The organism is Microbispora sp. CA-102843 (assembly GCF_050936215.1).
In the GTDB taxonomy this organism is placed as follows: domain Bacteria; phylum Actinomycetota; class Actinomycetes; order Streptosporangiales; family Streptosporangiaceae; genus Microbispora.
Map to the genome: position 1 here is coordinate 7240920 of NZ_JBNJNF010000001.1, position 55830 is coordinate 7296749.

General features: G+C 71.9%; 54 protein-coding genes (2 of these 54 running past the window's edge). 20 read left to right on the forward strand and 34 right to left on the reverse strand.

What is annotated here, in order from left to right; genetic code table 11:
• Positions 1-121 carry the 5' portion of a hypothetical protein gene (locus ACQEVJ_RS33535; protein WP_433108091.1) on the reverse strand. Its footprint begins 2 nt before the window's first position, so only the first 121 of its 123 coding nucleotides appear in the window; it begins with the start codon at positions 119-121; the stop codon is cut by the window's left edge — 1 of its three bases falls inside, at position 1.
• 101 nt (positions 122-222) lie between these two features.
• Between ACQEVJ_RS33535 and ACQEVJ_RS33540 the strand changes: the two genes are divergently transcribed.
• From ACQEVJ_RS33540 to ACQEVJ_RS33550, 3 genes are all read left to right on the forward strand, one after another.
• On the forward strand, positions 223-768 hold the full coding sequence (locus tag ACQEVJ_RS33540; protein WP_433108093.1) for a CGNR zinc finger domain-containing protein: 546 nt from the start codon (positions 223-225) through the stop codon (positions 766-768).
• A 38-nt stretch (positions 769-806) separates the two neighbouring features.
• Positions 807-1409: a GNAT family N-acetyltransferase gene (locus tag ACQEVJ_RS33545; RefSeq protein WP_193203682.1), complete on the forward strand. Its 603-nt coding sequence runs from the start codon at positions 807-809 to the stop codon at positions 1407-1409.
• 142 nt (positions 1410-1551) lie between these two features.
• The gene (locus ACQEVJ_RS33550) at positions 1552-2424 is read left to right on the forward strand and encodes a 1,4-dihydroxy-2-naphthoate polyprenyltransferase (protein WP_433108095.1); all 873 of its coding nucleotides are present in this window, start codon (positions 1552-1554) and stop codon (positions 2422-2424) included.
• 33 nt (positions 2425-2457) lie between these two features.
• Here ACQEVJ_RS33550 and ACQEVJ_RS33555 read toward each other — a convergent pair whose 3' ends face one another.
• From ACQEVJ_RS33555 to ACQEVJ_RS33565, 3 genes are all read right to left on the reverse strand, one after another.
• Positions 2458-3660, reverse strand: a complete 1203-nt coding sequence (locus tag ACQEVJ_RS33555; protein WP_433108097.1) for an FAD-dependent monooxygenase — start codon at positions 3658-3660, stop codon at positions 2458-2460.
• A 35-nt stretch (positions 3661-3695) separates the two neighbouring features.
• On the reverse strand, positions 3696-6569 hold the full coding sequence (locus ACQEVJ_RS33560) for a BTAD domain-containing putative transcriptional regulator (protein ID WP_433108099.1): 2874 nt from the start codon (positions 6567-6569) through the stop codon (positions 3696-3698).
• A gap of 69 nt (positions 6570-6638) precedes the next feature.
• On the reverse strand, positions 6639-7418 hold the full coding sequence (locus ACQEVJ_RS33565) for an SDR family NAD(P)-dependent oxidoreductase (protein WP_433108101.1): 780 nt from the start codon (positions 7416-7418) through the stop codon (positions 6639-6641).
• Between the two features lie 149 nt (positions 7419-7567).
• On the opposite strand from ACQEVJ_RS33565, the gene ACQEVJ_RS33570 reads away from it, so the two are divergent.
• Positions 7568-7759, forward strand: coding sequence for a hypothetical protein (locus ACQEVJ_RS33570; RefSeq protein ID WP_433108103.1), 192 nt, complete (start codon positions 7568-7570; stop codon positions 7757-7759).
• 155 nt (positions 7760-7914) lie between these two features.
• Here the strand turns inward: ACQEVJ_RS33570 and dapB are convergent, their stop codons facing one another.
• The 13 genes from dapB to rimP all read right to left on the reverse strand — a co-directional run bounded on the left by dapB (position 7915) and on the right by rimP (position 22225).
• Positions 7915-8655 carry a 4-hydroxy-tetrahydrodipicolinate reductase gene (dapB, locus tag ACQEVJ_RS33575; RefSeq protein ID WP_433108105.1) on the reverse strand — a complete coding sequence of 247 codons (741 nt, stop codon included), beginning with the start codon at positions 8653-8655 and terminating at the stop codon, positions 7915-7917.
• 164 nt (positions 8656-8819) lie between these two features.
• The gene (locus tag ACQEVJ_RS33580; protein ID WP_433108107.1) at positions 8820-10130 is read right to left on the reverse strand and encodes a M16 family metallopeptidase; all 1311 of its coding nucleotides are present in this window, start codon (positions 10128-10130) and stop codon (positions 8820-8822) included.
• A complete protein-coding gene (locus ACQEVJ_RS33585; protein WP_433108109.1) occupies positions 10127-12457 on the reverse strand; it encodes a polyribonucleotide nucleotidyltransferase in 2331 nt (776 codons plus the stop codon). The genes ACQEVJ_RS33580 and ACQEVJ_RS33585 overlap by 4 nt, the downstream gene beginning before the upstream one ends.
• 282 nt (positions 12458-12739) lie before the next feature.
• Positions 12740-13009: a 30S ribosomal protein S15 gene (gene rpsO / locus ACQEVJ_RS33590; protein ID WP_204052667.1), complete on the reverse strand. Its 270-nt coding sequence runs from the start codon at positions 13007-13009 to the stop codon at positions 12740-12742.
• Between the two features lie 176 nt (positions 13010-13185).
• The gene (locus ACQEVJ_RS33595) at positions 13186-14130 is read right to left on the reverse strand and encodes a bifunctional riboflavin kinase/FAD synthetase (RefSeq protein WP_433108111.1); all 945 of its coding nucleotides are present in this window, start codon (positions 14128-14130) and stop codon (positions 13186-13188) included.
• A 125-nt stretch (positions 14131-14255) separates the two neighbouring features.
• Positions 14256-15185, reverse strand: a complete 930-nt coding sequence (truB, locus tag ACQEVJ_RS33600; RefSeq protein WP_433108113.1) for a tRNA pseudouridine(55) synthase TruB — start codon at positions 15183-15185, stop codon at positions 14256-14258.
• Positions 15182-16198 carry a DHH family phosphoesterase gene (locus ACQEVJ_RS33605; RefSeq protein WP_433108115.1) on the reverse strand — a complete coding sequence of 339 codons (1017 nt, stop codon included), beginning with the start codon at positions 16196-16198 and terminating at the stop codon, positions 15182-15184. Before ACQEVJ_RS33605 ends, truB begins: the two co-directional genes overlap by 4 nt.
• The gene (gene rbfA / locus ACQEVJ_RS33610) at positions 16195-16683 is read right to left on the reverse strand and encodes a 30S ribosome-binding factor RbfA (RefSeq protein WP_433108117.1); all 489 of its coding nucleotides are present in this window, start codon (positions 16681-16683) and stop codon (positions 16195-16197) included. Before rbfA ends, ACQEVJ_RS33605 begins: the two co-directional genes overlap by 4 nt.
• A gap of 47 nt (positions 16684-16730) precedes the next feature.
• Positions 16731-17030 carry a DUF503 domain-containing protein gene (locus tag ACQEVJ_RS33615; RefSeq protein ID WP_433108119.1) on the reverse strand — a complete coding sequence of 100 codons (300 nt, stop codon included), beginning with the start codon at positions 17028-17030 and terminating at the stop codon, positions 16731-16733.
• Between the two features lie 68 nt (positions 17031-17098).
• Positions 17099-20212 (reverse strand): translation initiation factor IF-2, encoded by a 3114-nt coding sequence (infB, locus tag ACQEVJ_RS33620; protein ID WP_433108121.1) that lies wholly within the window; start codon positions 20210-20212, stop codon positions 17099-17101.
• Positions 20213-20399: 187 nt separating this feature from the next.
• Entirely contained in the window at positions 20400-20702 is a 303-nt protein-coding gene (locus ACQEVJ_RS33625) for a YlxR family protein (RefSeq protein ID WP_433108123.1), read from the reverse strand.
• The gene (nusA, locus tag ACQEVJ_RS33630) at positions 20686-21675 is read right to left on the reverse strand and encodes a transcription termination factor NusA (protein ID WP_433108125.1); all 990 of its coding nucleotides are present in this window, start codon (positions 21673-21675) and stop codon (positions 20686-20688) included. Before nusA ends, ACQEVJ_RS33625 begins: the two co-directional genes overlap by 17 nt.
• Before the next feature lie 22 nt (positions 21676-21697).
• The gene (rimP, locus tag ACQEVJ_RS33635; RefSeq protein ID WP_433108127.1) at positions 21698-22225 is read right to left on the reverse strand and encodes a ribosome maturation factor RimP; all 528 of its coding nucleotides are present in this window, start codon (positions 22223-22225) and stop codon (positions 21698-21700) included.
• Positions 22226-22423: 198 nt separating this feature from the next.
• Here rimP and ACQEVJ_RS33640 point away from each other — a divergent pair, with 198 nt between their 5' ends.
• A complete protein-coding gene (locus ACQEVJ_RS33640) occupies positions 22424-22924 on the forward strand; it encodes a hypothetical protein (protein ID WP_433108129.1) in 501 nt (166 codons plus the stop codon).
• Positions 22917-23495 (forward strand): ferritin-like domain-containing protein, encoded by a 579-nt coding sequence (locus tag ACQEVJ_RS33645; RefSeq protein WP_433108131.1) that lies wholly within the window; start codon positions 22917-22919, stop codon positions 23493-23495. Before ACQEVJ_RS33640 ends, ACQEVJ_RS33645 begins: the two co-directional genes overlap by 8 nt.
• A gap of 143 nt (positions 23496-23638) precedes the next feature.
• Here the strand turns inward: ACQEVJ_RS33645 and ACQEVJ_RS33650 are convergent, their stop codons facing one another.
• A complete protein-coding gene (locus ACQEVJ_RS33650; protein WP_433108133.1) occupies positions 23639-25381 on the reverse strand; it encodes a proline--tRNA ligase in 1743 nt (580 codons plus the stop codon).
• A gap of 190 nt (positions 25382-25571) precedes the next feature.
• The gene (locus ACQEVJ_RS33655; protein ID WP_433108135.1) at positions 25572-26102 is read right to left on the reverse strand and encodes a hypothetical protein; all 531 of its coding nucleotides are present in this window, start codon (positions 26100-26102) and stop codon (positions 25572-25574) included.
• A gap of 256 nt (positions 26103-26358) precedes the next feature.
• Here ACQEVJ_RS33655 and ACQEVJ_RS33660 point away from each other — a divergent pair, with 256 nt between their 5' ends.
• Positions 26359-27681, forward strand: a complete 1323-nt coding sequence (locus tag ACQEVJ_RS33660; protein WP_433108137.1) for an FAD-dependent oxidoreductase — start codon at positions 26359-26361, stop codon at positions 27679-27681.
• A 12-nt stretch (positions 27682-27693) separates the two neighbouring features.
• Here the strand turns inward: ACQEVJ_RS33660 and ACQEVJ_RS33665 are convergent, their stop codons facing one another.
• A complete protein-coding gene (locus tag ACQEVJ_RS33665) occupies positions 27694-28338 on the reverse strand; it encodes an NYN domain-containing protein (protein ID WP_433108139.1) in 645 nt (214 codons plus the stop codon).
• A 198-nt stretch (positions 28339-28536) separates the two neighbouring features.
• Between ACQEVJ_RS33665 and ACQEVJ_RS33670 the strand changes: the two genes are divergently transcribed.
• Together ACQEVJ_RS33670 and ACQEVJ_RS33675 are read left to right on the forward strand one after the other, a co-directional pair.
• Positions 28537-29727, forward strand: a complete 1191-nt coding sequence (locus ACQEVJ_RS33670; protein WP_433108141.1) for a DUF6986 family protein — start codon at positions 28537-28539, stop codon at positions 29725-29727.
• A gap of 85 nt (positions 29728-29812) precedes the next feature.
• Entirely contained in the window at positions 29813-31396 is a 1584-nt protein-coding gene (locus ACQEVJ_RS33675) for an FAD-dependent oxidoreductase (RefSeq protein ID WP_433108143.1), read from the forward strand.
• Between the two features lie 3 nt (positions 31397-31399).
• Here the strand turns inward: ACQEVJ_RS33675 and ACQEVJ_RS33680 are convergent, their stop codons facing one another.
• From ACQEVJ_RS33680 to ACQEVJ_RS33690, 3 genes are all read right to left on the reverse strand, one after another.
• Positions 31400-32080, reverse strand: coding sequence for a copper homeostasis protein CutC (locus ACQEVJ_RS33680; RefSeq protein WP_433108145.1), 681 nt, complete (start codon positions 32078-32080; stop codon positions 31400-31402).
• A 51-nt stretch (positions 32081-32131) separates the two neighbouring features.
• On the reverse strand, positions 32132-32833 hold the full coding sequence (locus tag ACQEVJ_RS33685; RefSeq protein WP_433108147.1) for a GNAT family N-acetyltransferase: 702 nt from the start codon (positions 32831-32833) through the stop codon (positions 32132-32134).
• A gap of 216 nt (positions 32834-33049) precedes the next feature.
• Positions 33050-33802 (reverse strand): GntR family transcriptional regulator, encoded by a 753-nt coding sequence (locus tag ACQEVJ_RS33690; RefSeq protein ID WP_433108149.1) that lies wholly within the window; start codon positions 33800-33802, stop codon positions 33050-33052.
• Between the two features lie 599 nt (positions 33803-34401).
• Here ACQEVJ_RS33690 and ACQEVJ_RS33695 point away from each other — a divergent pair.
• The 3 genes from ACQEVJ_RS33695 to ACQEVJ_RS33705 are packed head-to-tail and all read left to right on the forward strand — an operon-like array spanning position 34402 to position 36239.
• On the forward strand, positions 34402-34935 hold the full coding sequence (locus tag ACQEVJ_RS33695; RefSeq protein ID WP_433108151.1) for a flavin reductase family protein: 534 nt from the start codon (positions 34402-34404) through the stop codon (positions 34933-34935).
• A 31-nt stretch (positions 34936-34966) separates the two neighbouring features.
• A complete protein-coding gene (locus tag ACQEVJ_RS33700; protein ID WP_433108153.1) occupies positions 34967-35722 on the forward strand; it encodes an SDR family oxidoreductase in 756 nt (251 codons plus the stop codon).
• A gap of 10 nt (positions 35723-35732) precedes the next feature.
• Positions 35733-36239 (forward strand): TIGR00725 family protein, encoded by a 507-nt coding sequence (locus ACQEVJ_RS33705; RefSeq protein ID WP_433108155.1) that lies wholly within the window; start codon positions 35733-35735, stop codon positions 36237-36239.
• Here ACQEVJ_RS33705 and ACQEVJ_RS33710 read toward each other — a convergent pair.
• The 3 genes from ACQEVJ_RS33710 to ACQEVJ_RS33720 form a co-directional block, all read right to left on the reverse strand.
• On the reverse strand, positions 36229-37053 hold the full coding sequence (locus ACQEVJ_RS33710) for an ATP-grasp domain-containing protein (protein ID WP_433108157.1): 825 nt from the start codon (positions 37051-37053) through the stop codon (positions 36229-36231). The genes ACQEVJ_RS33705 and ACQEVJ_RS33710 overlap by 11 nt on opposite strands.
• A gap of 73 nt (positions 37054-37126) precedes the next feature.
• The gene (locus ACQEVJ_RS33715; RefSeq protein ID WP_433108158.1) at positions 37127-38614 is read right to left on the reverse strand and encodes a glycoside hydrolase family 3 protein; all 1488 of its coding nucleotides are present in this window, start codon (positions 38612-38614) and stop codon (positions 37127-37129) included.
• Between the two features lie 74 nt (positions 38615-38688).
• The gene (locus tag ACQEVJ_RS33720; protein ID WP_433108160.1) at positions 38689-40065 is read right to left on the reverse strand and encodes an alkaline phosphatase D family protein; all 1377 of its coding nucleotides are present in this window, start codon (positions 40063-40065) and stop codon (positions 38689-38691) included.
• Between the two features lie 86 nt (positions 40066-40151).
• On the opposite strand from ACQEVJ_RS33720, the gene ACQEVJ_RS33725 reads away from it, so the two are divergent.
• Positions 40152-40832, forward strand: a complete 681-nt coding sequence (locus tag ACQEVJ_RS33725; RefSeq protein WP_433108162.1) for a TetR/AcrR family transcriptional regulator — start codon at positions 40152-40154, stop codon at positions 40830-40832.
• Positions 40829-41509, forward strand: coding sequence for a DNA alkylation repair protein (locus ACQEVJ_RS33730; RefSeq protein WP_433108164.1), 681 nt, complete (start codon positions 40829-40831; stop codon positions 41507-41509). The genes ACQEVJ_RS33725 and ACQEVJ_RS33730 overlap by 4 nt, the downstream gene beginning before the upstream one ends.
• A 30-nt stretch (positions 41510-41539) precedes the next feature.
• Here the strand turns inward: ACQEVJ_RS33730 and ACQEVJ_RS33735 are convergent, their stop codons facing one another.
• Genes ACQEVJ_RS33735 through ACQEVJ_RS33745 form a run of 3 tightly spaced genes read right to left on the reverse strand, consistent with a single transcriptional unit; the run spans position 41540 to position 45634 of the window.
• Complete coding sequence (locus ACQEVJ_RS33735; RefSeq protein WP_433108166.1) at positions 41540-42937, reverse strand: aldehyde dehydrogenase family protein; 1398 nt, start codon at positions 42935-42937, stop codon at positions 41540-41542.
• 10 nt (positions 42938-42947) lie between these two features.
• Positions 42948-44363 carry an NAD(P)/FAD-dependent oxidoreductase gene (locus tag ACQEVJ_RS33740; RefSeq protein ID WP_433108168.1) on the reverse strand — a complete coding sequence of 472 codons (1416 nt, stop codon included), beginning with the start codon at positions 44361-44363 and terminating at the stop codon, positions 42948-42950.
• Positions 44360-45634 carry a glycosyltransferase gene (locus tag ACQEVJ_RS33745; protein ID WP_433108170.1) on the reverse strand — a complete coding sequence of 425 codons (1275 nt, stop codon included), beginning with the start codon at positions 45632-45634 and terminating at the stop codon, positions 44360-44362. Before ACQEVJ_RS33745 ends, ACQEVJ_RS33740 begins: the two co-directional genes overlap by 4 nt.
• A gap of 118 nt (positions 45635-45752) precedes the next feature.
• Between ACQEVJ_RS33745 and ACQEVJ_RS33750 the strand changes: the two genes are divergently transcribed.
• A complete protein-coding gene (locus ACQEVJ_RS33750) occupies positions 45753-46370 on the forward strand; it encodes a TetR/AcrR family transcriptional regulator (protein WP_433108172.1) in 618 nt (205 codons plus the stop codon).
• 27 nt (positions 46371-46397) lie between these two features.
• Here ACQEVJ_RS33750 and ACQEVJ_RS33755 read toward each other — a convergent pair whose 3' ends face one another.
• Genes ACQEVJ_RS33755 through ACQEVJ_RS33770 form a run of 4 tightly spaced genes read right to left on the reverse strand, consistent with a single transcriptional unit; the run spans position 46398 to position 50164 of the window.
• Positions 46398-47447 carry an ABC transporter ATP-binding protein gene (locus tag ACQEVJ_RS33755; protein ID WP_433108174.1) on the reverse strand — a complete coding sequence of 350 codons (1050 nt, stop codon included), beginning with the start codon at positions 47445-47447 and terminating at the stop codon, positions 46398-46400.
• Positions 47444-48217: an ABC transporter permease gene (locus tag ACQEVJ_RS33760; protein ID WP_433108176.1), complete on the reverse strand. Its 774-nt coding sequence runs from the start codon at positions 48215-48217 to the stop codon at positions 47444-47446. Before ACQEVJ_RS33760 ends, ACQEVJ_RS33755 begins: the two co-directional genes overlap by 4 nt.
• Positions 48210-49076 carry an ABC transporter permease gene (locus ACQEVJ_RS33765; RefSeq protein WP_433108178.1) on the reverse strand — a complete coding sequence of 289 codons (867 nt, stop codon included), beginning with the start codon at positions 49074-49076 and terminating at the stop codon, positions 48210-48212. The genes ACQEVJ_RS33760 and ACQEVJ_RS33765 overlap by 8 nt, the downstream gene beginning before the upstream one ends.
• Positions 49073-50164 (reverse strand): polyamine ABC transporter substrate-binding protein, encoded by a 1092-nt coding sequence (locus ACQEVJ_RS33770; protein WP_433108180.1) that lies wholly within the window; start codon positions 50162-50164, stop codon positions 49073-49075. The genes ACQEVJ_RS33765 and ACQEVJ_RS33770 overlap by 4 nt, the downstream gene beginning before the upstream one ends.
• 125 nt (positions 50165-50289) lie before the next feature.
• On the opposite strand from ACQEVJ_RS33770, the gene ACQEVJ_RS33775 reads away from it, so the two are divergent.
• Entirely contained in the window at positions 50290-51378 is a 1089-nt protein-coding gene (locus tag ACQEVJ_RS33775; protein WP_433108182.1) for a hypothetical protein, read from the forward strand.
• Positions 51379-51401: 23 nt separating this feature from the next.
• Positions 51402-52343: an SIS domain-containing protein gene (locus ACQEVJ_RS33780; RefSeq protein WP_433108184.1), complete on the forward strand. Its 942-nt coding sequence runs from the start codon at positions 51402-51404 to the stop codon at positions 52341-52343.
• Positions 52344-52354: 11 nt separating this feature from the next.
• On the opposite strand, the gene ACQEVJ_RS33785 is transcribed toward ACQEVJ_RS33780, so the two are convergent.
• The gene (locus tag ACQEVJ_RS33785; protein WP_433108186.1) at positions 52355-53011 is read right to left on the reverse strand and encodes a ThuA domain-containing protein; all 657 of its coding nucleotides are present in this window, start codon (positions 53009-53011) and stop codon (positions 52355-52357) included.
• Between the two features lie 160 nt (positions 53012-53171).
• On the opposite strand from ACQEVJ_RS33785, the gene ACQEVJ_RS33790 reads away from it, so the two are divergent.
• The 3 genes from ACQEVJ_RS33790 to ACQEVJ_RS33800 form a co-directional block, all read left to right on the forward strand.
• Complete coding sequence (locus tag ACQEVJ_RS33790) at positions 53172-53795, forward strand: NAD(P)-dependent oxidoreductase (protein ID WP_433108188.1); 624 nt, start codon at positions 53172-53174, stop codon at positions 53793-53795.
• A gap of 338 nt (positions 53796-54133) precedes the next feature.
• Complete coding sequence (locus ACQEVJ_RS33795) at positions 54134-54274, forward strand: hypothetical protein (RefSeq protein ID WP_433108190.1); 141 nt, start codon at positions 54134-54136, stop codon at positions 54272-54274.
• A gap of 182 nt (positions 54275-54456) precedes the next feature.
• Positions 54457-55830: the 5' portion of a protein kinase domain-containing protein gene (locus tag ACQEVJ_RS33800; RefSeq protein WP_433108192.1), read on the forward strand. The gene runs 864 nt beyond the window's last position; only the first 1374 of its 2238 coding nucleotides appear in the window; it begins with the start codon at positions 54457-54459; its stop codon lies off the right edge, out of view.

Genomic DNA, 55830 nt, shown 5'->3' on the forward strand with positions numbered 1-55830 from the left:
AGTGGCGCTCGCGGCCGGATCGGCGTTCCTCACGGCGCTCTTCTCGCCGTGCGTCGCGCGACAGGCGCTCGCGGCGCTCCTTGTTCCGCAGTGCCAGATGGGCCAGGTAGCCGATGGTCATGAGATCCTCCCGGAATAGCCGACACCAGTGAAACGCTTGCGGTGGTGTTGGTATTTCGCGACCTCCGACTGTCGTACAGTGGTCACGAGGGGTGATCGATCATGACGGGCCCGGCGGAGCTGCTCCGCGACTTCGTGAACACCTACGACGTCGAGGGAGACGCCGACGAGCTGGCCTCGCCGGCCGAGCTGTCCGTCTGGCTGCGCGAACGGGGACTGATCGGCGACGACGACCGCGCCGCCGATGAAGACCTCGCGGTGGCGACCCAGCTTCGCGAAGGACTGCGGGCCGCGCTGCGCGGCAACCACGACGGGGATCCGTACGAGGTTCCCGAGGGACTGGACGCGGCGCTGGCGGGACTGCCGGTTCGCGTGGTGCTCTCGGCGGGGACGCCGACGCTCGAGCCCGTGGCGCCCGGAGTGGCGGGCGGGCTCGCGCGGCTCGCGGCGCTGATCCCGGCGGCCCACGCCGACGGCACCTGGCCACGGCTGAAGGTCTGCGCCGAGAGCACCTGTCAATGGGCGTTCATCGACTCCTCGAAAAACCGGTCTCGCTCCTGGTGCTCCATGCGCGTCTGCGGAAACCGCACAAAAACCCGGGCATATCGGGCACGACGCCAGGCGGAAGGTACGCCGAGGCCCTCCTGACCAGTACGGTGTTACAGGCTAAGAAAGGAGCCCGCCGAATGGGTGTCAGAGCTGCCCGCCTCGAGGACGTCGACGCGGTGACCAGCACCCAGATCCGGGCGTGGAAGGCGGTTTATCGCGACTTCCTGCCACCGATCCCGCTGGAGCAAATGACCGGGCCGGCGGCGGAGAAGATGTGGCGCCGCCAGTGGGAGGAGGCGATCCTCTCGCCGCCCACGCCGCGTCACCGCCTGCTCGTCGCCGTCGAGCGGGTGGTGCCCGACACCGACGCGTTCACGGCGCTCGGGCCCGGCGGCATCCTGGCGACCGCGGCGCAGCGTGCCTCCGACCGGGTCGTGGGGCTGGCGTCGCACGGACCCGCCGAGGACCCGGACCTTCACCCGGCCACGACGGCCGAGTTGATGACGTTGCTCGTCGATCCCAACCACATCAGGCGTGGACACGGCAGCAGGCTGCTCAACGCCACGGTGGACCACCTGCGCGAGGACGGCTACAACACGGTGGTCACCTGGGTCTTCGCCGACAACCACCCGATGCTCGGCTTCCTGGAGTCGGCCGGCTGGGGCGAGGACGAGGCCGAGCGCGTCCTCGACATGGGCCGCCCGATCAGGATGATCCGCCTCACCACCGACATCAGCTGAGTCACCTCCCTTCCTGCCCGTCCGTACGGCTTCCGCCTCCGGGGGCGTCGCCTCCGCCAACCCCGCTGTCACGAGAAGATGGGGGATTGGCCAAACTAGGTACGCCTTCACCGGCTACGCACAGGTAGGAAAAGGGAGTCACGTGGCCACCCCAGCTCAATGGTTAGCGGGCGCACGCCCCCGTACGCTGCCCGCCGCCGTCGTCCCGGTCGCCGTCGGCACCGGAGCCGCCGTCGCGGAGGACGGCGCGGTCTGGTGGCGAGCCCTGCTCGCGCTGTTCGTCGCGCTGGCGCTGCAGGTCGGAGTCAACTACGCCAACGACTACAGCGACGGCGTGAAGGGCACCGACAAGGACCGGGTGGGGCCCCTGCGGCTGGTCGGCTCGGGCGTCGCGGCCCCCAAGCAGGTGCTCGCCGCCGCTCTCGGCTGCTTCCTCGCCGCCGCGGTCGCCGGGCTCGTCCTGGTGGTGGCCACCCGCGCTTGGTGGCTGCTGCTCGTCGGCCTCGCCTCCATCCTGGCCGCCTGGTTCTACACGGGAGGCTCCCGCCCGTACGGCTACCGCGCGCTCGGGGAGATCTCGGTCTTCGTGTTCTTCGGCCTCGTGGCCGTCGCCGGGACGACGTACGTCCAGGTGGAGCGGCTGACCTGGCTCTCGCTGGCCGCCGCCGTGCCCGTGGGGCTGCTCGCCTGCGCGCTCCTCGTGGTCAACAACCTGCGCGACATCGTGACCGACGGCCCCTCAGGAAAGCGCACGCTGGCCGTGGTGCTGGGTGACAGCCGCACGCGCCTGGCCTACTCGGCGACCCTGGTGCTGCCCTTCGTGTTCGCGCTCGCCCTGGTGCCGGTCAGGCCGTTCGCCGCGCTGACCGTGCTGGCGCTCCCCCTCGTGGTGACCCCGATCAGGACGGTCCGCTCGGGGGCGACCGGCCCCGCGCTCATCGCGACGCTCCAGCAGACCGGCCGCCTGCAACTCGTCTTCGGCGCCCTGTTCACCCTCGGCCTGGCCCTGTTCTGACCGGCGCCCGGCCTCGTGGACGTCGAAGACGTCCTAGCGTGGGCGGGCATCGTTCACGGGGTAGTCGCGGAGGGTGATGTTCCCGGCGGCCTTGCGGGCGATCTTGGCGGGCATGTTCCTTCCCGGCAGGTAGGGCATGACCCTGTAGTAGCGGTTGAGGACCGAGGCCACGAAGTGGCTGCCGGGGACCATGAGCTTGGCCACGCCGTCGCCCATCTTCTGGCAGCCTTCGGCGTACTCGCGCATCTCCCGCTCGTAGCGGGCGAACGCGACGCGGTGGTCGCCGTGCGCGGCGGCCAGCTCCCCCGCCAGGACGTACGCGCCGACCAGGGCGAGGCCGGACCCCATGCCGGACAGGGAGGACGGGCAGTAGGCGGCGTCGCCGACCAGGGCCACCCGTCCTCGGTTCCAGGAGTCCATGCGGACCTGGCCAACCGAGTCGAAGTAGAAGTCCGGCGCGCACCGCATGTCCTGCAGCAGCCGGTCGCTCTGCCAGCCGTTGCCGGTGAAGTGCTCGGCGAGGACGGCCTGCTGCCGGGCCACGTCACGGCGGTCCAGGTCCAGGTCCGGTGAGCCGAAGTAGAAGACGGCCTTGGCCTCGGCGTTGTGGCGGGCGCTGTACATCGCCACCAGCCTGTTCGCGGTGCGGTAGGCGTGGCCGGTGTGGTCGAGGCCGAGGTGGTTGGCGGTGGTGAAGATCGCGCAGTAGACGCCCAGGTGCCTGACGTAGTTCTCCTCGGGTCCGAAGGTCAGGCGGCGGGTGTTGGAGTGCAGGCCGTCGGCACCGATGACCAGGGCGAACCGGCGCGGCGCGCCGCGTTCGAAGGTGACGGTCACCCCGTGGGCATCCTCGGTGAGCGAGGTGATGGAGTCGCCGAAGACATACTCGGTGTGCTCCTTGGTGGCGTCGTAGAGGATGCGGGCCAGGTCGCCGCGGAGGATCTCGACGTCTCCGGCGAACAGGTCGGCGGGCAGCTTGGCCAGCGGCTTGCCGGCGCTGTTGACGTACGACATGTGGCCCATGCCGGTGCGGGCGCGTTCGATGTCGTCCAGGATGCCCATCCGGCGCAGGATCGACAGGTGCGCCTCACCCCGGAAGTCGACGGCGTAGCCGCCGTCGCGCAGCGCCGGGGCGCGCTCCACGATCGTGGGGGTGAAGCCGTGGCGGTGGAGCCAGTAGGCGAGCGCGGGGCCGGCGACGGAAGCGCCGGAGATCAGTACGTTGCGGTTGTCCATGGCAGAGAGCCTGCCGGTGAGGGCTCACCGGAGGCTCACCGTCGGCTCACCGCCTCTGCGAGGGCCTCGGGAAGTCCCAGCAGGCGCAGCGCGTCCGGGGTCGAGCCGCCTACCGCCATGGCCTCGGCGGCCTCCTGATAACGGGCCCGGGCCGTGGCGTGGTCGCCGCGCGCTTCGGCGACGCGGCCCAGCCCGGCGAGCGTGCGCACCCGGTTGCCGAGGCTCCTGATCCAGTGCGGATCCGTCCGTTCGGCGGCCTCGGCGTACAGCCGTTCCGCCTCGTCCAGGTCGCCCTCCCGCAGGGCGATGTCGCCGAGCCCGCGCAGAGCCGCCCCCAGGCAGGTGGTGCTGCCGGCGCGGCGGGCCAGATCGGCGGCTTTCGCATAGTCGGCGCGGGCCGCCTCCGCGTCGTCGGCGGCGAGGTAGTCGCCCCGGTTGACCAGCAGGTCGGCGGCGTCCTCCTGGGCGCCGAGCTGGTCGGTCAGGGTGAGGGCCTGATCGGTCAGCGCGATCGCCCGCGCGTGGTCGCCGCGTCCGCCCGCCAGCCCGGCGAGCATGTCCAGGACCAGTGCCGTCCCCCATCGGTCACCGAGGACCCGGAACTCCTCGACGGCTGTGCCGAAGTGCCGCGCCGCCGCTGTGACGTCCCTCTCACCCAGGGCTCCGAAGCCCGACACGTATCGGGCGACGGCCCGCGCCCACGGCTCAGGGGAGTCGTGCTGGGCCGACAGGAGCGTGAACGCGGCCCGGGGGTCGCTTTCGCCGACGTTCCGCATCATCCACAGCAGCAGGGCCGCCGGGTAGCGGCCCGCCCGGTCGCCGGTCCAGGCGGCGTCCAATGCCTCTCCCGCCGTCGCCTGGTGGCGTCGCCATGTCTCACGTTCGGGCGCGGCCAGCAGCACGCACGTCGCGTACTCCTCGCCGAGGCCGTCCGGGGGCGTGTCACCGAGCGCGCCGAGCAGTCTGGCCGCGTACGGTGCGACCGCGGCGGAGGCGCCGCGGATCCACAGGTACGTCGAGGCCGAGGCGAGCAGTTCCAGAGCCGTCGCGACGTCCGAGGCCTCGACCGCCCAGCGCACCGCCGCCAGCAGGTTCTCGTGCTCGGCGACGAGGATCGGCAGCCATTCCAGTTGCTCGGCTCTGCGCAGATGGGGATCGGCGGTCCGCACGAGGCCGAGAACGTGCCGGGCGTGGGCGCGCAGCGTGGGCTCGCGGTCGCCCGCCTCGTCGAGCCGCTCGGCACCGTAGGCGCGGATCGTCTCCAGCATCCGGTAGCGGCCGCGGGAGACCTCCAGGAGCGACTTGTCGACCAGCGACTCCAGTGTCTCGCCGTCCGTGCCGCACACCCGCCGCACCGACTCCGCCGTCGCGCCTCCGGCGAAGACGGTGAACCGCCGTGCGGCTCGTTGCTCGGGTTCGGAGAGCAGGTCCCAGCTCCACGCGACGACCGAGCGCAGTGTCCGGTGCCGGCCGTCGGCCGGGCGGCTGCCGCGGGCCGCGACCCCGAGCCGGTCGTTCAGCCGTCCCTCGAGTTCGCCGAGGTCCAGCGCGCGCAGCCGCGCCGCGGCGAGTTCGATGGCCAGCGGCAGGTCGTCAAGGGCCGCGCAGACCCGCTGTAGGCGCGCAGGATCGGCGGCGAAACCGCGCCGCACGGCGCGGGCCCGGTCGGTGAACAGCCGCACCGCCTCGTCGCCGTCGAGCGGACGCACCTGGTGAAGGTGTTCGCCGATGACGCCCAGCGGCTCGCGGCTGGTGGCCAGGATCCGCAGCTGTGGGCAGGCGGCCAGCAGCCGCGCCGCGAGCGCGGCCGCCTCCTCGACCACGTGCTCGCAGTTGTCCAGCACGAGCAGGAGCACCCGGTGGGACAGCGCCGCGATCAGGCGGTCGACCGGCGTGTGCGAGCCGTCCCCCACCTGCAGCCCGTGCTCGCGCACGCCGAGCGCGCCGAGCACCGCCCGCGGCAGCCCGGCGCCGTCGCCCAGCGCCGCCAGCTCCACAAAGCACACCTCGTCGGCCGCCGCTCCGGCCACCTCGACCGACAGCCGGGTCTTGCCGACGCCGCCGGGCCCGAGCAACGTGACCAGCCGTGCCACCCGAAGCAGGCCGGCGACCTCGGTCACCTCCTCATCGCGGCCGACGAAGGAGGTCAGCTGGGCGGGCGGCGCGGCCGGCGACGGCGAGGGATCGACGCTCAGCAGCTCCCGATGCAGCGCGACCAGCTCGGCCGAAGGATCGGCGCCCAGCTCCTCCGCCAGGCGCCGCCTGGTCTCCTCGAACACCACCAGCGCCTCGGCCTGCCCGCCCTCGGCGGACAGCGCGCGCATCAGCAACCCGGCCAGGCGTTCCCGGAGCGGGTGGCGGCCGACCAGCTCGCGCAGCTCCGCGATGGCGGCGCGATGCTCGCCGAGCCGCAGTTCGCCCTCGATCCGATCTTCCAGCGCCGCCAGCCGCAGCTCCTCCAGCCGCATGGCGGCGGCCTGGGCCGTCTCGCTCTCGGTGAGCTCGGCCAGCGCGGGTCCTCGCCACAGGTGCAGCGCCTCACGCAGCAGTGCCACCGCTCGTTCCGCCTCACCGTCGCGCAACGCCACCCGGCCCTGCCCGGCCAGCCGCTCGAACCGGCAGGCGTCCACGTCGTCGTCCGCGACCACGATCCGGTATCCCGCGCCGGCCCGCTCGATCGCGGCCGCCGGCCCCAGCGCGGTGCGCAGCCGGGACACCTGCGACTGCAGCGCGTGCGCCGACAGCGCGCCGTCAGGATCGATCTCCTCGGTCAGCCGGTCGGGCGGCACGACCTGACCGGGGCGGATCAGCAGCAGCGCCAGCAGCGCGCGCCGCGCCGGTCCGCCCAGGGGGACCTCGGTCCCGTCGTCGTGCCACACCCGGGTCTCGCCGAGGATTCCGAACCGCATGCCCGCGATTATCCTCCGGCGGCCCGGCGGCGATCACAGAGGTAATCACAGGGGCGATCACAGGGGCGATCACGCGGGCACGATGGGTCCCAGGTAGGTCCCGCCCGACACGTCGACGGTCTGCCCGGTCACCCACCGGCCGCGTGGACCCGCCAGGAACCCGACCACGTCCGCGACGTCCTCCGGCTCGCCGAGCCGCCCCAGCGCGACCATCGCCTCCAGCCCCGCCACCACCTCGGGAATCGAGGTGTAGCCGGCGGTCATGTCGGTCCGGACCGCGCCGGGTGCGACCGTGTTCACGGTGATACCGCGCCTGCCCAGCTCATTGGCCAGCGACGGGGCCATCGACTCCAGCGCCGCCTTACTGACGGTGTAACCGATCTGTGTGGTGACCGCGAACCGGCTGGCCGTCGAGCCCATGTTGATGATGCGGCCGCCGTCGTTCAGCAGCGGCAGCGCCCGCTGGATCACGAAGAACGGCGTGCTCAGATTGATCGTCAGCAGCCTGCCGAACTCCTCCTCGGTGACCTGCGCGATAGGGCTGACGGAACCGATGCCCGCGTTGTTGACCAGGATGTCCAGGCCGTTCGCGCCGTGTTCCGCCAGCCCGGCGCTAAGCCCCTCGAACAGCCTGTCCACCGCGCCGTCCTCGCCGAACCGGGCCCGTACGGCGAACGCCCGGCCGCCCGCGTCCCGGATCCGCGCCACGGTCTCCTTGGCCGCGACCTCGTTACCGCCGTGGTGGACGCACACCAGGCCCCCCTCGGCGGCCAGCCGCAACGCGACCGCACGCCCGATCCCCCGCGATCCACCCGTCACCAGCGCCGTCTTGCCGCTCAGCTCGCCCATCGTCGTGTTCCCTCTCTGAGGCCGGTCCCCGGTGGATCCGGCGATGGCTCAACACTGGCGACGGCCGCTCACCGCTCCCTCACCGCCGGCTCACCGGGCCCGCCGTTCACCGGTGGCGTGCTCGTCGAACGATCCGGTAAGGAGGTCGCATGACCGTCATAGGGTTGCGGCCGGCGACGCCGGCCGACAGCGAGTTCTGCTTCCGGCTGCACAAGGCCGCTCTGGGCGAGTACGTCGCGGCGATCTGGGGATGGGACGAGCGCGACCAGCGGGGCCATCACGCGTTGACGTTCTGGCGGTCAACCACCGGGCTCACGCCCTCTACCGGCGGCTCGGTCTGAAGGAAGTGGCACGTCACGGCGACGGCGACATCAAGATCAGGATGCGCTACAGCCCGCCACCGCGATGATCGGACACCCGGCTGAGCCGGTCGTCCGCGGCGCTACGAGGCGCCGCCCGGGCCTGTCCGGGATGACGTCCAGGCCGGGCGGCGTGACTACTGCAGGTCGAGGAGACGCTCCAGGCCCACGGTGAGGCCGTCGAGCTCCCGCACGCGGCGTACGCCCAGCAGGACGCCCGGCGTGAACGACGCCCGGTTCATCGTGTCGTGCCGGATCGTGAGGGTCTCCCCCTCGCCGCCCAGGATGACCTCCTGGTGGGCGATCAGCCCGGCGAGCCGTACGGCGTGCACGTGGACCCCATCGACGTCCGCGCCCCTGGCGCCGTCGAGCGCGGTGGTGGTCGCGTCGGGAGAGGGGCCGAGACCCGCCTCGCGCCGTGCCCGCGCCACCAGTTCCGCCGTACGGCGGGCTGTTCCGGAGGGGGCGTCGGCCTTGTGCGGGTGGTGCAGCTCGACGATCTCGACCGACTCGAAGTGCTTGGCCGCCTGCGCGGCGAAGTGCATCATGAGCACGGCCGCGATGCCGAAGTTGGGAGCGATCAGCGAGTTCGTGCCGGGGTTGGCGGCCAGCCAGCCACGCACGGTCTCCAGCCGTCCGGCGTCGAAACCGGTCGTGCCCACGACCGTGTGGATGCCGTGGGAGACGCACCACTCGAGGTTGCCCATGACGACGTCGGGGTGGGTGAAGTCGACCACCACCTCGGCGCCGGTCAGCGCGTCGAGCGGGTCGCCCTTGTCGACCTCCGCCACGAGCTCCAGGTCATCGGCCGCCGCGACGGCCTTGCACACTTCCACACCCACGCGCCCACGGGCGCCCAGAACACCGACCTTAATCACGCGCCCAAGGCTATACGTGACGGAGGGAGGCGGGACGGTGAGGAGCGGGCCGACGCGCCCGCGTTCGTGCGGCGGGAGGCGCCGCCCCCGGCGAGAGCCGTGACGGGAGAACGAGGAGGCCGCGCCGGTGCGGTAGGGCACCGGCGCGGCCTCCAACGGCGCGCTCAGGCGATGGCGGAGCCGAAGTCCTTGTCGGCGTAGGGCCCGATCACGGCGAGGGTCAGCGGCCGGTTGAGGATGTCCTCGGCGATCGCGGCGATCTCCTCGGGGGTGACCGCCTCGATGCGCGCGAGCACCTCGTCGACCGTCATGAGCCGCTCGTACACGAGCTCGCTCTTGCCGATCCTGGACATGCGCGAGCCGGTGTCCTCCAGCCCGAGCACCAGCCCGCCGCGCATCTGGCCCTTGCCGCGGGCGATCTCCTCGGAGGTGATCCCCTCGGCCACGACCCTGGCCACCTCGTCGCGGCAGATCTTCAGCACGTCGTCCACCTTCGAGGGCAGGCAGCCCACGTAGATGCCGAACTGGCCGGTGTCGGCGTACTGGGAGGTGTAGCTGTAGGCGCTGTAGGCCAGGCCGCGCTTCTCCCGGATCTCCTGGAACAGGCGCGACGACATCCCGCCGCCGAGCGCGGCGTTCAGGACGCCGAGGGCGAAACGCCGGTCGTCGTTGCGGTCGACGGCGGTCATGCCGAGGACCAGGTTGGCCTGCTCGGTGGGCCGGTCGAGCACCCGGATGCCGCTCCGGACGTCGACGCCGGGGCCGCCGATGCGCGGAGGCGCGGGCGCGGCGGAGCCGCCCAGCGTGCCCGCCCGCTCGTACGCCGCCGCGACCAGCGCCACCACCCGCTCGTGGTCGACGTTGCCCGCCACCGACACGACCGTGCGGGGCGGGACGTAGAACCGCTGGTAGTACTCGCGGATGCGGTCATGGGTGAGCGCGTTGATCGACTCCTCGTTGCCGAGGATCGGGCGGCCGATCGGCGTGTCGCCGTACAGCTCGGAGGAGAACTGCTCGTGCACCACGTCGGAGGGGTCGTCGTCGTGCATGGCGATCTCCTCCAGGATCACGCCGCGCTCCGACTCCACATCCTCTTCGGTGATCAGCGAGGAGGTCACCACGTCGGCGAGCACGTCGATCGCCAGCGGCAGGTCCTCGTCGAGCACCCGGGCGTAGTAGCAGGTGTACTCCTTGGCGGTGAACGCGTTGATCTCACCGCCGATGCCCTCGATGGACGCCGAGATCTCCATGGCGTCGCGCGTGGGCGTGCCCTTGAAGAGCAGGTGCTCCAGGAAGTGGGTGGCCCCCATGTGCTCGGGGGCCTCGTCACGCGACCCGATGCCCACCCACAGGCCGACCGCCACACTGCGCACGGTCGGCATCGTCTCGGTCACGACCCGCAGGCCGCCGGGGAGGACGGTGCGGCGGATGACCCCCGCACCGTCCTTGCCCGGGAACAGTGTCTCGGTCGTCACGAGTTGCGCTCGTCCCGGCCGCCACGGGTGCGGCTGCGGCTGCGGCGCGGAGTCCGCGGCTGCTCCTCCTCCGCCGCCGTGGCGGAGACCTCGGCGGCCTCAGCGGCCGGGGCGGCCTCGGCGCCGTTCTCGGCGGCCGCGGCCTTCTCTGCGGCCTCCTTCTCGACCACCTCGACCGGGACCAGCGAGAGCTTGCCGCGCGAGTCGATCTCGGCGATCTCCACCTGGATCTTCTCGCCGACGTTCATGACGTCCTCGACGTTCTCGATCCGGCGGCCGCCGTGCAGCTTGCGGATCTGCGAGACGTGCAGCAGGCCGTCCTTGCCCGGCAGCAGCGAGACGAACGCGCCGAAGGCGGCGATCTTGACGACCGTGCCCAGGTAACGCTCGCCGACCTCCGGCATGTGCGGGTTCGCGATGCCGTTGATCAGCGTACGGGCGGCCTCGGCGGACGGGCCGTCGGTGGCGCCGATGTAGATCGTGCCGTCGTCCTCGATGGTGATCTCGGCGCCCGTGTCGTCCTGGATCTGGTTGATCATCTTGCCCTTGGGGCCGATGACCTCGCCGATCTTGTCGACCGGGACCTTGATCGTGATGATCCGCGGCGCGGTCGGGTTCATCTCCGCCGGGGCGTCGATGGCCTCCTGCATCACGTCGAGGATCGCCAGCCTGGCGCCCCTCGCCTGCTTCAGCGCGGCGGCGAGCACGTGGGCCGGGATGCCGTCCAGCTTGGTGTCGAGCTGGAGCGCGGTGATCACGTCCTTGGTGCCGGCGACCTTGAAGTCCATGTCGCCCATGGCGTCCTCGGCACCGAGGATGTCGGTCAGCGTGACGTAGGTGTCACCCTCGCCGATGAGGCCCATCGCGATGCCGGCGACCATCTCCTTGAGCGGCACGCCCGCGTCGAGCAGGGCCATCGTGGAGGCGCAGACCGACCCCATGGAGGTCGAGCCGTTCGACCCGAGCGCCTCCGACACCTGCCGGATGGCGTACGGGAACTCCTCGCGCGACGGCAGCACGGGAATCAGCGCCCGCTCGGCCAGCGCGCCGTGGCCGATCTCGCGGCGCTTCGGCGAGCCGACGCGGCCCGTCTCGCCCGTGGAGTACGGCGGGAAGTTGTAGTTGTGCATGTAGCGCTTGGTCCGCTCGGGATTGAGCGTGTCGATCATCTGCTCCATGCGCAGCATGTTCAGCGTCGTGACGCCGAGGATCTGCGTCTCACCCCGCTCGAACAGGGCCGACCCGTGCACCCGCGGCACCACGTGGACCTCGGCGTTGAGCTGCCGGATGTCCTTCGGGCCACGGCCGTCGATGCGGACGCCCTCGCTGATGACGCGCTCACGCATCAGCTTCTTGGTGAGCGACCGGAACGCGGCGCCGATCTCCTTCTCGCGGCCCTCGAAGTCGGGCAGCAGCTTCTCCGCCGCCAGCATCTTGACGCGCTCGATCTCCACCTCGCGCTCCTGCTTGCCCGCGATCGTCAGCGCCGAGGCGAGCTCGCTCTTGACGGCGGCGGTCACGGCCTCCAGGGCGTCGTCCTGGTGGTCGAGGAAGATCGGATACTCGGCGGTCTCCTTGCCGGCGACCTGGGCCAGCTTCGCCTGCGCCTCGCAGAGCACCTTGATGAACGGCTTGGCGGCCTCCAGGCCCTGGGCCACGGCCTCCTCGGTCGGGGCGACCGCGCCCTCGGCGACCAGCTTGAGCGTGTCGCGGGTCGACTCGGCCTCGACCATCATGATCGCGACGTCGCCGTCGGCCAGGACGCGCCCGGCGACGACCATGTCGAACGTGGCGCGCTCCAGCTCGGTGTGGGCCGGGAACGCCACCCACTGGCCGTCGATCAGCGCGACGCGCACGCCGCCGATCGGGCCGGAGAACGGCAGCCCGGCGAGCTGCGTGGACATGCTCGCGGCGTTGATCGCGATCACGTCGTACAGGTGCTCGGGGTGCAGGGCCATGACCGTCGCGACGATCTGGATCTCGTTGCGCAGGCCCTTCACGAACGACGGGCGCAGCGGCCGGTCGATGAGACGGCAGGTGAGGATCGCGTCCTCGGACGGCCTGCCCTCCCGGCGGAAGAACGAGCCGGGGATGCGGCCGGCCGCGTACATCCGCTCCTCGACGTCGACCGTCAGCGGGAAGAAGTCCAGGTTCTCCTTGGGATGCTTGGACGCGGTGGTCGCGGACAGGACCATCGTCTCGTCGTCCAGGTACGCGACGGCGCTGCCCGCCGCCTGGCGGGCGAGCCGCCCGGTCTCGAACCTGATCGTGCGCGTGCCGAAGGGACCGTTGTCGATAACGGCCTCTGTGCTGTGGACACCCTCCACGGGGGACCTCCTCTTCGGGTCGGTCTCCCGCGTCCTCGTTTGCCGGGCTCCCCGTTCAGGTGCAGTGCCGGTCTTCGATCGAAGCGCCCGGTCCGTCCGCACGGCTGTCGCCGTGCCGACCGGGGGCCACTACCGAGGACCGGCCCTCTCACGCCGCGGGATCGCGCTGCGGCTTGCTTGCGGACGCGGGGCAGTTGGTCTCGGCTATTCAGTTGTCTCGCTCAGGCCATTGTGGCCGCTTATGGAAAAGGAGCGGCGAAGAATCGCCGCTCCTTCCTCACCTTATCGGCGAAGGCCCAGCCGCTCAATGAGGGAGCGGTAGCGGGTGATGTCCTTGGCCTGCAGGTACTTCAGCAGCCGACGACGGCGGCCGACCAGCAGGAGCAGACCACGGCGGCTGTGGTGGTCGTGCTTGTGCGTCTTCAGGTGCTCGGTGAGGTCGCTGATCCGCTTGCTCAGAAGCGCGATCTGAACCTCCGGCGACCCGGTGTCACCCTCGCTGGTTCCGTACTCGCCGATGATGGCCTTGGTGGTAGCGGCGTCAAGCGACACTGCTTCTCCGTTCTGGTGAAATGGCACGCGCAACGATTCCAAGCCCGCGAACGACCGTGCGTGCCTACAGTCGCCGTGACAGGACAGCCGGGTGGCTCACGCCACCTGAGCATGGCTGACATACAACCCTACCAGCTCGCCGGACACACCCTGTCACGACGCGCCACGCAGGAGGTTCAGGAGGCGAACTCGCGGGCCCGCGCCACGTCGTCGCGCATCTGCTCGATCAGCGCCTCGATGGAGTCGAACCTGAGTGTGTCGCGCAGCCGCTCGCCGAAGTCCACGGCCACGTGCGCGCCGTACAAGTCCAGGTCGTCGCGGTCCAGCGCGTACGCCTCGACCGTGCGCTCCACCCCGTCGAACGTCGGGTTGGTCCCGATCGAGATCGCGGCCGGCCAGCGCTCCCCCTCGTACGGCGAGGGGCTCTGGATGCACTGCAGCCATCCCGCGTAGACGCCCTCGGCGGGGATGGCGGTGTGCTGCGGCGACTCGACGTTGGCGGTGGGGAAGCCGAGCGCCCGGCCACGCTGGTGACCGCGGACCACCACGCCCTCCACCCGGTGGGGGCGGCCCAGCAGGACGGCCGCGCCCGCGACGTCACCCGCCCCCAGCCGCTCCCGGATCACGGTGGAGGAGATGGCGTCGCCGTCGCTGACCAGGGGCACGCCCTCGGCCTGGAAGTCGTACTTCTCCCCCAGCGTCCGCAGCGTCTCCAGGTCGCCCGACGCCTTGTGGCCGAAGCGGAAGTTCTCCCCCACCACGACCCCCGCCGCGTGCAGCCGGTCGACCAGAGCCGTCTGGACGAACTCGTCCGGCGACATCCGGGAGAATTCCAGCGTGAACGGCAGCACGCACACGGCGTCCACACCCAGCGCGAAGAGCAACTCGACCCGCCGGTCGGTGGTCGTGAGCCGCGGCGGGTGACTGCCGGGCCGTACGACCTCGTCAGGGTGCGGGTCGAAGGTGACCGCCACCGCGGGCAGCCCCAGATCGCGGGCCATGTCCACCGCGCGGGCCACCATCCGCTGGTGACCGAGATGCACGCCGTCGAACACGCCGATCGTGACGACGGACCTGCCCCAGTCCTGCGGGACCTCGTCCAGCCCGTGCCAGCTCTGCACCTCGACCTCGCTTCTGTGTCCAATTGCCTTGCTTTCGGCAAGACGGCTGAGTTGCCTCGTCCGGAAGCGCGCAGTAGACAAGACTGCCATGCCCCTCGGGGTGCCGGGGAACCAGCCCCCCGGCGTCAGGAGACGAAGACCACCAGAGGCCGGGCCGCCCCGCCGCGCTCCTCCGCGAGCGCGAGCAGCGCGCCGTCCGGCCCGAAGACGCCGATCGGGCCCGGCCCGAGGCCCGCCGCGCGCAGCCGCCCGCCGTGCGCGACCAGCCGCGCCTCGTCCTCGCCCACGTCCCTGCGGGGGAAGGCCACCGCAACCGCGTCGGCCATGGGCATGATCACGCATTCCCGGGCGAGGTCCTCGATCGTGCGCGCCGCCTCGATGCCGTACGGCCCGACCCGAGTGCGGCGCAGCCGGGTGAGATGGCCGCCGACGCCGAGCGACGCACCGAGATCGCGGGCCAGCGCCCGGATGTAGGTGCCACTGGAGCACGTGATCACTGCGTCCAGGTCCACCGTCTCCGGGGTCCGACTGATGTCCCCCACCTCGAACGCGTGGATCGTGACCGGCCGGGCGGCCAGCGCCACCTCCTCGCCGGCACGGGCCCGCTTGTAGGCCCGCTGCCCGTCGACCTTGATCGCGCTGACCTGCGGCGGCACCTGCATGATCTCGCCGGTGAGCGCGGCGACGCCCTTGCGCACCTGCTCGTCGGTCACGTGCCCGGCGGGGGTGGTGGCGACCACCTCGCCCTCGGCGTCGTCGGTGTTCGTCGTCACGCCGAGCCGGATCGTCGCCTCGTAGACCTTCTCGGTCAGCGCGAGGTGCCCGAGGAGGCGGGTCGCCTTCTCCACCCCGATCACCAGCACGCCGGTGGCCATCGGGTCGAGCGTGCCCGCGTGGCCGACCTTGCGGGTGCCCGCGACGCCGCGCATCTTGCCGACGACGTCGTGCGACGTCCAGTCGGCCGGCTTGTCCACGATGATCAGACCGCTCGGCGGCGGAGTCCTTCTGGGCTGCGTCCTTTTGGGCTGCGTTCTTTTGGGCTGGGCCGTGCTCATGAGGGGCTCCCTTCCGGGGCGAGGAGGGGACGCAGGGCGGCCATCGTGTCCGCCACGGACAGCGCCGAGGAGAACCCGGCGGCACGCGGGTGGCCGCCGCCGCCGAGTGCGGCGCAGGCCCGGGCCACGTCCACCGCGCCCTTCGACCGGGTCGAGACGTTCCAGCCGCCCTCGTCGTCCTCCTTGAGCACGACCGCGACCTCCGCCTCGTCGACCCGGCGCACGACGTCGATCATGCCCTCCACCTCGTCGTACGGCAGGCCCTCCGCGGCTCTGTCGGCGCGGCTCACGTAGGTCCACACCAGCCCCAGGCCGCCGGCGGCGCCCGGTTCCAGGGTGGCCCGCCCGAGCGCCGTGCCGAGCACCCGCAGGTACGCGAACGGCGAGCGGTCCCACAGTTCCCTGGCGATCTCCTCGGGGCGCAGACCCGTGGCCAGCAACCGGCCGGCCATGGCGTGCGCGGCCGGGGTGGTGATGGAGTGCCTGAAGGAGCCGGTGTCGGTCACCAGCCCCACGTAGAGGCAGGTGGCGACCTCCCGGTCGATCGGGAGACCGAGCCGGTTGACGAGCTCCTCGACGACCGTCGTGGTCGAGGCCGCCGCGGGGTCCACGAGGTGGACCGTCCCGAAGCGGGTGTTCGACACGTGGTGGTCGATCACGACGAGTTCGCCGGCCTTACCCGCGTGGGGCGCGAGCAGGCCCAGCCGCTCCATCGTGGAGGCGTCGAAGGTGATCATCAGGTCGGGCTCCGCGGGGTAGGCCGGGGGCTCCACCAGCAGGTGCTGCCCGGGCAGGGACCGCAGCAGCCGGGGCACGGCGAATACGCGGTCGCCGAAGGACGCGACGACCTTCCTCCCGGTGCGCGCCAGCGCCAGCCCGAGGCCCAGCATCGAGCCGAGGGCGTCCCCGTCCGGGGACACGTGACAGGCGAGCGCCAGCGTGTCAGAGGCGCGGATCAGTTCGGTCGCGCGCCGCCAGTCCGCCTCGCCGACGGCGCTTTCGTTCGTGGTCACCGGGCGGGGCGCCCCGCCCGGCCGGTGGGCTCGTCCTCGCCCTCCTCCTCGGCCGCCTCGGCGTCGAGGTCCTCCTCGAAGCGGTAGGGGTCGGCGTCCCCGGCGAACTGCGCGCCCTCCGCCTGGCGGGCGACCTCCGCGTCCTTCTCCTTCGCCAGCGCGAACAGGTCGTTCATGTGGCGGGCGCTGTCGGGGAGAGGGTCGTGCACGAACGTGAGACCGGGGGTGTGCCGCAGGCCGGTCTGCCGGCCGACCTCCGACCGGATGATGCCCTTCGCGCTCTCCAGAGCGGCGGCCGTGTCGGCGCGCTCCGCCTCGGAGCCGAAAACCGTGTAGTAGACGGTCGCGTCGCTCAGGTCCGGGGTGACCCTGGCGTCGGTCACCGTCACGAATCCCAGCCGCGGATCCTTGATCCGCCGCTCCAGCATCTCCGCGACCACCTGCTGGATGCGATCGGCCAGCTTCCTGGCACGCGCTGCGTCCATGCTCACGCTCCCTCGTATCTGTACGGCTGACGCGCGGGCCCCGGCGTCTATTCCTCGTGGTCGTTGAAGAGCCGCCGCCGCGCGGACAGCAACTCGATCTCGGGGTGGAAGGCGACCAGGCGTTCGCAGGCGTCCAGCACCTCGTCGCAGTTGGCCGCGGACGCCGATATCACGGCGACGCCGATCTCGGCGCGCCGGTGCAGGTCGTGGTGGCCCGCCTCGGCGACGGCGACGGCGGGGTACTTGCGCTGGATCTCGGCGATGATCGGCCGGACCACCGAGCGCTTCTGCTTCAGCGAACGGACGTCGCCGAGCAGGATGTCAAGAGTAAGAGCACCGATGAACATGGGTTGTCACCACGTCACGGACGACCGGCCGCCGCCCCCGCGCGTGGCGGGGGCGGCGGGACGGCGCGTCAGACGCGCGGCTTCTCCTGCATCTCGAACGTCTCGATGACGTCCTCGAGCTTGATGTCGCTGTAGCCGATACCGATACCGCACTCGAAGCCCTCGCGGACCTCGGTCGCGTCGTCCTTGAAGCGACGCAGCGACGAGACGGTGAGGTTGTCGGCCACCACGACGCCGTCGCGGATGAGCCGGGCCTTGCTGTTGCGGGTGATCACGCCCGAGCGGACGATCGAACCGGCGACGTTGCCGATCTTCGGGACCTTGAAGACCTCGCGGATCTCGGCGGTGCCGGTCCTGACCTCCTCGAACTCCGGCTTGAGCATGCCCTTGAGGGCCGCTTCGATCTCCTCGATCGCCTGGTAGATGACCGAGTAGTACCGGATGTCCACGCCCTCGCGCTCGGCCAGGTCGCGCGCCCGCACCTCGGGCCGCACGTTGAAGCCGATGATGACGGCGTTGTCGTCGCCCATCGCCAGGTTGACGTCGTGCTCGGTGATGGCGCCGACCGCGCGGTGGAGCACCCGCAGGCGCACCTCCTCGCCGACGTCGATCTTGAGCAGCGCGTCCTCCAGGGCCTCGACGGAACCGGAGACGTCACCCTTGATGATGAGCTTGAGCTCGTCGACCTGGCCCTTCTCGAGGTCCTTGAACAGCTCCTCGAGGGTGCGCCGGCGGCCGGACTTGGCCATGTCGGCGATCCGCTGCCTGGCCGCCCGCTGCTGGGCGATCTGGCGGGCCATGCGGTCGTCGGTGACGACGATGAAGTTGTCACCGGCGCGCGGGACGGCCGTCAGACCGAGGACCAGGACCGGACGCGACGGGTCGGCCTCGTCGACCGTCTCGCCGTTGTCGTCCAGCATGGCCCGGACGCGGCCGAACGCCTCGCCACAGACGATCGAGTCGCCCACCCGCAGCGTGCCGCGCTGCACGAGCACGGTCGCCACCGGGCCGCGGCCCTTGTCGAGGTGCGCCTCGATCGCGAGGCCCTGGGCGTCCATCTCCGGGTTGGCCCGCAGGTCGAGCTCGGCGTCCGCGGTCAGCAGGATGGCCTCGAGCAGGTTGTCGATGCCGACGCCCTGCTTGGCGGAGATGTCCACGAACAGGGTGGAGCCACCGAACTCCTCGGCCACCAGGCCGTACTCGGTGAGCTGGGCCCGCACCTTGGTCGGGTCCGCGCCCTCCTTGTCGATCTTGTTGACCGCCACCACGACCGGGACGTTCGCCGCCTGGGCGTGGTTCAGCGCCTCGATGGTCTGCGGCTTCACACCGTCGTCGGCCGCGACCACCAGCACCGCGATGTCGGTGGCCTGCGCACCACGGGCACGCATGGCGGTGAACGCCTCGTGACCCGGGGTGTCGATGAAGGTGATCTTCCGGTGCTCGCCCTCGTGCGTCGTCGCCACCTGGTAGGCGCCGATGTGCTGGGTGATGCCGCCGGCCTCGCGGGCCACCACGTTGGTGTGGCGGATCGCGTCGAGCAGCTTCGTCTTACCGTGGTCGACGTGACCCATGACGGTCACGACCGGCGGGCGCGGCGCGAGGTCGGCCTCGTCGCCCTCGTCCTCACCGAACTCGATCTTGAAGGACTCGAGGAGCTCGCGGTCCTCCTCCTCCGGGCTGACGACCTGGACGTTGTAGTCCAGCTCGGCGCCGAGAAGCTGCAGCGTCTCCTCGTTGACCGACTGGGTCGCCGTCACCATCTCGCCGAGGTGCAGCATGATCTGCACGAGCGAGGCGGGGTTGGCGCCGATCCGATCGGCGAAGTCCGACAGGGACGCGCCGCGCGGGAGGCGGATGACCTGCCCGCCGCCGCGCTGAACCTGCACGCCGCCGATCGCCGGGGCCTGCATGTTGTCGAACTCCTGGCGCCTCTGGCGCTTGGACTTGCGGCCCCGGGTCGGACGGCCTCCCGGACGCCCGAAGGCGCCCGCCGTGCCGCCGCCGCGGCCACGGCCACCGCCGCCACCCGGACGACCGGCGAAGCCGCCGCCGCCACCACCGGGACCGCCGCCGGGACCACCGGGGCGACCGGTACCCGTGGCACCGGGACGCGGACCGCCGAAGCCCCCACCGGGACGACCGCCGCCGCCACCCGGACGACCGCCGCCGCCACCGGGACCACCGGGACGACCGCCGCCGCCACCCGGACGGCCACCGCCGCCGCCACCGGGACCACCGCCCGGACCGGCCGGGCGGCCCTGCGGCATCATCATCGGGTTGGGACGCGGACCACCGGGACGCGGACCACCTGCGCCGGGGCCGGGGCGAGGACCGCCCATGCCCGGCCCGGGACGCGGACCCGCGGGTCCGGGACGCGGACCGCCGGCGCCCGGAGCGCCGGAACGCGCGCCCGGCGGACGCGGCATGGCCCCGTCGCGCCCGCCGTCACGACGCGGCTCGCGGGGGGCGCCGTCGCCACGCTCGGGACGATCCCCGCGGTCGGGACGACCGCCGTCGCGGCCGCCGGGTCGCGCGGGGCGCTGGCCCATGCCGCTGGCGGTCGAGGAGAACGGGTTGTTGCCCGGACGCGGGCCACGCGGGCCCGGCTTGGGCCCGCCGGGACGCGGAGCGCCACCAGTGGGCGCGCCGGGACCGGCGGGTGCGCCACCCGGGCGCGGGGCCGCAGCCGGCCTGGGGCCGGGCTTCGGCGCACCTGCACCGGGACCTGCACCGGGGCCACCCTGCCTCGGGCCAGCCGCCGCGGGACGCGGGGCCTCCGGGCGAGGCGCCTGCGGACGGGCGGCCTCGGGGCGCGCCGCGTCCGGCTGGGCCACCGGCGGGTGAGGCATCGGAACCGGACGCGGAGCGGGCCGCGGACCGGGCTTCGGGCCCGGCTTGGCCACCGCGCCGGTGGACTGGGAAACGGGCGCCTGTGGGGCGCCCCCGTTGGCCTGGCTCTCAGCCGGCCTCGGCGCAGGCTTCGGCTGCGCCGGACGGGCGGGCTTGCCCCCGCCCTTGGAGGCGTCACCCTTGAACGCCTCAGTCAGTTTGCGGACGACCGGCGCCTCTATCGTCGAGGACGCCGACCTCACGAACTCGCCCATTTCGGTGAGCTTGGCCATGACGACCTTGCTCTCGACCCCGAACTCCTTGGCGAGCTCGTATACCCGGACCTTCGCCACTGCACTCCCTAACTCGGCCCGGGAGGCTAGCAGTGCCGCCGGACCGTCGCTACCTGAACGTACTCATCGCCGCGTGCTCATCAGGCGCTCATAGCAATCTGACTCCGCCCATCAACTCGGCGTCCTACATGACAATTTCGTCGTGCCCTGGCTCCCGGAGCCGATACCGAGGGCCAGCGGTAACCATTCACCCGGACCGCCCCGGCGTCAACCCCTCCAAGTAAGCCAGCAAGAGCGACGTGTCAAGCGGTCCCTCCGCGCGGAACGCGCGTGGGAACGCCCGGCGACGCTCAGCGAGCTCCAGACAGCGCGGGGACGGGTGCAACGAGGCACCACGTCCCGGGAGCCGTCCTCGCGTGTCGGGGACGATCACGTCCTCGACCACGACCAGGCGGAGCAACTCGGACTTTACCGTGCGAACCCGGCAGCCCACACATGTTCTCAGCGGGGCTGCCTGGTAACCATATTCCAGCTTACCTCGCCGACGCATCAGCGGGATCAGCAGGTGCCTGCTCGGTGTCCGGCCGGATGTCGATCCGCCAGCCCGTCAGGCGGTTGGCGAGGCGGGCGTTCTGGCCCTCCTTGCCGATGGCCAGGGACAACTGGTAGTCGGGCACGATGACACGCGCGGTGCGGCTGTCGGCGTCGACCACCTCGACACGGGAAACACGCGCCGGCGACAGAGCATTCCCGACGAACTCGGCCGGATCCTCCGACCAGTCGATGATGTCGATCTTCTCGCCGTGCAGCTCCGTCATGACGTTGCGCACGCGCGAGCCCATCGGGCCGATGCAGGCGCCCTTGGCGTTGACGCCGGGCTTGCGCGACCTGACCGCGATCTTGGTCCGGTGGCCGGCCTCGCGGGCGATGGCCGCGATCTCCACCGTGCCGTCGGCGATCTCCGGCACCTCCAGCGCGAAGAGCTTCTTCACGAGGTTGGGGTGCGTGCGCGAGAGGCTGACCGAGGGCCCCTTGGGCCCCTTCTTCACCTGCACCACGTAGCAGCGGATGCGCTCGCCGTGCGCGTACTCCTCACCCGGGACCTGCTCGTTGTGCGGCAGGATCGCCTCGATCTTGCCGAGGTCGACCAGCACCACCCGCGGGTCCTTGCCCTGCTGGATGACGCCCGCGACCAGCTCGCCCTCGCGGCTCGCGAACTCGCCGAAGTTGACCTCGTCCTCGGCGTCGCGCAGCTGCTGCAGGATCACCTGCTTGGCCGTGGTGGCGGCGATCCGGCTGAAGTTGGACGGGGTGTCGTCGTACTCCCGCACGACCTCGCCGTTCTCGTCCAGCTCGGCGGCCCAGATGATCACATGGCCGGTGTCGCGGTCCAGCTCGGCCCGAGCCTTCTGCGCCGCGCCCTCCGTGCGGAAGTACGCGATGAGCAACGCGTCCTCGATCGCCTTGACGACCAGGTCGAAGGAGATGTCCTTCTCCCGCTCCAGGCTGCGCAGGACGCTCATGTCAATGTCCACAAGGCTCCCCCTAGCCCTCGTCGTCGGCGTCGTCGATGTCTTCGTCGACATCGAGGTCCTCATCAAGTTCGTCGTCGAGCCCGGCCTCGCGCCGGTTGAACTCGACCTGTACCCGGCCGCGCACCAGCTCGCCGTACGCGATGCGGCGCGCGCCGTCCAGCTCCACGCCGGCCTCGTCTGCCTCGGTCACGCGGCCCTCAGCGGAGGTGCCGTCGAGCAGCTCCGCCTTCACCAGCCGCCCGCGCGCCCGGCGCCAGTGGCGCGGCTCGGTGAGCGGCCTGTCCACTCCGGGAGAGGTGACTTCGAGGACGTACGCGCTGCCGCCCAGGACGTCCACCTCGTCCAGCCGCTTCGAGACGGACTGGCTCACGTCGGCCACGTCGTCCAGGCTCACTCCGCCGTCCCGGTCCACCACGACGCGCACCAGCCGCCGGCGACCCGCCGGTGTGACCGTGACGTCCTCCAGGTCGAAGCCCTCGGCGGCGACCACCGGGCCGAGCAGCTCAACCAGGCGGCCGCGTCGAGCGTCGCTGCCCATGCCGACCTCCCAATGACCGTGTGGCTGTGACCGTGTGCCTAGCCCGATGTGCCAACAGCCTATCGACACCGGGAGGTGGAAACAGCGCCACACCCGGGCGGCGATCCGACACGTGCACGATCATCACGGTCACGGGCGATGACCAGTGGGCGGCGCGCCGTACGATGCTGTGTCGTGAGACACAGCGGCGGGGCAGGAGTGACGAGACGTGCGTTGCTGGGCTCCGCCGCCGCGGCCGGTCTGGCCGCGGCCGGCTGTTCCTCGGCCCCGCGGAAACCTGCCGCACCGGCCGCACCGGATCCGCAGACCGTGCTGCTCACCTCGCTGATCGCGGGCAAGGAGCAGCTGGTGTCGCTCTACGGGCGCGCGGTCGCCGCCCTGCCCGGCCGGGCCGCCGCGCTGGAGCCGTTCCGTCAGCGTCACGCGGCCCATCTGCAGGCCCTGCGCGCGCTCCTGCCCGCCGCGAGCGGCACGGGAACGTTCCCCGCGAGTCCCACGCCGCCGGCCTCGTCCTCCGCGTCCCCGTCGAAGAACCCGTCCGCGGTCTCCGTCGGGGCGCTCAGGGACGCCGAGCGGCGCGCGGCGTCGGCGCGACCGGCCCAGATGGCCGCGGCCTCCCCCGCGCTCTCCCAGCTCCTGGCGAGCATCGGCGCGTGCGAGGCCGTCCACGTCGTCGCCCTGGGGAGGGTGCGTGACTGAGAGCGCCACCGAGCCCGCCCGGGCGCCGGTCGGCGACGCGCTCGGCCGGGCCCTGTCCGCCGAGCACGCCGCCGTGTACGCGTACGGGGTGATCGGCGGGAAGATGAGCGGCGCGCTGCTCAGGCGCGCCACCGCGGGGTTCGACGCCCATCGTGCGCGGCGCGACCAGTTGCGGACGCTCATCGCCCAGCGGGGCGGCACGCCCGCCGAGCCTGGCACCGCCTACCGCCTGCCCTTCGCGGTGCGCAGACCGGCCGACGCGGTGCGCCTGGCCGTGCTGGTGGAGCAGCGGGTGACCACCGCCTATCTGGAGCTCGCCGCCGACCGCGACCCGGCGCTGCGGCGGATCGCCGCGCTGGCCGCGCAGGAATGCGCGACCCGGGCGTACGGCTGGCAGCCGAAGATCGGCCCGTTCCCGGGCATGGACCGAGCCGGCGCCGACTTCGACGTCGCCGTCCCCACTCCGGGGGCCGGGACCCCCGCGCCGGACTCCTCCGGGTTGGACGGGTCCGCCGGGACGTCCGGTTCTGAGGAGGCCCAGCCGGAGCCGTCCTCGCCGGACGGCCAGTAGCCTGGCCACGGCCGTATCGGACGGGACCTCGGGCCGCCGCCGTACTGTGCCCGTACCTGCCCGTACTGGGCTGTACCGCTCCGTACCGGAAAAGGGCGGCGCCGCCGCCCCTCGGGGGGACGGCGGCGCCGTGTGTCCGGCGATCAGGCCCGGCAGGCGGCCAGAACCCGCTCGACGGCCTCGTCCAGCGGGATCTCCTCCTTGGTCCCGGCGACCCGGTCACGCAGCTCGACCACGCCGTTGGCCAGGCCCCGGCCGACGATCAGCACGGTGGGCAGGCCGAGCAGCTCGGAGTCCTTGAACTTGACGCCGGGCGACACACCGGGGCGGTCGTCGACCAGCACCCGCAGCCCCCGCGCCTCCAGGGTCTCGGCGAGCGTGCTGGCGACCTCGATCTGGTTCTCCTTGCCCGTGCCGACGATGTGCACGTCGGCGGGCGCCACCTCCCTGGGCCACACCAGGCCCAGCTGGTCGTGGCGCTGCTCGGCCAGCACGGCCACCGCCCGGGACACGCCGACGCCGTACGAGCCCATGGTGATGCGGATGGGCTTGCCGTCGGGCCCGAGCGCGTCGAGCTGGGCGGCGTCGGCGTACTTGCGGCCGAGCTGGAAGATGTGGCCGATCTCGATGCCCCGGTCGATCGACAGCGGGTGCGCGCAGCGGGGGCAGGAGTCGCCCGCCCGCACCTCGGCGGCCTCGATCGTGCCGTCGGGCTGGAAGTCGCGGCCCGCGACCACGTGCGCGGCGTGCTTGCCCGGCTCGTTGGCGCCCGTCACCCAGGCCGAGCCCTCGACCACGCGCGGGTCGACCAGGTAGGTGATCCCCAGGTCCCTGAGCACCTGCGGGCCGATGTAGCCGCGCACCAGGCCGGGGTGGCGGGCGAAGTCCTCGGCCTCGAAGATCTCCGGCACGCCGGGCGAGAGTGACGCCTCCAGGCGCTTGAAGTCGACCTCGCGGTCGCCGGGCACTCCGATGATCACTGTCTTGATCTCGTCGGAGCCCGGCGTGCGGACCTTGACGACGAGGTTCTTCAGCGTGTCGGCGGCGGTGATGCCGAGGCCGTGGTGCTCGTTGACGTGCGAGACGAGCGACTCGATCGTCGGGGTGTCGGGCGTGTCGAGCACCTTCATGGGCGGCTGCTCGGCGGTGACGGCGGGCGGCGCGGGCGTGACGACGGCCTCGGCGTTGGCCGCGTATCCGCAGTTGTGGCAGGCCACGAAGGTGTCCTCACCGGTCGGGCAGGGGGCGAGGAACTCCTCGGAGGCCGACCCGCCCATCGCGCCCGACATCGCGAAGCAGATCCGGTAGTCGATGCCGAGGCGCTCGAAGATCCGGATGTACGCCTCGCGGTGCATCTCGTAGGACCGCTTCAGGCCGTCGTCGTCGAGGTCGAAGGAGTAGGAGTCCTTCATGACGAACTCGCGGCCCCGCAGGATGCCCGCCCGGGGCCTGGCCTCGTCGCGGTACTTCGTCTGGATCTGGTACAGCGTGACGGGATAGTCCTTGTAGGAGGAGTACTCCCCCTTCACCATGTCGGTGAACATCTCCTCGTGGGTCGGCCCGAGGAGGTAGTCGGCGCCCTTGCGGTCCTTCAGCCGGAACAGCGTGTCGCCGTACTCGGTCCAGCGGCCCGTGGGCTCGTAGAAGTCCCGGGGCAGCAGCGCGGGGAAGAGCACCTCCTGCGCGCCCATCCGGTCCATCTCCTCGCGCACGACCCGCGCGACGTTCTCCAGCACGATCTTGCCGAGCGGCAGCCAGGAGTAGATGCCGGGCGCGACCCGGCGGATGTAGCCGGCGCGGACGAGCAGCTTGTGGCTCGGCACTTCCGCGTCCGCCGGATCCTCACGCAGGGTGCGCAGGAACAGGGTCGACATACGCAGCAGCACGGCTACTCCTTGCTCGTGAGAGGTCTCGTCCGCGGCGCCTCCTCGGGATGCCCGCGATGCGGATCTCCTCGCGGACCCCTCGGAGACGACCTGGAGGACGAGACGAAGACGATGTGCTCCCAAGGCTATCGACTCGGGGCACCCACCGCCTCACGTAAACGACGGGCGGGTCCGACATCATCCGCCGATGTCAGCCGCCGAGCAGTTCCTCCCAGTGCTGACGGGACCGCCCGCCCGTGCCGACGGGGCCGGCGGGGCCGTCCAGCGCCGCCGACAGCCGCCACAGGCCTGGCCTGGTCCGCAGCGGCTCCATGCCGAACGGGTCGATGGCCCGCAGGACGAAGGTCACGCCCATCACGTTCAGCATCGCCGTCGAGGTGGTCGCCGGGCCCGCGGGCGCCGCCCGCACGGCGTCCTGGCCCGGCTCGCCGATCCGTTCCAGGAGCAGCGCCGCCACCTCGGCGGCGTACGGGCCGTCGCGCCACTCGATGTGCCAGGAGCGGTCGGTGCCACGCCACCACGTGAGGTCGCGGCACGCCTCCAACGTCTCGGCCTCGCCGGATAAGGCGGCCATGACCCGTCCCAGCGCCTCGTACCTGAGCCCGTCCGGCCCGGAGCCGTGCGGCGGTGGCGCGTCGCCGTCCTCTTGACCGTTCTGCGGGCCGTACGCCGTGGCCGGTGAGGCCCCGGGCTCGTCCCGCCCCCCGCGGAGTCCCCTCATGTCAGGGAGAGTGCCACCGCCCGGCCTTCTCGTCCGCGGGTTTCCCCGTCTTTTAGCCCCACTGCCCACGGGCATCACTTTGATCGTGGCCGCCTGGTCGCCGCAACCCCGCGAACCATCACAAGACGGATGACAATCCGGTCCCACGGCACGGCGTTCCACTGGCAGTGCGATCGGTGGTGATAAAGAATCACTGGTAGGGAGTGTCCGCAGTATCTGCGGACACGACCAAGGGCGTTCGCCGCTGTTGGAGGCCATGGTGACACTGCGCGTCGCGATCGTCGGGTCGGGCCCGGCCGGTATCTACACGGCCGAGGCGCTGGTCAAGCAGTCGCACGACCCCGTCGAGGTGGACGTACTCGAACGCCTGCCGACGCCGTACGGGCTCGTCCGGTACGGCGTGGCGCCCGACCACACGTCGATCAAGTCGATCGCCGGCTACCTGCGGAGGGTGCTGGAGACCCCGGGGGTGCGCTTCCTCGGCGGCGTCGAGCTGGGCGCGGACCTCTCGGTGGACGACCTGCTGTCCTGCTACGACGCCGTCGTCTACTGCACCGGGGCGATGGTCGACAGGCACCTCGGCGTCCCGGGCGAGGACCTGCCGGGCAGCGTCGCGGCGACCGACTTCGTCAACTGGTACTGCGGCCACCCCGACGTCCCGCCGGACGCGTTCTCCCTCGACACGGAGGAGGTCGTCGTCATCGGCGTCGGCAACGTCGCCGTGGACGTGGTGCGGATCATGGCCAAGACGGCCGACGAGCTGCGCGGCACCGACGTGCCCGAGGAGGTGCTCGACCGGCTGGCCGCCTCGCGGGTCAAGCGCATCCACATGGTCGGCAGGCGCGGCCCCGAGCACGCGAAGTTCACCCTGAAGGAGCTGCGCGAGCTCGGCGAGCTGCTGAACGCCGACGTCCTCACCTTCCCCGACGAGATCGCGGTCGCCGACCTGACCACGCTGTCCCGGCAGGTCAGGGGCAATGTGGACGTGCTGCGGTCGTGGTCGGAGCGCAAGCCTGCCGACCGGCCCCGCCGCCTGGAGGTGCGTTTCTGGCTGCGCCCCGTGGAGATCCTCGGCGTGTCCCGGGTCGAGGGCGTGCGGCTGGAGCGGACCCGGCTGGAGAACGGGCGGGTCGTCGGGACGGGCGACTTCGAGACGATCCCGGCGGACATGGTGATGCGCTCGGTGGGCTACAAGAGCGTGGCGCTGCCCGGGGTGCCGTTCGACCCGGGGTCGATGACGGTGCCGAACGTCGCGGGAAAAGTGTCGGACCGGCAGTACGTCTCGGGCTGGCTCAAGCGGGGGCCGACGGGCGTGATCGGGACCAACAAGTCCGACGCCGCCGAGACCGTGCGCACGCTGCTCGCCGAAGCGGTGCCGGGGATCGCGACCGCCCGGTTGGACGACCTGCTCGCCGCGCGCGGGCTGAGCCCGGTGACGTACGAGGACTGGCTCGCGATCGAGGCCGCGGAGGCCTCGCTGGCCGACAACCTGAGGAGGGGCGAGCGGGTGAAGCTGGTGGGCAGGGACGCGATGCTGGGCGCGTGCGGGCGGCTCGCCCAACCGGGTGGCGCGTCCTGACGGGTGTCCCGGTCAGGACCAGTGGGCCGGCCGGTGGTAGCGCGCGCCGTCGCGGCCGGGCACGAGGCCGGGCAGCTGCGACTGCCGGACGAGCGCCTCGCCGAGGGGGAACCAGGCGTCGCTCGCGAGGCGCAGGCCGTCCGAACGCCTGCCGGGCGGGAAGACGGTGACAACCCGGGTCTTGCCGCCGCGCCGGGCGTCCACCTCGCGCACCGCCTCGATGGCCGCGCACAGGTCGGAGTCCGCCGACAGCAGCAGCACCATGTCGACCAGGTCGAGGGCGACGTCGCCGACTATGGCGGCGGCCAGGGCGACGTCGGACTGCTTCTCCTCGTAGGTCCGCCAGGAGACGCCGCAGGCGCGGCAGGAGGGCCGCTGCTCCTGGAAACGCCCGAGCACCACCTCGACGCCCAGGGTCTCCAGGGCCGCCTGATAGGTCTGCTGGCGGGCGAGGGCACGAGCGTCGCCTCGGACGGGAGCGGTGAAGTAGCGGACGGCGGTCAGCGTCTGTCCGGTCCTCAGCAGCCGAAGGGCCAGCGCCCGTAGATCGAGCCAGAGATAGCGCCGCCCCCGCAGGGAGCGCAGCCCGTAGTAGAGATTGAACCCGTCGACGTAGACCCCGACACGCACGACGTGAGGAACGGGGTTGTCGCGCACCGCCATCATCTCCTAACATGGAGTCACCGCGCCCGCGGCTACGTCCCCGGGCTCTACGGCCCCCGACAGGGGGCCGTTTCTTTTTCGCTCACCTGTTCGATCGGCTGTTCGAGAAAAAGGATAGCCAACTCAGCGTTGTCATGCAGCGACGTTGCGTGATTGCCCTCACCGTGGCGGGACTCTGCGAGGATCGTCCCCATGGAGACGACGCTGACCGGCCCGGATAGGCCGCTCGACGGGCTGCTCGCCGGCTTCGCCGGCACCCATCGCGAGCAGCTCGCCCGGTTTCCCGTACGGGAACCCGCGTGGCAGCCGGTGCACACCGTGTACGTGCCCGCGGACCGGGTGACGGCGGAGATCGTCCAGGAGTGGCGGCACACCGCCACCGACCTCCTCCACCGGCTCCTGTTCACCCCCGCCGAGCTGGCCGCGCTGTTCGAACTCGACCCCGAGCTGGCCCCACCCGTGCACGACCGCGTACGCAGGAAGCTGCACGCCGAGCCCATCGAGGACCTGCGGATCGACTTCGAGGACGGGTACGGCCCGCGCTCTCCCGAGGAGGAGGACCGGCACGCCGAGTCGGCGGCGGCGGCCGTGGCCGCGATGCACGAGGCGGGCACGCTGCCCCGCAGGTGGGGGCTGCGGGTGAAGTCGTTCGCCGACGGCGACCCCCTGCGCTCGGTGCGCACGCTCGACGGGTTCCTGACCGGGGTCGTGCGGCGGGCAGGCAGGCTCCCCGGCGGGTTCACGGTGACGTTCCCCAAGGTCCTGATGGAGGACTACCTGCGCCAGTTCGCCGGCTGCCTGGAGGCGCTGGAGCGGGCGTTGCGCCTGCCCTCCGGCACACTGCGCTTCGAGATGCAGGTGGAGGCCCCGCAGACCGTGCTCATGCTCCAGCGGTCGGCCGACCTGGTGCCCTCGCTGGGCGGCCGGCTGGCCGCCGCCCACTTCGGGGTGTTCGACTACACGGCCGCGCTCGGGCTGCCGCCGGACGAGCAGCGGCTCGACCACCCGGCCTGCGACCACGCGCGGCACGTCATGCAGACGGCGCTGTCGGGGACCGGGGTGGAGTTGTCGGACGGCTCGCTGGCCGCGGCACCGGCCTCGGACGCGTCGGCCGACGTGCACACCCTGCTGCGCAGGCACTCGGCGCTGGTGTCGCACTCCCTGGCGCACGGCTTCTACCAGGGCTGGGACATGCACCCCTCACACCTCGTCAGCCGCTTCGCGACCGTGTACGCGTTCCACCTCGCCTGCTACGAGAAGTACGCCGACCGGGTGCGCGCCTGGCAGGAACGGCGCGAGGCCGCGGGGGGCGTGCTGGACGAGCCCGCGACGATCAAAACGCTGGTCGCCGCGCTGGCTCGGGCCGACCGCGCGCTCTGCTGAGATTTGCCATATCCGCAACAATGCTTGCCGCTCTCGCGGCCCGTGCCGCACTGTTCGACAGCAGACGCCGATACAGGAGGCACGGGTGGAAGAGAAGTACGACGTGGTCGTGGTGGGCGGCGGCGCCGCGGGGCTCAGCGGCGCGCTGGCGCTGGCGCGGGCGCGGCGGTCGGTGCTGGTGGTGGACGCCGGGGAGCCGCGCAACGCGCCGGCCGGGCACGTGCACAACTACCTCGGCAGGGAGGGCACGCCGCCCGCCGAGTTGCGGGCGGCCGGGCGCGATGAAGTGATCGGGTACGGCGGCGAGGTCGTCGCCGGGCGGGCCGAGGCCGCGACGCGGGAGGGCGACGACTTCCTCGTGACGCTGGACGACGGGCGTGCCGTCCGGGCCCGCCGCCTGCTGGTGGCGACCGGCGCCGTGGACGAGTTGCCCGACGTGCCGGGCCTGGCCGAGCGGTGGGGCCGCGACGTGCTGCACTGCCCCTACTGCCACGGCTGGGAGGTCCGCGACCGGCGCATCGGCGTGCTGGCCACCGGGCCGCTCGCCGTCGAGCAGGCCCTTCTGTGGCGGCAGTGGAGCCAGGACGTCGTGTTCCTGGCCCACCACTGCCCCGCGCCGTCGGAGGAGGAGGCCGAGCGGCTCGCCGCGCGCCGGATCCCCGTCGCCGACGGCCCGGTCACGGGGATCGAGGTGACCGGCGACGCGCTCACCGGGGTGCGGCTGGCCTCCGGCGAGGTCGTCGCGCTCGACGCGCTCGTCGTCGGCGCGCCGCTCACCGCGCGGGCCGGCGTCCTGGAATCGCTCGGCCTCAAGCCGGTCGAGGCGGAGCTCGGCGGCCACGTGGCGGGCACCCGGATCGCCGCGGAGCCGACCGGGGCGACCGCCGTGCCCGGTGTCTGGGTGGCGGGAAACGTGACGGACGTGCGCGCCGTGGTGATCGCGTCCGCCGCGGCGGGCCTGGCCGCGGGCGCGGCGATCAACATGGATCTCATCGCCGAGGAGACCCGGGAGGCCGTCGACGTCTACCGCCACGAGGTGCGCACGCTGCTCGAGGAGGCGGCCTGGGAGGAGCGCTACCGCTCCCGGCCTGCGGTCTGGAGCGGCCGCCCGAACCCGCAGCTCGTCGCCGAGGCCGCGGAGCTGCCCCCGGGCCGGGCCCTCGACGTCGGCAGCGGTGAGGGGGCCGACGCCGTCTGGCTCGCCGCGCGGGGCTGGCGCGTGACGGGAGTCGACATCTCCGCCACGGCGCTGGAGCGGGCAGCCGCCCACGCCGCCGACGCCGGCGCGGACGTCGCGGACCGCATCGAGTGGTCGCGCGCGGACCTGCGCGACCACGCCCTTCCCGGGGGCGCGTACGACCTGGTGTCGGCGCAGTACATGCACCTGCCGGGCGAGGCCAGGCGGGCGCTGTTCGCCCGGCTGGCCGGCGCGGTGGCCCCGGGCGGAACCCTGCTGATCGTCGGGCACCACCCGTCGGACCTGCTGACCAAGGCTCGGCGGATGCACTTCCCGCAGATGATGTTCACCGCCGAGGAGGTGGCGGCGTCGCTCGATTCCGCCGAGTGGGAGGTCACGGCGGCCGAGGCCCGGCCGCGCACGGCGGTGGACCCGGAGGGGCGCGACGTCACGATCCGCGACGCCGTCCTGGTCGCCCGCCGCCGCGCCTGAGCGTCAGAGCCGGTCCACGATGCGGCGCCAGCGCCTGACGCGGTCGGGGTCGACCGGCTCCCGCCACGAGCCCCGCACGGCGCTGCCCACGTGGAAGGCGCGGACACCGTAGTCGAGCAGCACAGGCACGTGCTCCTCGCGCAGGCCGCCGCCGGCGAGCACGAGCGAGGCGTCCCCCGCCTCGGCCCGCGCGCGTAACACGCCGAGGCCGCTGCCGACGCCCTCGGGCGAACCGGACGTGAGGACGGTCGCCAGGTTCGGCAGCAGCCGTACGGCACGCCAGGCGGCCCGCACGTCGGCGGCGTTGTCCACAGCGCGGTGGAAGGTCCAGGGCAGCGGCGAGACCGCGTGGATCAGCGCGTCCGTCGCCTCCCTGTCGACCGACCCGTCCCCGGACAGGAAGCCGAAGACGAACCCCGCCGCACCGGCCTCGGCGAGTTCCTTGGCGTGGCCGCGCAGCCGGTCGAGCTCCTCCGGGGTCACGGTGAACCCGGCGTTGCAGCGAAGCATGACCATCTGCGGCAGCCCGCACTCGCGCGCGATCGCCGCGACGATGTCCGCCGAGGGGGTGAGCCCGCCCGAGTCCATGTCGGACACGATCTCCAGGCGGTCCGCTCCGCCCTCCTCGGCGGCCACGGCGTCACGCAGGTCGAGCGCGATCACTTCAAGGAGGGATCCCGTCATGAAGTGAACAGTATCCGGTCCCTTTGCGGCACCTCACGGCATCCGCCCTGTTCAGCACTCGATCAACTCGTTGTGGGCGGTGATGTCAAGAACCCTCCATGCTTGCGCCACATGTCCCGAGCGCTGGGCCGGCACCGCCGGCGTGCGGCGATGGGCCTCGAAGGAACGGTCCCGTCCGGCGGCGGGGAGCGCCAGGAACGCGGCCGGGATCGCGGCGCAGGCGTCCCGCTCGAACAGCGCGCCGGAGGCGCGGTGCGGCAGGTCGACGGTGCGGACGTGGCGGAAGCCCACCCTCCGGTAGTACGACTGCAGCCGGGCGTTGTCCTTGGCGCAGTCCAGCCGCAGGTGCGGCCGGCCCTGGACGGCGGCCCGCAGGGCGGCCCAGTCGAGCAGCGCCTCCCCCAGGCCCTGACCCGAGTAGGTCCTGCTCACGGCGAGCTTGTGGACGTAGAGCGCGTCGCCGGGGCGGTCGGCGGGGGTCCAGAACTCCGGGTCGGCATGACCGTCCACGGCGATCGTGGCGGCCGGCACCCGTCCGGCGTCTTCGCCGGCGTCCAGGAGGTACATGACGCCCTCGCCGATCAGCGGTTCGATGCGTTCGGCAGGAAAGCCCCCGGCGGGCCACTGCCGTACGCCGAGGCCGTTCAGCCACCCGGCGGTGCGCTCCAGCAGGGCGAGGACCCCCTGCAGGTCGGCCGGGGTGGCGCGACGCAGCGTGAGTTCCGTAACAAGATCCAGGGTGTTCGCAGGCATGCCTGATTCCTTTCGTGCCGACGGCGGCGATTTGATCACTGAGAGTGACGGCGGGATGCCGTACAGCGTCCGTCCGGAGACGGCGGACCCGGCTAGGGCGCGCGGGTACGGCGAGGTCCCCTGCCGGGGTCAGGTTGGGAATCGCGGGAGTGGCCCTCCGGAGGAGGGCCCGGCGGCCGGGGACGCCCGCTCAGGCCAGGGGGCGTCCGGGCCTCGTCAATGACGTTCCAGCTCGTATCGGATCAGATGCTTGTCTGCGGGCAGCACGGACACGGCGACGCGGACGGGCGTGTCGTCGGCGTCGTAGCCGACCCTGGTGTGGACGACGACCGGAGTGCCGGGCTCCAGCTGGAGGCGTGACGACTCGTCAGAGGTCGGCATGCGGGCCGAGAGGTCGTCGATCACGCGAACCTGGAGATGGCCCAGCTCCTCCAGCACCCGGTTGGCCCCGCGCGTGATGTCGCCGGGCCGGGCGATCTCGGAGCCCCCCACGATCTCCAGGGGGAAGTACGAGTCCAGCGTGTTGTACGGCTGGCCGTCCACGAAGCGCAGGCGGCGGCGCACGACGGCCAGGGCGCCGTCGGCGAGGGCGAGGCGGGTGGCCACGTCCTCGGGCGGCTCGACGATCGAGACCTCGATCCTCTGGTCGGCCGTACGGCCCTCGGAACGGACCGCGTGGACGAACGTGTCGAACCGCGGCCCCTCCTGGTCGTGCGGGAGGAACTCGTCCTGGGGGCGCATGAGGAGGGGACGGCGCTCGCGTACGAACGTTCCACGCCGGCGCATCCGCAGGATGAGACCCTCGTTCTCCAGCTCGCCCAACGCCAGCCGTACGGTGTTGCGGCTGACGCCGTGCGCCTCCATGAGGTCGGCCTCGGTAGGGATCTGGTCGCCCGGCGCGAGTTCGCCCGCATAGATGGCCCTGCGTAGCTCAGCGGCCACCTGCTGGTAGAGCGACGATCGTGCCATCTTTCCTCAATCCACCCTTTTGTTCCAACAAATCTAGAGGATCTCGGTCTACCGGGGAACAACCCCTTGACCTGAGCCCACCCGGCCGCGCATTATCCAAACGTTGGTACAAATCCATCCAATGGAGGTGGGCCCGTGCGGGCGGTCGGTGCGAGAACGCCGAACTCGCCCTGGCGCGAGCCCCGACCCAGACCTACAGAGCCCAGGCCTACAGAGCCCAGGCCTACAGAGCCCAGGCCTACAGAGCCCAGGCCTACCAGAGCCCAGACCTATCAGAGCGACGGGAACGACATGTCAGAGCTGTCGGTATCCACCGACATGACCGCCTTACGCGGGAATGGCGCGACATGCCCGAGCACGCGGTACCACCGCACGCCGGAGCGGCCGGACGAGAACGGCCGCTCCCCATGGACTCCGTGCGAATGAACGAGGTCTCGACCCCAACCCTCGCCGGGGTCGAGGTCTCGCGCCGGGGCGGAGCGCGTCCTGGCGGGTCCCCCACGCCCGCCAGGACGCGCCACCGTTAGGCGCAGGGAATGCATCGCCTCCGCCCCTCCTTGAGTTTCTTGGGGAGGCGCGACTGAGGAGGCACGTGCGCGATGAGCACCCCTGTGTCCAGGAGGGTCGGCCATGACGGCGCCAGGAGGATTCCGGCCGTCAACCCCCAGCACTTCAGGAACGTCCTCGGCAGGTACGCCGCCGGTGTCGTGGCCGTCACCGCGATCGACCCGCATACCGGGGAGCCGTGCGGCCTGGCCGTCAACTCCTTCACGTCCGTGAGCCTCGACCCGCCGCTGGTCTCGTTCTGCGTCTCGGAGACCAGCACGAGCTGGCCGCGCCTGAAGGCCGCGGCGACCCTGTGCGTCAACGTGCTCGCCGACCACCAGCAGCAGGTGTGCGAGCGGCTCGCCGCCACGGGCGGGGACAAGTTCGCCGGCCTGTCATGGGCCCTGTCCCCCGGCGGCGCTCCCGTGCTGGACGGAACGCTCGCCTGGATCGACTGCACGGTGGACAAGGAGCACCCGGCCGGCGACCACGTGATCGTCGTCGCCCGGGTCACCGGGCTCGACCGATACGACGACGGCGACCCGCTGGTGTTCTTCCGCGGGAACTACGGGAGCTTCCAATCCTGACGCGGAACCGACCGGTCGGTATGCTGCCCGCATGACTCTGTTCTCGGTGGAAGGCAAGACGGTCGTCGTCACGGGCGGGTCCCGGGGCATCGGGAAGATGATCGCGCGGGGGTTCCTCGACGCGGGCGCCACCGTCTACATCTCCTCACGGAAGAAGGACGAACTGGAGGCCACGGCCGCCGAGCTGGGCTGCCACGCCGTACAGGCGGACCTGTCCACCCCCGACGGCGTGGAGGCGCTGGCGCGGGCGGTGTCGGAGCGGGAGAGCCGGCTCGACGTGCTCGTCAACAACGCGGGGGCGAGCTGGGGCGCGCCGCTGGAGGAGTATCCGGAGCACGCCTTCGACAAGCTCTGGGACATCAACGTCAAGGGCGTCTTCTTCCTCACCCGCCGCCTCCTGCCCCTGCTGCGCGCCGCCGCGTCGCCCGACGACCCGGCACGCGTGATCAACATCGGGTCGATCGACGGGCTCCGGGTGCCGGTCATGGAGAACTACGCGTACTCGGCGGCCAAGGCGGGCGTCCACATGCTGACCCGGCACCTGGCCCGCCAGCTCGCCCGGGAGTCGATCACGGTCAACGCGATCGCGCCCGGGCCGTTCGAGTCGAAGATGATGGCCTTCGCGCTCGACGACCCGCAGACGCGCGGCGCGATCGAAAGCAACGTCCCGCTGGGCCGGATCGGCAGGCCCGACGACATGGCGGGCGCAGCGATCTTCCTCGCCTCCCGCGCCGGGTCGTACCTGACCGGCGCCGTGATCCCGGTGGACGGCGGGATCTCCGCCTAGCCTGGTCCCCATGTGGCAGGTCCCCAGGCGGCAGATCGCGGTGTGCGGGCCGGGCGAGTGCAGCCCGCAGGAGGCCGAGGCGGCCCGCGCCGTGGGCCGCCTGCTGGCCGTGCACGGCGCGGTCGTGCTGTGCGGCGGGTACGGCGGGGTGATGGCCGCAGCTGCGGCGGGCGCGAGGGAGGCCGGAGGCGTGGTGGTCGGCGTCCTGTCCGGCCGGGACCGTTCCGGGGCGAGCCCGGACCTCACGGTGGCCCTTCCCACCGGCATGGGAGAGGCGCGCAACGCGCTGATCGTGCGGGCCGCCGACGCGATCGTCGTCGTCGGCGGCTCCTGGGGCACGCTTTCCGAACTGGCCCTCGCCCAGCGGGGCGGCACGTCCGTGATCACCCTCGGCGGGTGGCGGGTTCTCGACGCCGAGGGTCGTCCCGTGCCCGGTCCGGTGGCCGCCGCCGGCCCCGCCGAGGCCGTACGGCTGGCGCTCGCCGCCGCGGAGCGGGTCCGCCCGCTCAGCCCTTGAGCATCTCGGCGAGGGTCTCGGCGAACAGGTCCGGCGCGGCCAGTTCGTCCGGCAGGAACAGGTAGGGCTCGGTGAGCTCCAGCTCGATCAGGACCGGCTCGCCGTCCGGCATCCGCACCAGGTCCACCCGGGCGTACAGCAGGTTCGACGGCACGGCGGCCAGGACCCGCTCGGCGAGGGCGAACTGGTCGTCGTCAGGGTCGCGCAGCGTGGCGCGGTTCTCCGCGGTCTCCGCCACCCCGGTGAGCATCGGGTGCCGCCGTACGGCGTGACTGAACTGGCCGCCGAAGTACAGCAGCGACAGCTCCCCCTCCTGCTCGACTGACGGGATGTACGGCTGGACCATGACCGTGCGGCCCGCGGCGAGCAGCGTGGCCGCGTGGCCCGCGGCGGCGTCCCGGTCCGTGGTGCGGATGGTGTCGCGGGCCCCCGCCGAGACGGCCGGCTTGACCACGTACTCGTCCCATTCGGGCAGGTCCGTTCCGGGTTCGGCCCAGTGTGTGGGGACGGTGGGCACGTCGAGCGTGCGCAGGTAGGTCTTGTCGGTGTTCCATTCGATCACCGACGCCGGGTTGAACAGCCGCGTCGCCGACTCCACCCGGTGGGCCCACGCGACGAACTCGTCACGACGGTCGATGTAGTCCCAGGCGGAGCGGACGACCGCCGCGTCGAAGTCCGACCAGTCGACGCGGGGGTCGTGCCAGTTCACGGGGGAGCCCTCGATGCCGGCCCCGAGCCAGGCGGCGAGGGCGATCTCCCGCTCGTCGTCGTGCTCGGCGGCCGGATGGTCCGTGGTGACGTAGGCGACCTTCATGACACTCCCATTCGCATGTCAGCAGTGACCAATGCTACGGGCATGTCAGGCGAGGCAGCGCCGCCACCGGCGGTCAGGCGAGACCGGCCAGGACCTCGGCCGCCGCCTGGCCGCAGACCCGTGCGGCGCCGTGCGTGGCGATGTGGACGGCCCCCAGGTCCGTACGGCCCGGCAGCCCCATCTCGACGACGACGCCGTCCGGCCGGGCGGCCAGCAGGCGCTCCAACAGGTCCGTCTGCCAGGGGTGACGGTGGGCGTCTCGCACCACGATCACGAGCGGCCGGTCGGCGGCCTGGCTCAGCACGGTGCCCGCGACGCCGTTGTGGACGTCCGGCTGCCGCAGCCGGGCGACCGTGGTGCCGGGCAGCAGCTTGCTCAGCGGCTCCCCCGCGCCCCACGGCATGCCCTTGTCGATCGCGAGGTTGGTCTCCGGCGCCAGCTCCACCACGTGCGGGGCGGCGGTCAGCGGCAGCACGCCGTCCGCCCCGCGCCGGGTCACCCGTACGGCCCGGCGGGCGGCGACCAGGCCGATCTCGTCCTGGCGGTCGTCCACCGGCGTGGCCTGCGCCTGCCAGGCGGTCAGGGCGCGCACCCGCGCGGCGGCCTCCGCGAGCCGCTCCTCCGACAGGCTGCCCTCGGTCACCGCGTCCGCGACGGCGTTGCGGATCTGCTCATGGGTCGCCTCGTCGGCGCTCTCCCCGCCCACGCAGACCGCGTCGGCCCCGGCCGCCACGGCCATCGCGCTCGCGCCGCCCAGGCCGTACCGGCCGGAGACCGCGGCCATCTCGATGCCGTCGGTGACGATCAGGCCGTCGAAGCCCAGTTCCTCCCGCAGCAGGCCGGTGAGGACGCGGGGGCTGAGCGTCGCCGGCAGCTCCTCGTCGTACGCGGTGACCAGCAGGTGGCCGGTCATGATCGAGCGCACGCCCTCCTCGATGGCCACACGGAACGGCCACAGCTCGACCTCGGCCAGCTCCTCCCGGGAGACCGTGACGCGGGGAACGCCGTGGTGGGAGTCGACCGACGTGTCGCCGTGCCCGGGGAAATGCTTGGCGCAGGCCGCCACACCGGTGGACTGCAGGCCACGGATCCAGGCGGCGGTGTGCCGCGCGACAAGGAGCGGATCGGCGCCGAAGGACCGCAGGCCGATGACCGGGTTGTCCGGGTTGGAGTTGACGTCGGCGGCCGGGGCGAAGTCGATGTTCACCCCCGCCGCCCGCAGGTCCCTGCCGATGTCGCGGGCCACCCGCTCGGTCAGCTCCACGTCGTCCACGACGCCCAGGGCGTAGTTGCCCGGCCGTGAGCTGCCCGTGCGGGCCTCAAGCCTCGTCACCTCCCCGGCTTCCTCGTCAATGCCGATCAAAATCTCGGGATTCTCCGCGCGCAGGGCCGAGGTGAGGGCGGCGAGCTGGGCCGGGGTGTCGACGTTCCGGGAGAACAGCACCACACCGGCGAGGCCGTCGCCGAGCCGCCGCCGCACCCAGTCGGGGGCGGTGGTCCCGGCGAAGCCGGGCAACAGGACCGTGTCGGCAAGACGGAGCAGGTCAGGGCTTCGCTTCATGCTGCGCCCGCAGGGCATCGCTCAGGCATGCCCCGCAATCTAATAGGAAAGTTTCCTATTTGCTAGAGGGAAGGTCACACATCGGCGCGGTGGAGCCTGTTCTCCTTCACCTCGAAGCCGGCGATCGTGGTCAGCGGCGCGCCGGGACGGTCCACGAAGGCCACGGCCCGGTAGTCGGCGCGGAAGTTCTCCATGTCCGCCACACAGGACACGTAGCCGTGGCGGCTGTCGAAGAACTCGATGTGCGGGTTCAGCTTGAGGATCGCGCTCGCGTCGGTGATGCCCGGCATGCTCGTCACCGACGGCCCGACGAACTCGGCCCCGAGGGCGCGGGAGGCCGGATCCGCCCAGTCGGCGCGGACGTCGCAGGCGTACGCGCTGTGCACGTCGCCGCTCAGCACGACCAGCCCGTCGGGGGCGGCGGCGAGCACACGGGCGCGCGAGTCGGGGTAGCCGTCCCAGGCGTCGGCGCTGACGGGTTCGAGCGGGAACTTCCGCTGGGAGAAGAACACCGCCTGCGCGAGCACCTTCCATCGGGCCGTCGATCCGCGCAGCCGGTCCGTCAGCCACTTCTCCTGCTCGGCGCCGAGCATGTCGCGTCCCTCGCGATACTGCCGCGTGTCGGCGAGCAGGAAGTCGGCCACCCGACCGTACGGTCGCCAGCGGTAGTTCTGCAGGCCGGAGCCGGACGGGTGGACGCGCAGCGGCTGGTGCTCGTAGTACGCCTTGAACGCGGCGGCCCTGCGCTTGAGGAAGGCGGCGGGGCTGCCGCCGTCGCCGGGCAGCGCGCCCGCCCAGTTGTCGCGGACCTCGTGGTCGTCGGGGATCGCGACCCACGGCGCGGCGGCGTGGGCGGCCTGCAGGTCCGGGTCCATCTTGTAGCGGGCGTAGCGGTCGCGGTAGGCGCCGAGCGTCGTGCACTCGGCCGTCGACTCGAGCGGGCGCACCCAGCGGCCCGGCTTGGGGTTCTTCGGCTTGCCGTACTCGTAGATGTAGTCGCCGAGGTGGAGGACCAGGTCGGGCCGCTCGGCCGCGAGGTGGCGCAGCGCGGTGAAGTAGCCGTGCTCGTAGCGCTGGCAGGAGACGAAGCAGAACTTGACGGGGGCGGTCGAATCCGGGCCGGGCGCGGTCCTGGTGCGGCCCACCGGGCTGACGTGGCCCTCGACGGAGAAGCGGTAGAAGTAGTCGGCCGCGGGCCGCAGCCCGGTGACCCGTACGTGCACACTGTGCGCCCAGTCCGGCTGCGCGGGCGCGGTGCCCGACTGGACGACCTTCTTGAACGCCTGGTCCTCGGCGAGCTCCCACCGTACGGTCATCGCCCGGTTGGGCATGCCGCCGGGCTGTGTCGGATGCAGCGGCTCGGGGGCCAGACGGGTCCACAGGATCACGCCGTCGGATAACGGCTCTCCTGACGCCACCCCCAAGGTGAACGGATACCCCATTTTCGCCATGGGTTCGATCCTGCCCTACTGATTCCGTTCATGCGGGGAGGTCGGGCGGGGCGAGAATGTGAACAAGCTCTTGCTCGACGGCCATAATGGGAGCCGTGAACCAGCGTAAGGACTCCGGCGGCACGGCCGCGCCGGTCAAGGCGAAGCGGGGGACGGCCGGTTCGGCGTCCGAACGGCGCGACCACCTCGTCAAGCTCGCCGCCGAGTTGTTCGCGCGCAAGGGCTTCCAGGCCACCACCGTGCGGGAGATCGCGCTGGAGGCCGGCATCCTCTCCGGCAGCCTCTACCACCACTTCGACTCCAAGGAGACGATCGTCGACGAGGTGCTGCGCACCTTCCTCGAGGATCTGATCACCCGCTACCGCGCGGTGCTGGGCACGCACGCCGACCCGCGTTCGGTCCTGGCGGAGATGGTCCGCATCGGCTTCGGCACGCTGGAGGTCCACCGGGCGGCCATCACGGTCATGCAGAACGACTGGAACTACCTGCGCTCGCTGCCCGGCGACCGGTTCGACTACCTGGTGCGGGCCGAGGACGAGGTCGAACGCATGTGGGTGGAGCAGATCACGAGCGGCCAGGCCGCCGGCCAGTTCCGCCCCGACGTCGATCCCAAGCTCACCTATCGGATGATCCGCGACACGATCTGGGTGACCGTGCGCTGGTTCCGTCCCGGCGGCAGGCTCGACACCGACGCCCTGGCCGACCACTTCGTCAAGCTGCTGTTCGACGGCCTGGCGACCGGCGAGCGGGCGAGCCAGCCGTCATGACGCTACTCAAGGCCGTACGGCTCGCGCTGACCGAGCTCGCCGACCCCGCCCGCGCCGCCTCCATGCGGTCGTACATGAAGTCGGAGATGCCGTTCCTCGGGGTCACGGCCGTGCCGCGGCGGGCCGCGCTGCGCAAGGTCTTCGCCGAGCACCGGCTGGACAGCGCCCCCGAGTGGCGCAGGGCGGTGCTGGCGCTGTGGCGCGAGGCGGAGTACCGCGAGGAGCGCTACGCCGCCATCGAGCTGTCCGCACATCGCTTCTACCGGTCCTGGCAGACGCTCTACACGATCCCCATGTACGAGGAGATGGTCGTCACCGGGGCCTGGTGGGACCTGGTCGACGACATCGCCGTGCACCGGATCGGCACGCTGCTGCGGCTGTATCCCGAGAGCATGCGCCGCCTCGTGCTGGAGTGGGCGCATGACCCCGACCTGTGGAAGCGGCGCACCGCCATCCTCTGCCAGAACTCCTTCAAGGACCGGACCGACGTCCACCTGCTCTACGCCTGCATCGAGCCGAGCCTGTCGGACACCGACTTCTTCGCCCGCAAGGCGATCGGCTGGGCGCTGCGGGAGTACGCGAAGACCAACCCGCAGGAGGTGCTCCGCTACGTGAAGCACCAGGGCATCAGCGGGCTGAGCCGCCGCGAGGCGCTGCGCAACCTCCCCGGCGCGTAGCTCGTCAGGCGGGCTGCTCAGGCGGGCTGCTCAGGCGGGGCGGAACGAGTCGCGTGCCTGCGGGGCCGCATGCTTGATCATGAGGTGCCGGGTGACCGAATACTCCATCACGGCCTCCTGGCTCATGTCCTTGCCGAACCCGCTGCCCTTCACGCCTCCGTGCGGCGCCTCCGAGGCGATCGGCAGGTGGTCGTTCACCCACGTCACGCCCACGTCCAGCCGGTGGGAGACGCGCAGGGCGCGGGCCACGTCCGTGGACCAGACCGAGGAGGCCAGCCCGTACGGCGTGGCGTTGGCGAGCCGCACCGCCTCGTCCTCGCCGTCGAACGGCATCGCCACCAGCACCGGGCCGAAGACCTCGCTCCGCACGATCTCGCTCGCCGGGTCGGCGTCGGCGATCAGCGTCGGCGCGTAGTGGAAGCCGGGGCCGTCGATCGGCGCGCCCCCGTGGACGACGCGGCCGGACGCCCTGGTCACGAAGCCGTGGACCCGCTCACGGTGCTCGGCGCTGATCAGCGGGCCGATGTCGGCGTCCGGCGCCCAGGGGTCGCCGGGCCGGACGCGGGCGACGGCCTCCCGCAGTGCCTCGACCGCCTCGGCGTACCGTGATCTTTCGACGTACACCCTGGTCGCGGCCGTGCAGTCCTGGCCGGTGTTGTAGGTGGCGCCCATGACCACCCCGGCCGCCATGTCCTCAAGCGAGGCGTCGGCGAACACGAGCGCGGGTGCCTTGCCGCCCAGCTCCAGATGGACCCGCTTGAGGCCGTCCACCGCGCCGCGCATGACCTCGCGGCCGGTGGCGGTGGACCCGGTGACGCTGACCATGTCCACGCCGGGGTCGGTCACCAGGGCCCGGCCCACGTCCGCGCCGCCGGTCACCACCCGTACGAGGCCCTCCGGGGCCCCGGCCTCGGCGAACAGCTCGGCGAGCCGCAGCGTGGTGCGGGGCGTCCGGGGAGCCGGCTTGATCACGACGGCGTTCCCCGCGGCGACGGCCGGTCCGATCTTCCAGATCGCCATGATGAGGGGGAAGTTCCACGGCGCGATCGCCCCCACGACCCCGATCGGCCGCCTGATCAGCACGGACGTGTATCCGGCGCTGAACACGCCGGCGCCCGTGCCGTCCAGGGACCTTGCCCCGCCGGCGAAGAACCGGAGGTTGTCGGCGGCGAACGGCAGCTCGCCGTCCCGGAACACGGCGGCGGGCTTGCCGGTCTCCTCCACCTCCAGCCGGGTCAGCTCCGCGGCGTCCCGCTCGACCAGGTCCGCCAGGCGCAGCAGCACCAGCGCCCGCTCTCCCGGCGTGGTCTCGCGCCACTGCTCGAAGGCCTCCCGGGCCCCGCGGACGGCCCGCGCCACCCCGTCGAGCGGGGTGTCGGGCACCTCCTCGATGGCCCGGCCGTCGGCGGGATTGATCAATGTCGTCATGAGGTCGTCCTCAACTGTCGAAGCCGATGCCGAAACGGTCGAGTGACCGCAGCCAGGGCCCTCTGCGGCCCTCGTTCTTGTCGGCGCGGGCGAGTTCGCGGCGGGTGAGCTGCACCACCGGCCAGCGCAGCGGCTCGGGCGGGAACGGCACCGGGTGGCGGCGGACCATCCGCAGCCGCGTCCGCGCGGTGGACCGCCGGGCCAGCAGGTCGAGACCGGTCAGCGCGCCGAACCTGGACGCGCCGACGCCGAGGCCGGTGTATCCGAGGGCGTAGGCCAGCCGCCCGCCCATCGCCGTGCCGAAGAACGGGGTGAACCGGCTGGTCGAGTCGATCGCCCCGCCCCACCTGTGCGTGAAGCGCAGGCCACGCAGCTGCGGGAACGTCGCGAAGAAGTGCCGCGCGAGCCGCTCGTGCGTGGCGTCGCGCTGCTCGGAGCCGCCGCCGCCGAAGTTGTAGATCGCGTCGTAGCCGCCCCACAGGATGCGATCGTCGCGCGTGAGCCGGTAGTAGTGGAACCGGTTGCCCGCGTCGGTCAGGCCCTGGCCCTCCGGCCACCGGAGCGACGCCCGCTGCTCGGGCGACAGCGGCTCGGTGACGAGCACGTAGTCCCAGATCGGCAGCACGAACAGGCCCAGCCTGCGCAGGGGCGAGGGGAAGGCGTTGGTGGCCAGCAGCACCTGCCCTGCGCTCACCGCGCCGTTCATCGCACCGTTCACCACACCGCGGCCTCCCGTCCCGGCCTCCACGCCGGTACGCGTCCGAGTCAGCGCGGTGACCTCGGTGCCCTCGTGGATGCGCACCCCGAGCCGCTCCGCGACGCGGGCCAGCCCCCACGCGAGCGCGGCGGGATCGAGGACGCCGCCGGTGCCGCGCAGGCGCAGCCCCGCGAGATAGGTGGGCGATTCGACGTCCGCGCGCATCTCGTCGCGGCCGAGGAACACCGCGTCCTCGCCGTGCTCGCGGTGCAGCCTCTCGGCCCGCCTCAGCTCCTCCACCTGGTGGGGCGCCACCGCGACCGTGGTCTTGCCGACCAGGCGGAGGTCGGCGTCGATGCCGTGGTCGTCGACGAAGCGGGCGATGGCCGCGAGGTTCGCCCGCCCGAGCGCGAGCAGGGCCGCGTTCTCCGACGGCCACAGCCTCGCTCCCTGGCCGAGCCCGTGGGTCAGCGAGTCGGAGACGAACCCGCCGTTGCGGCCGCTCGCGCCGTACGCGATCGAGCGCGCCTCCAGGAGGACGACGTCGCAGGCGGGGTTCTCCTCCTTGGCCAGCACGGCGGCCCACAGGCCGGTGAAGCCGCCGCCGACCACCAGCAGGTCCGCCGTGGTGCGGCCGCGCAGCGGCTCGTACGGGCCGGGCGCCCCGGGCCGGTCGGTCCAGAAGACCCGGGGAGCGGCGTCCTCGATCAGACGGCTTTCCTTGCTCACTTGGCCGCGATGTTCTCGATGACGTCCGCGGCCACGCGCAGGCCGTCGCGGCGGCGGATCTCCTCGCCGGCCGCCGCGAGCCGGTCGCGCAGGTCCTGGTCGCCGAGCAGTCTCTCGATGGCCCCGGTCAGCTCCTCGTCGGCGAACCCGTAGGTGTCCAGGCGGACGCCGTACCCGGTCTCGTGCACGCGCTGGGCGTTGTCGTACTGGTCCCAGAACAGCGGCATGACGATCATGGGCTTGCCGAAGTGGAACGCCTCGGTCGTCGTGTTGTTGCCGCCGTGCGTGATCACCAGGTCCACGAGCGGGATGATCTTCGTCTGCGGGACGAACTCGGCGCCCCACATGTTGGGGGCCAGCTCGATCTCCTCGTGCAGCGGGCCCTTGGAGACGATGTACCGATGCGGCGTGCGGGCCAGCACGGAGATCACGCGGCGCATCAGCTCGATGTCGGCCGAGCCGAGCGAACCCAGCGAGAAGTAGATCAGCGCGCCCTCGCCGGGGATGTCCGGCAGCGTGAACTCCTCGTCGGTCTCCCGTACGGACGAGTCGACGCGGGTCCAGGAGTCCCCCAGGGGACGCTGCGCCGTGTAGTCCGCGATCTCGGGATACACGTACAGGTTCGCGTCGCCCTCGTGGATGAACTCCAGGTCAGGCAGGGCCGGAGCGCCCTGCTCGGCCACCCACGCGTTGAACGCCTCCCACATCTCACGATGGGTCCGGTCGTACTCCGCCCGGAACTCCGCCCAGCCGGTGCCGTCGGCCGGCAGTCCGGAGAACGCCGGGGCCACGTCCGGGCCCTGCACCTCCAGCGGGTTGCACGAGACGATCCGTACGAACGGGACGCCCGCCGTCACCAGGGCGGGGAAGGCCACCACGTTGTCCTCGACGATCACGTCCGGCCGGACCCGCTCGATGATGGCCTTGAGCTGCGGCTCGCAGTACTTGGCGCCGTCGATGAGCGCGTCCCAGATCGGCTTGACGACCGTCTCCAGCTGTTCCAGGGTGCTCTTGCGGTACTCCGGCGCCGTGTCGCGGATGAAGTCCTTCCAGAACTGGCCCGCGTCCTGCTCCTCCTCTGCCGGCGGCGCCAGGTCGACCAGGTCCTCCTCGAAGCCCAGCGCCTCCAGCTTGCCCTTCCACGACGCCTCGGCGGCGAACACCACCCGGTGCCCACGGCGGCGCAGGACGTCACCGATCCCGACGCAGTTGTTCGTCGGCCCGTAGGCGCTCTCCGGCATGAACAGGATCGTCAAAGGCGTGGCCGTCATTCGGGACTCCTCTAATGCTAGTTGAAGCGTGATTCAAATACCTACCTGCTACACCCGTCAAGACCTGGAGCGGTATCGTGTCGGACGATATGAAGCGAGGTGCAATGACAGGGGTGGGATGACTCAGCGCAAGAGCAAGGCGGACCGGCGGCTCGACCTCATCGAGGCGGCCCACAGGGCGATGCTCCAGCACGGCGCCGAGGGGGTCCACCTCAACCAGATCGCCGAGGAGGCGGGGCTGACCTCCGGCGCGGTGCTCTACCACTACCCCGACCTGCGCGACCTGCTGATCGAGGCCCAGCACGCCGGCATGGAGCGCTTCTACGAGCGGCGCGTGAAGAAAATCAGCGGCATCTCCGACTCAGTGGACAAGCTCATCGTCACGATCCGCTCGGGCCTGCCCGACGGCCCGGACGACGCGGGGGTGCGACTGCTGTGCGAGCTCGGCGGCGCCGCCGGCCGCAACCGCGTCTACGCGACGCTGCTGACCACGCTGTTCGACCGGCAGGTGTCGATGTACCAGACAATCCTGGAGACGGGCGCCGCCTACGGGGTCTTCACGCTGGCGCAGGACTCCGAGACCATCGCCCGCAACCTCGTCGCCCTGGAGGACGCGTACGGCTACCGCATCATCGCCCGGCACCATTCGATCGACCCGGACAAGGCCGTCGAGCTGATCCTCGACTACGCCCGCCTGGCCACGGGCAACCCGCTCAGGCCCGCCGATCGCCGCTGACCCCCCGTCGTTCCCGGGGGGTCAGCGTCACGAGGGCATCGGGACGAGGGCCGCGTCGTCGGCGTCCCAGGAGACGACGACCTCGGCGCCGGTCTCGACCCTGGCCCGCCCCTGCGTGGCCGCGAGCAGGTTGCGGTCGTGGCCTGCCAGCCTCAGCGCCACGTGGGAGACACCCCCGTAGAAGCTGACGTCAACGACCCGGCCGCGCAGCGCCCCCTGATCGGCCGTGACCGGGCCGAGGTGGACCCGTTCCGGCCGTACCGCGAGCATCGCCGTCCCGCCCTCCACGGAGCCCGCCGGCGCGGGGAGCAGGCCCAGCCCGTCCACCTCCAGCCCCTTTTCCGTCACCCTGCCGGTGAAGAGGTTGTTGGCCCCGATGAAGCCGGCCACGAACGGCGTCCGCGGCCGTTCGTAGAGGTCCGCGGGAGCGTCCACCTGCTCGACCCGGCCGCCGTTCATGACCGCGATCCGGTCGGCGAGCGACATGGCCTCCTCCTGGTCGTGGGTGACCACGACGAACGTGATGCCGACCTCGTGCTGCAGCCGCTTGAGTTCGAGCTGCATCTCCGAGCGGACCTTCTTGTCCAGGGCGCTCAGCGGCTCGTCGAGCAGCAGCAGCCGGGGACGCTTGACGACGGCCCTGGCCAGGGCGACGCGCTGGCGTTGCCCGCCCGACAGCTCGTGCGGCCTGCGGCGGGCCTGCGCGGTCAGGCCGACGGTCTCCAGCACGGTGCCGACCCGCTCGCGGATCTCCGCGCGGGGCAGCCGCTCCCGTTCCAGGCCGTACGCCACGTTCTTCTCCACGCTCATGTGCGGGAACAGGGCGTACGACTGGAACATGAGGTTGACCGGGCGGCGGTGCGCGGGGATCGCGAGCAGATCAGCGCCGTCGAGGCGCACCGAGCCGGTGTCCGGCTGCTCGAACCCGGCGAGGATCCGCAGCAGGGTGGTCTTGCCGCAGCCGGACGGCCCCAGCAGGGCGAAGAACTCGCCCTGCCGGATGTCGAGGCTGACCGAGTCGAGGGCGGTCACCTCGCCGAACCGGCGGCTCACGCCGTCGATGGATATGAGAGTCATCGCAGGGCCTCGGTCAGTCTGGTCAGGCGCTGTGCGACGATCACGACGGTGAAGCTCACCGCGAGCAGCAGGGTCGCCAGCGCGTTGATCTCTGGAGTCACGCCGAACCGCACCATGGAGTAGATGACGATCGGCAGCGTCGGCTCGGACGGAGCCGCGGTGAAGAACGCGATCACGAACTCGTCCAGCGAGAGCGTGAAGGCGAGCAGCGCCCCCGCGACGATGCCCGGGGCGAGCGTGGGCAGGGTGATCTTCACGAACGTCGTCAGCGGGGTCGCGCCGAGGTCCCGGGACGCCTCCTCAAGCGACGTGTCCATCCCGCCGAGCCGGGCCCGTACGACGGCCGTGACGAAGGCCATGCCGAAGACGGTGTGCGCGATCAGCACGGAGTGCAGCCCGAGCGTCAGCTTGATCGCGGAGTAGAACGCCAGCAGCCCGATCGCGATGACGAGGTCGGGCAGGATCGCGGGCAGCGTCGAGAGCGCGTCGAGCAGCCGCGAGCGGGTGTGGCGGGCCAGGCCGACCGCGAGCAGCGTGCCGAGCACCGTGGACAGCACCGTCGAACCGAAGGCGACGATCAGCGTGTTCACCAGCCCGGCGCGGATCGAGTCGTTCTCCGCCAGCCTGCCGTACCAGTCCAGGGAGAAGCCGCCCCACGTGTAAGGCGACTTGTTCCGGTTGAACGACATCACGACGAGCACGACGATCGGCGCGTACAAGAACAGATAGGTCAGCCAGAAGGGCAGCCGGAGCCAGCCGTGTCTACGCACCGCGCCCCGCCCTCCGCGAAGCCCACGCCTGGGCGAACAGCAGCAGCACGAGCACGGCGATCACGGCCAGCGCCAGCACCGAACCGAACGGCCAGTCGCGAGCCTTGAGGAACTGGTCGCGGATGAGATTGCCGACCATGATCCGGCGCCCGCCGCCGAGCAGTTCCGGAATCACGAAGTTGCCCAGGCTCGGCACGAACACGAACACGCAGCCGGTCAGCACGCCGGGCAGCGACAGCGGGAGCGTGACCGACCAGAATGTCCTGGCCGGCCGCGCGCCCAGGTTCGCCGAGGCCTCCCGCAGCTCCGGGTCCAGCTTCTCCACGGCCGAGTACAGCGGCAGGATCATCAGCGGGAGGTAGGCGTAGAGCAGCCCGGCGACGATGGCGCCGTCCGTGTAGAGCAGTCCCACCGGCCCCAGCCCGAGCGCCTCCAGCCAGGAGTTCACCGGGCCTTCGGAGTTGAGCAGCACGATCCAGGCGTACGTGCGGATGAGGAAGTTCGTCCAGAACGGCAGCACGACCGCCACCAGGGCGATCACCTTCCACCGGGCGGGCAGCTTCGCGATCAGGTACGCCGTGGGGTACCCGAGCAGCAGGGCGAGCAGCGTCGTGATCGCCGCGAGCTTCACCGACCCGATCACCACGTCGAGGTAGAGCGGGTCGGCGAGGCGGGTGAAGTTCTCCCCCGTCGGCTCGTAGACCACTCCCCCGAACCGGCCCCGCCGGAACACGGTGTAACTCAGCACCAGCGCCAGCGGGATCAGCATGAAGACGGTCAGGAAGCCGAACCCGGGCCCCATCGTCGCGAGACGGCCGGCCGCCTTCCCGAGAACGCGGGCGGGCTGTCGGGCCGTCATTGCGCCGCCGACACCTCGGTGGACAGGCGCGTGTACGCGCTGGAGGCCTCGCCCAGGTCGACCAGGCTCTCACCCTTCAGCAGCTCGGACGGCGGCTCCGCCAGCGTCGGGTAGCTCTCGAGCAGCTTCGGGTCGACCTTGTCCATGGCCGCCTGGTTGGGGATCCTGTAGAGGATGTTCGCGGGCACCCAGCCGTGGACCTCGGGGTCGAGGATGTAGTTGACGAAGGCGTGCGCCGCCTCCTTGTTCTTGGAGCTCTTCAGGATCACCATCGTGTCCGCCCAGAGGTCGCTGCCCTCCTTCGGCACCGCGAACTTGATGTTCTTCTCCGACGTCGGGCACCAGCCGTCCCATGCCTCGACCATCACGGCCTCGCCGGACTTGAGCCGGTCGCCGAACGTGGTGTCGTCGTAGGCCAGCAGGTCGGGCTTGGCCTTCAGCAGCAGCTCCTTGGCCTTGTCGAGCGTGGCCTGGTCGGTGGTGTTGACCGAGGCTCCGAGCAGCTTGAGCGCCGGAAGCGCCAGCCACCGCTCGGTGGTCATCATCGTGATCTTCTTCTTCAGCTCGGGGGCCGGCTCGAGCAGGTCCTTCCAGCTCGTCGGCGGCGTCTTCACCAGGTCGCTGCGGTAGCACAGCCCGGTGGTTCCCCAGGTGTACGGGACGGAGAAGACGTTCCCCTTGTCATAGGCGAGCTGGGACGCCTCGGGGTAGAGGTTCTTCAGGTTCGGGATCAGCTCGCGGTGCAGGGGCTCGAGCAGGCCCTGCGCGTTGAGCGCCTGCGCGTACTGACCGGACACGAAGGCCACGTCGATGCCGCTGTCGCCGCCGGCGGTCAGCTTGGCCATGATCGTCTCGTTCGTGTCGTGGATGGCGACCTTGGTGTCGAAACCAAGCTTGGCCTTCACTCGCTCCGGCAGATCCTTCGGGCTGTACCCGTCCCAGATGGAGACCGTCAGGCTCTGCTTGGATAGGTCCGCGCTGGCGCTGAGCGCCGTGGGCGCGGAGTCGGTGTCCGCGCCGCCGCCACAGGCGGTCAGCGCGGAGGCCAGACAAACAGAGGCCACGACGACGGGCGCGCGACGTGTCACGGGGGGCTCCCTTGCATGAGGAATGGCGGCCAGTGTTGCACGATAGCTCAACGTGGACAAAACTTCGGAGCCCACGTTGCACCTGTAATTTGGTTGTGTTGTTGAATTTACGTTCAGGAGATTCAGTGGAAGGCTCCCGCTGGCCTCGGGTGACCGAGGAGCCGGACGGCGTCCTCACGCTGGAGATCGGCGACGGGGTCACCGCGTGCGTCCTGCGCGATCTGGCGCGGGGATTCCCTCCGCCGCCCTTCTCGGTGCGGGCGCTGCGGCCGCTGCCGCCGGTGCCGCCGGGGGAGCGGCCAATCACGGTGGACCAGACCAACCACTCGGTGATCGCGGGTGACACCGTAGTGGTCAAGTGGTTCCCCCGGCCCTCGCGGGCCCCCCACCCGGCGCCCGGCCTGCTCGCCCACCTGGCGGGCTTCGGCCGCACGGCCACGCCGTACGCGGCGGTCTACTGGGAGGACGCGCTGGTCGCCCTCGTGACGGCGTACCTGCCCGAGGCGCGGGACGGCTGGGAGTGGTGCGTCGACGAGGCCGAGGCCGGCCGCACCGGCTTCGCCGCCGAGATCGGCGCCCTCGCCGCCGAACTGCACCTCGCGATGGCCACCCCGTCCGCGGTCTTCCCCGACCCCGTACGGCTGTCGCCGCCCGGCTCGGGGGCGTGGCGGGCCCGCGCGGAGGAGGCGCTGCGTGAGGCCCTGACGCTGACCGACGGCGCGGACGGCGCGTGGCTGGCGGGGCGGGCCGAGGCCCTGCGCCGCGAACTGGAGCCCCTCGCCCACGCTCCCGCCACACCGCTGATCCGCGTCCACGGGGACCTGCACGTGGGACAGATCCTGCGCTGGCGGGACGGCTACGCGGTGGTCGACTTCGACGGCAACCCGACCGTGGCGGACGCCGACCCCTACCAGCCCGCGGCCCGCGACCTCGCGCAGCTCACCACCAGCGTGGACCACGCGGGGCAGGTGGCGGTCAGGCGCAGGTCCGCCGACCCGGCCGCGACGGCCGCCTGGGCCTCCGAGGCGCGCCGGGACCTGACGGCGGCCTACGCGGCGGCGCTCGCGCGGGCCGGCCGTGCCGACCTGCTCGACCGGTCGCTCCTGCGGCCGTTCGAGGTCGAGCAGGAGTGCCGCGAACTGATCTACGCCGCCCGCCATCTGCCGCGCTGGCGGTACGCGCCGATGGGCGTGCTGCGGACCTGGTACGCCTGACCACGAATCGAAGGGATGAACACGTGGATGCGGGGCTGTTTCTCGCCGACCTGGAGACGAAGCCGGAGGCACTGGAGGCACTGGCCGGCCTCCTGGACGACGGCGATCCGTTCGAGGGGCTGACGCGGCGATTCGACCGCGTCGTGTTCCTCGGCATGGGCAGTTCGCGCTACGCCGCGGGGGTTGCGGCGCAGCGGCTGCGGGCAGCCGGGGTGGACGCCGTCGCGGAGTACGCCTCCGCCGCGCTCGGCACCCCGCCCGGCCCGCGCACCGCCGCCGTCGTCGTGTCGGCCACGGGCGGCAGCCGGGAGACGCTCGACGCCCTGGCCCGGCATCGGGGCAGGTCGTTCGTCGTCGCGCTGACCAACCGGCCCGGCTCCCCGGTGACCGAGGGCGCCGACCTGGTCGTGCCGATGCTCGCGGGCGAGGAGCGGGGCGGCGTCGCCTGCCGCACCTTCCAGCACACGCTCGCCCTCCTGCTCACACTCGCCGAGGGTCCCGATGCCGTGGCGGGCCTCGTACGGCGGGCCGCGGCGGCCACCGCCGACCTGCTGGAGCGGCGCCGGGAGTGGCTGGCGGACGCCGTGAGGCTGCTCGACGGGCCGCACGGCATCTACACGATCGCGCCCGCCGAACGGCTGTCGTCGGCCGAGCAGTCGGCGCTGATGTTCCGTGAGGGACCGCGCGTCCAGGCCGACGCGTGCGAGACGGGCGACTGGGCGCACGTGGACGTGTATCTCACCAAGACCTACGACTACCGGGCCGTCCTGTTCCCCGGGTCGCGCTACGACGACCAGGCGATGGAGTGGATCCGGCTGCGCGGGTCGCGCGTGCTGGCCGTCGGCGGGGAGGTCGAGGGACAGGCGGCGTCGGTGCGCTACCGCCACGACGACGACCCGGACGTCGCCCTGCTCACCGAGACGCTGGTGCCTGAGCTCGTCGCCGCGACGCTCTGGGGGCGGTGAGTCTTCGAAGGTCAGTCCCCGAGAAGCCAGTGCGCCGCCCGCCGCAGCAGAGTGCGGCGCACCGGGTTCTCGTACGACCGGGTGTCGTGGCCGAGCGCGTCGTACACGACCCTGCCGCCCGCCACGGTTCTCGCCCACAGCAGGGGCTGGTCTCCGGAGTACGCCAGCGGCTCCACGTCCGGGAGGACGTCGAGGTCGGTGTAGACCTCGTCGGTCACCTCGAAGCCGGCCAGTCCTTCGACGATCGGATGACCGGTGCCGAGCCGGATCCTCGCCCGGCCGATCGGCGGGTGGTACGACGTGCCCCACCTCCAGGCGCCGCCCAGGATCTCGGCCCACTCGGGCCAGTCGTCGAAGCAGAGCGAGGCGGTGTGCACGGCGAGCAGCCCGCCGCCCCTCGCGAGGTGACCGAGCAGCGCCCGCCTGACGGAGTCCGGCGTCTCGAAACGCCAGCGGTCCCGCTCCTCCGCGAAGTCGTCGCCGTCCATCCTCCATCGGAACGCGTTGACCGTGATCAGGCCGACCGGCGCGGGCGCGGCCAGGGCTCCGGCGACGTCCTCGGTGATCTCCGACTCGACGCCGATCTCGGCGAGCACGCCGGCGAGGGCGGCTGAGGTGGCCGGGAAGTCGTGGGCCACTCCCCCGGACAGGATGAGGTTGCGCGGCATGAAGGCACCATAGGTCGTGTCTGGCAAATCACGGCCCTGCCCGGGACCGGGCCCTGCACGGGAGTCGCGGCCGGATCGCTCAGCATGGTAGGGATTCGCTCAGCATGGTAGGGGTGAGTGAGCACTCACCGACCACGCCCATCGTCTGGGGGAGGACGCCGTGCGCATCACCGTTTTCGGAGCCACCCGGGGCACCGGCCGCCGTTTCGTCCGGCTGGCGCTCGAACGGGGACACGAGGTGGAGGCCGTCGCGAGGAAGCCCGAGGCGGTGACCGACCGGCACCCGAACCTGACGGTCCGGCGAGGCGACGTGCTGGCGCCGGAGACCGTCGACGTGAAGGGCGCCGACGCCGTCGTCTACCTCGTGGGGCCCAGCGGGCGCGGTCCCACGAACCTCTATTCGGAGGGCGGCGGCAACGTCATGGACGCGATGGCCCGGCAGGGTGTGCGCCGCATCGTGGTGGTGACCAACGCGCTCGACGACCAGCCCGCGGACTCTGCGCCGCAGCGGCTGCTCAAACGGCTCGTACGGAGGTTCTTCCTTGAGGCGGTCTGCCGGGACACCCGGCTGCTGGAACGGGAGATCAGCACCCGCGACCTGGACTGGACGGTCGTGCGACCGCCCCGCCTGACGAACGGACGGGCCACGGGCGCCTACCGCACCGCCGTCGGAGACGGCGTCCGCGGCGGCGTGCGCCTGTCCAGGGAGGACCTGGCCGGATACCTGCTGAAGGCGCTGGAGGACCCCGGCACCGTCCGCAGCACGATCGGCATCGCCTACTGACAGACCGGATCGCCAGCGGTCGCAGTGGCCAGGAGTGCGGCCAGGACTGCGGTCAGGACTGCGGCCAGCGATGCGGCCAGGACTGCGGCCAGGGCTGGACGCGGTCGCCCAGCGCGGGCAGGACGTCCCTGAGCAGGTCGGCCAGGGCGCGCACGGCCGGTTCCGGCACGTCCGCCAGCAGGTCCCGGTGTGCCTCGGTCGTGGCAGCGACAGCTCCTCGGCCCTCTCGACACCGAGCGGCGTGAGCCGCACCCATAGTTCGGCCCGCCACCCCTCGATCATCTCGTCGACCCGGTCCCGCTGTCGCATGAGGTTGAGCCGCGTCCGACACCGCCGCCGTGGACACGGTGCTGGTCGGCGGGCGGATCGTCAAGCGCGGGGGCCGCCTGGTGGGCGTGGACGTGGACCGCGCACGCGACCTCGCCGTACACGCGGCCTGGCACGTGACCACCCAGGCCAGGACTACATCCACAAGGTGACTTTTTTGCTCCGGTGACAACCGCCCTTTCGGATGAGACCTTGAGTCAGGGCCAGGGAGTGTCTGGCAAATGCTGCCCGTAGCGAGCGATGGGGTGGGGCGACAACGCAGCGAGGCGCCGCCTGGGCCACGCGCAGCAGGGCTTGATTTGTCAGAGACGACCTAATCCGAGGGGGCGGCGTCATGAACGCCTGGTCGGTACCGGGCTACCGGGAGGTGCGCGAACTCGGCGCGGGCGGCGCCGGGCGGGTCGTGCTGGCGACCTACGTCACCACCGGCGCCTACGTCGCGATCAAGTACCTGCGCGAGGAACTGCGGCGGGATCGGCGCTTCCTCGGCGGGTTCCGGCACGAGGCCCGGGTCATGGTGGAGCTGAACGATCCCAACATCGTGCGCCTCTACGAGTACGTCGAGGCGCGCGACGGCGCGGCGATCGTCATGGAACTCGTCGACGGGGTCTCGCTGCGCAGGATCCTCGCCGAGCACGGCTCGACCAGCCCGGAGGCGGCGCTGGTCGTGCTGAAGGGCTCGCTGGCGGGCCTGTCGGCCGCGCACGCCGCGGGCATCGTCCACCGGGACTACAAACCGGAGAACGTGCTGATCCAGGCTGACGGGAACAGCAAGCTTTCGGACTTCGGCATCGCGACGCCGAGCGGCTCTCCGGAGGCGCCCGCGGGCACGCCGCCCTACATGGCTCCCGAGCAGTGGTACGGCGGGCCCGCCGGCCCGGCCGCCGACGTCTACGCCGCCACCTGCGTGTTCTTCGAGTGCCTCACCGGGCGCCGACCATACCGGGCCGACGACCTGACGGCGCTGCGCATGCTGCACCGCAGCGCTCCCATCCCCGCGACGGACGTGCCGGGCTCGGTGCGGGGCCTCGTCACGCGCGGCATGGCCAAGAACCCGGCGGACCGGCCGCCCACGGCACGGGCGTTCATCGCCGACCTGGAGACCGCCGCGACCGCCGCGTACGGGTCCGACTGGGAGCAGCGGGGCCGCCGCCACCTGGCCGAACTCGCGACCCTGCTGGCGCTGACGTTCCCCCTGGCCGCTCCGGCCGAGCCGGTCGAGGCGTCCACGTCCCTCGCCCAGACCGTGCTGTCCGAGCGGCTCGCGCGCTTCGCGCCCCGGTTCGCCATCGGCGCCGCCGTGCTGTCGGCCGCCGTGATCGCGGCGGTGGTCGCGGTCAATCGGCAGACCCCGGTCGCGCAGGACACCCTGCTCACCCCGACGCCGCCGCGCAGCGCTCCGGCGGCGCTTCCCCCGGCCCCGAACTCGGAGGAGACTGCGCCGGTCACGCCCGCCGAGACAGTACCGGACGAGACGGTGCCGGGCGAGGCAGCACCCGACGAGGCGACGCCGGGCGAGACCTCGCCGACCGACGCGGGGCCGGGCGACAGCACCGGGACAACGCCGCCCGAACTGTCCGGCACGCCGGTGTCGTCCGTGTCCACCGGGCCGGCCGTGCCTCCGGGACCTTCCGGAAGCGCCACCCCCTCCCACATGGGCGCGACCGCGTCGCCGGCGCCTGCGCGGGTGACGGACCTCGGCATCGCG

Excerpts from the sequence above, each read along its gene's own strand:
- ACQEVJ_RS33685 (WP_433108147.1), bottom strand. The coding sequence starts at position 32,833 with ATGCCTGCGAACACCCTGGATCTTGTTACGGAACTCACGCTGCGTCGC.
- nusA (WP_433108125.1), bottom strand. The coding sequence starts at position 21,675 with ATGAGCGTCCTGCGCAGCCTGGAGCGGGAGAAGGACATCTCCTTCGAC.
- ACQEVJ_RS33755 (WP_433108174.1), bottom strand. The coding sequence starts at position 47,447 with ATGACTCTCATATCCATCGACGGCGTGAGCCGCCGGTTCGGCGAGGTG.
- ACQEVJ_RS33680 (WP_433108145.1), bottom strand. The coding sequence starts at position 32,080 with ATGACGGGATCCCTCCTTGAAGTGATCGCGCTCGACCTGCGTGACGCC.
- ACQEVJ_RS33695 (WP_433108151.1), top strand. The coding sequence starts at position 34,402 with ATGAGCACCCCTGTGTCCAGGAGGGTCGGCCATGACGGCGCCAGGAGG.
- ACQEVJ_RS33565 (WP_433108101.1), bottom strand. The coding sequence starts at position 7,418 with ATGGGCGAGCTGAGCGGCAAGACGGCGCTGGTGACGGGTGGATCGCGG.
- ACQEVJ_RS33700 (WP_433108153.1), top strand. The coding sequence starts at position 34,967 with ATGACTCTGTTCTCGGTGGAAGGCAAGACGGTCGTCGTCACGGGCGGG.
- ACQEVJ_RS33705 (WP_433108155.1), top strand. The coding sequence starts at position 35,733 with ATGTGGCAGGTCCCCAGGCGGCAGATCGCGGTGTGCGGGCCGGGCGAG.
- ACQEVJ_RS33625 (WP_433108123.1), bottom strand. The coding sequence starts at position 20,702 with ATGCGTCGGCGAGGTAAGCTGGAATATGGTTACCAGGCAGCCCCGCTG.
- rimP (WP_433108127.1), bottom strand. The coding sequence starts at position 22,225 with ATGGGCAGCGACGCTCGACGCGGCCGCCTGGTTGAGCTGCTCGGCCCG.
- ACQEVJ_RS33765 (WP_433108178.1), bottom strand. The coding sequence starts at position 49,076 with ATGACGGCCCGACAGCCCGCCCGCGTTCTCGGGAAGGCGGCCGGCCGT.
- ACQEVJ_RS33720 (WP_433108160.1), bottom strand. The coding sequence starts at position 40,065 with ATGGCGAAAATGGGGTATCCGTTCACCTTGGGGGTGGCGTCAGGAGAG.
- ACQEVJ_RS33655 (WP_433108135.1), bottom strand. The coding sequence starts at position 26,102 with ATGAGGGGACTCCGCGGGGGGCGGGACGAGCCCGGGGCCTCACCGGCC.
- ACQEVJ_RS33745 (WP_433108170.1), bottom strand. The coding sequence starts at position 45,634 with ATGACGGCCACGCCTTTGACGATCCTGTTCATGCCGGAGAGCGCCTAC.
- ACQEVJ_RS33725 (WP_433108162.1), top strand. The coding sequence starts at position 40,152 with ATGGGAGCCGTGAACCAGCGTAAGGACTCCGGCGGCACGGCCGCGCCG.
- truB (WP_433108113.1), bottom strand. The coding sequence starts at position 15,185 with ATGAGCACGGCCCAGCCCAAAAGAACGCAGCCCAAAAGGACGCAGCCC.
- ACQEVJ_RS33545 (WP_193203682.1), top strand. The coding sequence starts at position 807 with ATGGGTGTCAGAGCTGCCCGCCTCGAGGACGTCGACGCGGTGACCAGC.
- ACQEVJ_RS33660 (WP_433108137.1), top strand. The coding sequence starts at position 26,359 with ATGGTGACACTGCGCGTCGCGATCGTCGGGTCGGGCCCGGCCGGTATC.
- ACQEVJ_RS33560 (WP_433108099.1), bottom strand. The coding sequence starts at position 6,569 with ATGCGGTTCGGAATCCTCGGCGAGACCCGGGTGTGGCACGACGACGGG.
- rbfA (WP_433108117.1), bottom strand. The coding sequence starts at position 16,683 with ATGGACGCAGCGCGTGCCAGGAAGCTGGCCGATCGCATCCAGCAGGTG.
- ACQEVJ_RS33690 (WP_433108149.1), bottom strand. The coding sequence starts at position 33,802 with ATGGCACGATCGTCGCTCTACCAGCAGGTGGCCGCTGAGCTACGCAGG.
- ACQEVJ_RS33715 (WP_433108158.1), bottom strand. The coding sequence starts at position 38,614 with ATGAAGCGAAGCCCTGACCTGCTCCGTCTTGCCGACACGGTCCTGTTG.
- ACQEVJ_RS33785 (WP_433108186.1), bottom strand. The coding sequence starts at position 53,011 with ATGCCGCGCAACCTCATCCTGTCCGGGGGAGTGGCCCACGACTTCCCG.
- ACQEVJ_RS33670 (WP_433108141.1), top strand. The coding sequence starts at position 28,537 with ATGGAGACGACGCTGACCGGCCCGGATAGGCCGCTCGACGGGCTGCTC.
- ACQEVJ_RS33710 (WP_433108157.1), bottom strand. The coding sequence starts at position 37,053 with ATGAAGGTCGCCTACGTCACCACGGACCATCCGGCCGCCGAGCACGAC.
- ACQEVJ_RS33750 (WP_433108172.1), top strand. The coding sequence starts at position 45,753 with ATGACTCAGCGCAAGAGCAAGGCGGACCGGCGGCTCGACCTCATCGAG.
- ACQEVJ_RS33730 (WP_433108164.1), top strand. The coding sequence starts at position 40,829 with ATGACGCTACTCAAGGCCGTACGGCTCGCGCTGACCGAGCTCGCCGAC.
- ACQEVJ_RS33615 (WP_433108119.1), bottom strand. The coding sequence starts at position 17,030 with ATGTTCATCGGTGCTCTTACTCTTGACATCCTGCTCGGCGACGTCCGT.
- ACQEVJ_RS33570 (WP_433108103.1), top strand. The coding sequence starts at position 7,568 with ATGACCGTCATAGGGTTGCGGCCGGCGACGCCGGCCGACAGCGAGTTC.
- ACQEVJ_RS33555 (WP_433108097.1), bottom strand. The coding sequence starts at position 3,660 with ATGGACAACCGCAACGTACTGATCTCCGGCGCTTCCGTCGCCGGCCCC.
- ACQEVJ_RS33540 (WP_433108093.1), top strand. The coding sequence starts at position 223 with ATGACGGGCCCGGCGGAGCTGCTCCGCGACTTCGTGAACACCTACGAC.
- ACQEVJ_RS33735 (WP_433108166.1), bottom strand. The coding sequence starts at position 42,937 with ATGACGACATTGATCAATCCCGCCGACGGCCGGGCCATCGAGGAGGTG.